Consider the following 57,671-nt stretch of genomic DNA (forward strand, 5'->3'; position numbering starts at 1 on the left):
TAGCTGGTCGTAGTCGCCGGGCGTCAACTCAGCGGCGATCGGCTGAACGCTCTTGCGTTCCGTGCGGCCGCACAGACCGCGGATGTACACCGGAGCCCAGCGGCGTCGAGCCTTGTGACCGAGAGCGTCCAGAAACGGCTCCAGCCAAGCATCCAACTCGGCTTCCCATGTCCGAACCTCCAGCATGATTGCCTCCAGCGCAGCTCACCCCTTGGGCTGCACAACAGCCTTCATCTCGTGCCATCACGCCGGAACTGCCAAAGTAGTGCTAGAGCCTGTCTGTTTTTGTCTGGAACGGGGATGAGGATTCCCGAGGCAAGGGGTATGTGAGTCAACGGGTTGGCTGAGTAGGAGGTCAACCATCATGGCACGTCCGTTATCCCTGGATCTTCGTGAGCGCATTGCGGCGGTGCTGGCGCGCGGCCTTGCCCTTGAACGTGCGCCGGTGCAGGTCAACGCTGTATCGGTCCGGCCCAATCGACACGCCCCTCCACGTCGGCATGACAGAAGTGGATCGGTGGGCGATGTTCGAGATGGTTTCTACCCGCCTATCAGCGCGTCGTATCGGCCAGCCGGGAGACGTTGCGCAGGCCATCCTGTTCGTCGCCACCAACTCCTTTGTCACTGGAACGGCCGTCACAGTCGATGGCGGCGGTATGATCTCGCCATGAGAGGATATGCCATCCGCTGTTGAAGCCCGAGGGGAAGAGTGGGGGCCTCTCGCCTGATAGGGGCGGCGAACTGGGCAGCAGGGCCGGGGCGGACGCCCTCCAAAGCCAGAGCTTGGGCAGGCCGCCCTTGCGGGAGTAATCAGTTCGCAAAAGCACATCCACAAGAAGGAATACAAATTGCATTTCTGCGATTGAAGCCACGAAAGACCATGATTTTTAGATGGATTTAGGTCTGCTGCACCCTGCAGGATTCTTCAATACTTGCCTTTCCGGAGGTTCCTATAGTCGCAATCATGCAATAACCTATGTAATCCAGGGGCTTCCTTCAATGTCCGTGTTCGAGCACTGCCAGTTCGACAATCATGAGGCTGTGTACTTCTGTCGCGACGAAGCATCCGGACTCTGCGCAATCATTGCATTGCACAGCACCCTGCGCGGACCGGCAATGGGCGGAACCCGCATGGTTCCTTATGCGAGCGATGAGGAGGCACTGACCGACGTACTGCGCCTCTCCAGGGGAATGACCTTCAAGAATGTGATGGCTGGGCTTCCCTTTGGTGGCGGCAAAGCCGTCATCATCGGCGATCCGGCGAAGGACAAGTCCGCGGCCTTGTTGCAGGCCTATGCGGTCGAGATCGAGCGCCTCCAGGGACGTTTCGTCACCGGCGAGGATGTCGGGATCGGCATGGCCGACGTTCAGGCGATGAGTTCGGTGACGGCTCATATCCGCGGCGTTCCGGACGGCGGCGCCGGCGATCCGTCGCCATTCACGGCTTCCGGCGTCTACGACGGCATCGTCGCGGCGGTGAGGCACCGGTTGGATCGGGGATCGGTCGAGGGGATTCACGTCCTAGTGCAGGGTCTGGGAGCGGTCGGCATGAGGCTGGCCGAACGGCTGTTCGCAGCGGGAGCCCGGCTGTCCGTGACGGACACCAATCCGAACAGGGTGGAAGAGGCGCGGGAGCGGTTCGCCGCCGAAGCCGTCGACATCGCTTCCTGCTGTGCCGCCGATGTCGATGTCTATGCCCCTTGTGCCCTCGGCGCCACCCTGGACGCCGCCACGATTCCCACCCTCAAAGCCTCCGTTGTCGCGGGCGGCGCCAACAACCAGCTTGCCACGGCCGAGGACGGTCGTCGCCTCCATGAACGGGGGATACTTTACGCCCCGGACTATGTCATCAACGCCGGCGGCGTGATCAGCACCGCACATGCCGGTCCCTCCTTCGACATGGGCCGGATGCTTGATCACGTCGGCCGGATCGCCGGCACGTTGGAAGACATCTTCCGGCTTTCGAAGGCGGAAGGACTCCCTACCAGCGTGATCGCCGATCGGCTTGCGCGGAAGCGCCTGGCTGACGCCGCAGCGACGACCCGGTAGGCATTCCCACCATAGCCTCCCAGGAAAGCCGGCCCTGGCCGAAGTCCGAAAAAGCGACCGGCATCCCCGTCCGGTGTCGGGGAAGGCTGGCCCCAATTCCGCGCCGAAGCTGGATGAGTGGAAAATAACATAATGCATGGAAACGCCCAGGAACGTCCGACCCAGACGGATGCGATCATCGACGAAACCTATGAATTGGCTCATCGCTACACCCGCGACACTGGCCGTGTCTTTCTGACCGGCACCCAGGCCCTGCTGCGGATCATGATCGACCAATCGCGCAGCGACCGGGAGAGCGGACGCAAGACGGCGGGTTTCGTGTCCGGCTATCGCGGCTCCCCGCTGGGTGGAGTCGACCAGGAGCTGTGGCGGCAGAAGGCGCTGCTCGACCGGCACGATATCCGCTTCGAGCCGGGGCTCAACGAGGATCTGGCGGCGAGCATGGTCTGGGGCACGCAACAGATCGACGCCTATCCCGGCAAGCGCGTCGATGGCGTGTTTTCCCTGTGGTACGGAAAGGGCCCCGGCGTCGACCGTACAGGGGACGTCTTTCGCAACGCCAATATCCTCGGAACTTCAGCACAGGGCGGCGTGCTGGCCGTGGCCGGCGACGATCATGCCGCGCAATCCTCGACCTTTCCCCACCAGACCGATCATGTGTTCGAAGCGGCGATGATGCCGATCGTCCATCCGGCCGATCTCGGCGAGTATCTGACCTTCGGGCTTGCCGGCTTCGCCCTGTCCCGCTTCACCGGCCTCTGGGTCGGCTTCAAGGCGATCACCGAGACGGTGGAGAGCGGCCAGACCTTGGTCCTGCCGCCTCTGCCCCGCTTCTCCACGCCCGCGGATTTCGTGGTTCCGCCACACGGCCTGAACCATGACCCGGCATTGCGCCTGCCGGCGCAGCGGACGGAGCTGGAACGCCGTCTGGTGGAGGAACGGCTTCCCGCCGTCGGAGCCTTCACACGGGCGAACCCGTTCGACCGGATGCTGTTCGGCACACCGGACGCGCGGATCGGCATCGTCACGGTCGGCAAGGCTCATCACGACCTGCTCAGGGCGCTGCGCCTGCTCGTCTGGTCCGAAGAGCGCGCGGTGGCGGCCGGGATCGCCCTGTACAAGGTTGGACTGTCTTGGCCGGTCGAACCGGAAGGCATCCGCCGATTTGCCCGCGGCAAGCGGACGCTGATCGTGCTGGAGGAAAAGCGCTCGTTCGTGGAGGCGCAGATCCGCCAGATCCTGTACGACATGGCGGCGGACGTGCGGCCGGAAATCGCGGGAAAGACTTGGCGGAACGGCACACCGCTGTTGCCGGCGGTGATGGAGTTCTCGCCGGAACTGGTGGCGGGGGCGCTCGGCCGGGTTCTGCGGGATCACGGGATCGACGTCGCGGCTCCGCCGCTGTCGGCCGACGATGGCCGGCCCGCCGCCGGGCCGCCGCTTCTGGTCCGCAAGCCATATTTCTGCTCCGGCTGTCCACACAACACCTCCACGCGCGTGCCCACCGGAAGCGTGGCCGCCGGGGGGATCGGCTGCCACATCATGGCGGTGGGCGACGAGCGGCAGACCAGGACGGCAAGCCATATGGGAGGCGAAGGGGCACCCTGGGTCGGGTTGTCGAGCTTCACGACCCTGCCGCACCTGTTCGCCAATCTCGGCGACGGGACTTACCAGCATTCGGGCATTCTCGCGATCCGGCAGGCGGTGGCGGCCAAGGCCCGCATCACCTACAAGATCCTGTACAACAACGCCGTCGCCATGACCGGCGGCCAACCGACAGAGGGTGCTCCCACCGTCGACGGAATCGCCCGACAGGTCGCGGCCGAGGGCGTGGCCCGCATCGCCTTCGTCGGCGAGACCGGCGAGCCTCCCGTGCCGACCGCGCGCTTTCCTACCGGCACGACCTTCCACCACCGGGATGAGTTGGATGCCGTACAGCAGGAGTTGCGGGACTATGACGGCGTGTCCGTCCTCCTGTACGACCAGACCTGTGCTGCGGAAAAACGTCGGCGCCGGAAGAAGGGCGAAGCGCCCGATCCGGACCTGCGGGTATTTATCAACGACCGGGTGTGCGAAGGCTGCGGCGATTGCTCCGTCCAATCGACCTGCATCGCCGTCGAGCCGAAGGAAACCGCTTTCGGGCGGAAGCGGCAGATCAACCAGTCGGCCTGCAACAAGGACACCTCCTGCCTGAAGGGATTCTGCCCGTCCCTGCTGTCGGTGCGGGGTGCAGCGCCGCGTCGCCCGGCGCGTGCCGCGTTCGATCTTTTCGAGGAACGCTACGCCACGATCCCAGACCCGCAGCACGTCAAGGAACATGAGGCGGACCGGCCTTTCAGCCTCCTCGTCGCCGGGATGGGCGGCACCGGCGTGGTGACCGTCGGCGCCATCCTCGCCATGGCCGCCCATCTCGAAGGGCTGAGTGCCCGGACTTTGGACTTCACCGGCGTGGCCCAGAAGAACGGCGCGGTCGTCTCGCATGTCCAGATCGCGACGGCAGACCATGTCCTGGATGTGCCCCGCGTTCCGGCCGGGGCGCTCGACCTGTTGATCGCCTGCGATCTCGTTGCCGCGACCACGCCGGAGACGCGATCGCGTTGCACCCCGGACCGCACGGCGGTGATCGGGAATCTCAACGTCACTCCCACAGCCGATTTCGTCTCCACGCCGAACCTCGTCATCGATCCTGCGCGGCATCGTCGCGTGGTGGAGTCGGTCACCCATCCGGGACAAGGATCGTTCCTGAATGCGGGCGACCTCGCGGTCCGGCTGTTCGGCGACACGATCGCCGCCAACCTGCTGCTGGTTGGCGTGGCGTACCAACAGGGTTTTCTGCCTCTGGCAGAGCAGGCGATCCTGCGGGCAATCGAACTCAACGGCACCGCGGTCGCCATGAGCAAGGCCGCCTTCCGCTGCGGGCGTATCGTCGCGGCTCGACCGGAGGCGGCGGAGGCGATCTTGAACGGAGGTCCGGACGACCGGTCGGCCAGAGCGGCCGCTACGCCTCCCTCATTGCCGGATGAGCGGATCGCCTTCTACGCGAAGGAGCTGGAGGCTTATCAGGACCGTGCCTATGCCGCCCGTTATACCCGCCTGCTCCAGCGTGTCAGCGATCACGAGGTGCGGCTGGCAGGGGTGGCGGGAGCGCTGACCGCGACCGTCGCCGACGCCTATTACCGGCTGCTTGCCTATAAGGACGAATATGAGGTGGCGCGGCTCTACAGCGATCCGGCGTTTCGCGAGCGGCTCGCCGCCGCCTTCGACGGTGAGCCGAAAATCCAGATCCACATGGCGCCGCCGTTGATCGCGCCGGTCGATCCCGCAACGGGGCGACGGCGCAAGCGGGCCTTCGAGGGGCGCTGGATCCTGCCGCTGCTCCGCCTGCTGCGCCATGGCCGGCGGCTGCGCGGAACCCGGTTCGATCCTTTCGGCTATCAGGAGGATCGGGTTCAGGAGCGCCGGCTGATCGCCCTGTTCGAAGCGGACGTGAGCGCGGTCCTGTCAACGCCGACCGCCACTCTGCCGGCCGCCTGCGCTCTGCTGGCATGGCCCCTGGAAGTCCGCGGCTTCGGTCCGGTCAAGGCGGAGCATTGGCGGCGCGTGGAACCGCGACGCCAAGAGTTGCTCGACGCGCTGGGTGGAGACGGTCAACGGCACGCTGCGGAATGAGCCGACCGGTGCGGGATACCGGCGGCAAAGAGAAAAGCCAAAAAAGGGAGGACAATCATGACGACATTCGGGACTGCGCCGGATGCATCGCTGCCTTTGCCGACGGTGCTCGTGACGGCTTTGTCCGATCGGTTCGGACCCCGGCTTTCCCGAGGGGAGTCGGTCCGGCTTCAGCACGGGCGTGACGAATCGAAGTTCCCCCCGGCGCCGCCCGACGCCGTCGTGTTCGTCGAAACCACCGAGGAGGTGGCGGCGGTCGTGACGCTGTGCCGGGAGCATCGCGTGCCGGTCATTCCCTATGGAGCCGGTAGCTCGGCGGAGGGCCATGTTCTTGCCGTCCGCGGCGGCCTGTGCGTGGATCTGTCCGGCATGAACCGGGTGCTGGCCATCCATCCGGAGGATCAGGACGTGACGGTCCAGGCCGGTGTCACCCGGCTGCAGTTGAACCGGGAACTGAAGGGCAGCGGCCTGTTCTTTTCCGTCGATCCGGGAGCGGACGCCACGCTGGGCGGCATGGCGGCCACGGCGGCGTCGGGCACCAATGCCGTGCGCTATGGGACGATGCGGGAGAATGTGCGCTCCATGTCGGTGGTGTGTGCCGACGGCCGGGTCGTCAAGACCGGCAACCGTGCCCGGAAGTCGGCGGCGGGATACGACCTGACCCATCTGTTCATCGGGTCCGAAGGGACCTTCGGTATCATTACGGAGTTGACGCTGCGGCTGTTTCCGGTGCCGGAGGCGGTTGCCGCCGCGGTCTGCGCGTTTCCCACCGTCGCGGCGGCGGTGCAGACCGTCATTCAGGTGATGCAGCTCGGCATACCCGTCGCCCGCTGCGAGCTTCTGGACGCCTTGACGTTGAAAGCGGTCAACCGATACAGCAAGACGACGCTGAGCGAACAGCCCACCCTGTTTTTCGAGTTTCACGGCAGCACGGCCGCGGTGGAGGAGCAATCCGTCCTGGCCGGGGAGATCGCCCGCGAACAGGGCGGCCAGGACTTCGCATGGGCGACCCGGCCGGAAGACAGGTCCCGCTTGTGGCAGGCGCGGCACGATGCCTTCTTCGCCTGTCTTCAGTTGAAGCCGGGCGCGACGCCGTTCGTGACGGATGTCTGCGTGCCGATCTCCGCGCTCGCCGTCTGCATCGAAGACACGATCAAGGATGTGCAGGCTTCCTCCCTGCCGATGCCGCTGTTCGGTCATGTCGGCGACGGAAATTTCCACATGGTCCTGTTGATCGACGGCGCGAACCCCGAGGAAAGGGAGGAGGCCGAGCGGATCAATGAGCAGGTGATCGGGCGGGCGCTGGCTTTGGGCGGAACCTGTACCGGCGAACATGGGGTCGGCATTGGCAAGGCCAAGCATCTCGTGCGGGAACACGGGCAACCGGCCATCGACCTGATGCAGGTGTTGAAGGCGGCGATCGATCCGGACGGGCTCTTCAATCCGGGCAAGATCCTGCCCCGTCCGGCATAGATCGGATCGCGTAAAATCGGGATCGATTTGGAGCGTGAATCCCATCGCCAAACATGAAGCTATAGCGTCGTGCGTTTCACATTGAACGCGCGACGCCATAGCGCGGCCTTCCTCTCCCGCGCCGTTCCCGACCGAAGAGACCGTGCTGCCGGGTGGGCGTCCGGGCCGGGCGCAACGACGGTCTGCGCCTCAATAACCAACGACAACAGAGAACGGAGGAAACCATGGTCAAATGGATGACGGTCCTTTTCTGCCTCCTTGCGTCCGGTGCTCTGGCCGAAACTCCGCTCAGGATCGGCGTGCTGACCGACATGACCGGCGGCTATTCGTCCTTTTCCGGCGGCGGTTCGGTGGAGGCTGCCCGGATGGCCGTGGAGGATTTCGGAAACAAGGTGCTCGGCCGTCCGATCAAGGTGATCAGCGCGGACCACCAGAACAAGCCCGACATCGCCGCGACCCTGGCCACGCGCTGGATCGACGTCGACGACGTCGCGGCGATCGTCGACGTGCCCCTGTCCAGCGCTGCGCTGGCTGTCCAGGGGATCACGCGAAACCGGAACCGGGTGGCGATCTATTCGACGGGCATCACCTCCGACCTGACGGGGACGGCCTGCTCGCGCACCGGCTTCCAATGGACCTACGATAGCCATTCCATGGTCAAGAGCCTGGCCGAGGGGATCGTGCGCCGGGGCGGGACGCGTTGGTTCCTGCTGGTGGTGGACAATGCCGCCGGCTATGCGCTGGAGAAGGACGCCCGGACCTTCGTCGCCCAGGCGGGAGGCACGGTGGTCGGAGCGGTGCGCCATCCGCTGGGATCGTCTGATCTTGCGTCCTACCTGCTTCAGGCCAGCGGGTCGGGTGCCAATGTCATTGCCTTCGCCAATGCCGGCCAGGACCTGATGAACGGAATCAAGCAGGCCCGCGAGTTCGGGATGGGCACCCAGCAGCAACTGGTGCCCCTGGTGCTGTTCAATACGGAGGTCCACGCGCTTGGCCTTGACGTGGCCCAGGGTCTGCAGTTCGTCCTGACGAACGACTGGATGAAAAGCGCGGAGACCCGTGCCTGGGCCGAACGCTTCTTCGCCAAGCGCAAGGCGATGCCGGCGATGACCCAGGCCGGCGTCTATTCCGGGGTCCTGCATTACCTGAAAGCGGTGGCTGCCGCGAACACGACCGACGCCACGGCCGTCTCCGAAAAGATGCAGGCGCTCCCGGTGGAGGACATCTTCGTCACGGGCGGACTGGTTCGTCCCGATGGGGCCATGGTCCATGACATGTTCCTGGCGCGGGTAAAGACACCGTCGGAATCGCGCGGGGCCTGGGACGAGTACGAGGTGATCGACCGGATCCCGGGAAATGTCGCCTTCCGTCCGGCCGGGGAAGGCGGTTGTCCTTTGACGTCGGCCAAACCCTGACGGACCATGGCCTGGAAAGGCGTCCAGCGGACGGTTTCGCCTTGCGGCCCGGTGCAGGATTTTTCAAGACGTCCGGTTGCGGCGTTGGTTACCGTTTGCCAGGACATCCGTTTCCTGACGGTGGATAGCAATGGGCATGGGTGAGAACCACGTGAAAGTCTGGCGGGCGGCCGACCTTTATGACGCCGAGTTGCTGCGGGGCGTCTATGTTCGGCACAGCTACCCCTGGCACGCGCATGAGGATGTCTGCCTTGGTCTGGTGATCGAGGGGGCGATCGACCTACAGACACGGGGCCGTACCGGAATCGCCGAGAGAGGGTCCTTCGTCCTGATCAACTCGGAGGAACTGCATCGGGGGCAGCCGGCCGACCCCCAGGGCTGGCGTTGCCGCACGATCCATATCCATCCCGATTTCATCCGACGCACGGCCGACGACATCGGGCGCGGCGTGGGGGGCACCGACACCGTCTTCCGCGGCCCGACCTTTCAGGACGCGGAACTGGCCAGCCTACTGTTACGGCTGCACCTCTGCTCCGAGACGGGCGGTTCGTCGCTCGACCAGCAATCGCAGATCGTCGCCGTCATCGCCCATCTCCTGGCGCGGCACGCCGAACCGTGCCTGACGCTTCCCAACCAGGGGTGGGAACCCATCGCGATCCGGCGCGCCCGCGCCTATCTTGACGAGCATCTGTCCGATAAGACGACGCTGGACGATCTGGCGGCGGTCGCCGGTTTGCCGCCCTTCCGCCTGCTGCGCGCCTTCCGGAGGTCGCTGGGTCTGACGCCGCACGCCTATCAGGTGCAGGCGCGGGTCCGGACTGCCCATCGCCTGCTCCGTGTCGGCAGCCCGTTGGCCGACGTGGCGGCGGCGGTCGGCTTCTCCGACCAAGCCCACATGACACGTGTTTTCAAGGGCATAATGGGGGCCACCCCGGGGCAATACCGGAACGCGGTCCGAGGGGAGCTGGATTTGGGTTGATCATCGTCCCCGCCGTCCGGCCGCGCCGGTTGGAACCGATGACGGCCGTATCCGGCCCCTCTTCGCGATATCGCTTTCTCGATGCGCCGCCCGGCCTGCCGCCGGGCGGCGCATCGATTTTTGCCGCTCCCGGTCCTATGCGCCGTCCAAATTCCTGTCCTTCGTCTCGCCGTTCGGGGCGGGAGCCGCGTGAACCCGGAACGCGCCTGGACTTTGGTCGGTCCATTTACGGAACGCGCGGTGGAACGCGCTTGGTTCCGCGAAACCGAGGTCGGCGGAGATCTCCCCGACCGTCCGTCCGCTGTTCATCAGCCAATCAAGGGCAAGCGCACGGCGGATCTCGTCCTTGATGCCGCGGAAGGACTGCGTCTCCTCCTGAAGGCGCCGCCGGAGCGCGGCAGCAGGCATGCGCAACCGGCGGGCCATCTCCGCCAAGTCCGGCCAATGCGCAGGCGGCGTGCGGCGCAGATGCTCCCTCACCTTGGACGTCAGGCCGTGATCATAGCGATAACGGACCAGGATGTTGGCCGGCGCCGCCCTCAGGAACCTCTTCAGCATCGGTTCCGTCCGCAGGAGCGGAAGGGTGAGGTAGGCTGCATCGAAGGTGAGCCGGCTGACCGGTTGCGCGAAATGCACCGGCGCACCGAAGAACAGGCGGTAGTCGGCCTCCCGGTCCGGTGCAGTGCAGCGGAAGTCGATCCGCTGCACGGGGATCCGCCGGCCGACCAGCCAGCAGGCGAGGCCGTGCAGGATGATCCAGTAGGTGCGGTAAGTGAAGGCCGGGTGCGCCGGCCCATCCTCCATCAGGCGGATCTCGGCCATTCCATCCACACGCTCCAGCAGGCCCCGCGGCTCCTCCAGCGTCACGCTCAGAAAGCGGAGCGCGCGTCTCAGCGCCTGTTCCAGTGTGGTCGCATGCAGCACGCAATGGCACAGCAAGGTGAAGCCGCCGGGCCGCAGGGGGCGGCGGCCGAGGCCGAGGAACTCGTCCTCCAAGGCATTGGCGATGGCAATCCATAGGGCCCCGTACCGCTCGGCTGACACCGCATCGGTGACGACCGGAGGCAAGCCGGCGGAGGCCAGCAACGGTTCCGTCGCCAAGCCGTGGCGGCGCACCACGTCCAGCGCCTCCTCCACGAAGCCGGTCGAGATCATCTTTCGTTCCAAGCGAAATCTCCGGTATGGCAGAATCGAAGGCCGATTTTCGTTCCTGGGGTCATCGCCTCCCGATCCGCTTTCCGCAAAATAGCCCTCGCCTCGGTCGGCCGCCTTCTCAATAGGCCGAGCGGGGAAACCAGGGCTGTGGCGGCAGGGCACGGGAGGAACAATGCGGATCGATCAGCGTGTCTTCATCATTACCGGCGGAGGATCCGGCCTGGGCGCGGCGGTCGCCCGCCATTTCGTCAAGCACGGCGCGCGCGTGATCCTGGCGGACATCAACGAGGCTGGAGGCATCGCCCTGGCTGCCGAGTTGGGCGGCAATGCGCGTTTCGTCGCGACCGACGTCACGCGCGAAGCCGATGGCATGAACGCCGTTCAGGCGGCGCGCGACAGCTTCGGCCATCTGCATGGGCTGGTCAACTGCGCCGGGATCGCGCCCGGCGAAAAACTGCTCGGCCGCACTGGTCCGCACCGGCTGGAAAGCTTTGCAAGAGCGGTCGGCGTCAACCTGATCGGCACGTTCAACATGCTGCGGCTGGCGGCGGACGCAATTGCGACGGAGGAGCCGGGAGAAGACGGGGAACGGGGGGTGATCGTCAACACCGCCTCCATTGCCGCCTATGACGGACAGATCGGGCAGGCGGCCTATGCGGCCTCCAAGGGGGGCGTCGCGGCCCTGACGCTTCCGGCAGCCCGCGAACTGGCCCGCACCGGCATTCGGGTGGTCGCCATCGCACCCGGCCTCTTCGCCACGCCGATGATGGCGGGCCTTCCCCCGGCGGTTCAGGATTCGCTCGGGCAGAGCGTGCCGTTCCCGGCCCGTCTCGGCCATCCGGAGGAATACGCGGAACTCGTCCGGCACATCTGCGAGAACCGCATGCTGAACGGCGAAGTGATCCGCCTCGACGGCGCATTGCGCATGGCGCCCTGCTGAACCCTGCCTGACCCGGAGCACAAAGAGATGAGCATTCAGGATCCCGTCGTCATCGTCGGCGGCGCCCGCACGCCGATGGGCGGCTTCCAGGGAGATTTCAAGGATGTCGCCGCGACGGCGCTGGGCGCCGCCGCGGTCCGGGCGGCGTTGGATCGCGCCGGCCTGCCGGCCGAGGCGGTCGAGGAAACCATCTTCGGCTGTGTCCTGCCTGCCGGTCAGGGGCAGGCTCCCGCCCGTCAGGCGGCGGTCGGCGCCGGCGTTCCGTATGCGGCCGGGGCCACCACCATCAGCAAGATGTGCGGGTCGGGGATGAAGGCCGCCATGCTGGCGCACGACCTGATCCTTGCCGGCAGCGCCGGCATCGTGGTCGCCGGCGGCATGGAGAGCATGACCAATGCGCCCTATCTGCTGGATCGTGCCCGCGGCGGCTATCGGATGGGACATGGCCGGCTTCTGGATCACATGTTCCACGATGGCCTGGAGGACGCCTACGACCAGGGGCGGCTGATGGGAAGCTTCGCGGAAGACTGCGCGCAGGCCTATGGCTTCACCCGCGAGGCCCAGGATTCCTACGCCCTCGCGTCCTTGACGCGGGCGCGGACCGCGACGGCCGACGGCAGCTTCGCGGCGGAGATCGTGCCGGTCGTCGCCGGCCGAAGCGGGCGGACCTTCGACCGCGACGAACAGCCGGCGAAGGCCAACCTCGACAAGATCCCGCTGCTGAAGCCGGCCTTCCGGGCCGATGGTACGGTCACTGCCGCGAATTCCAGCTCGATCTCCGACGGGGCGGCGGCCCTGGTGCTGATGCGGCGGTCGGAGGCGGAACGTCGTGGGTTGAGGCCGCTTGCCGCGCTCGTCGGCCATGCGACCCACGCCCAGGCGCCGGCCCAGTTCCCGACGGCACCGATCGGTGCCTTGCGCAAGCTCAGCGAGCGCACAGGCTGGGCGTTGGGCGACGTCGACCTGTTCGAAATCAACGAAGCCTTCGCCGTGGTGCCGATGGCGGCCATGCGGGACCTCGACCTGCCGCACGACAAGGTCAACCCGCATGGCGGCGCCTGCGCGCTCGGCCATCCGATCGGCGCCTCGGGCGCGCGGGTCATGGTGACTTTGATCGCCGCGATGGAAAAGCACCGGCTGCGCCGTGGCATGGCCACCCTGTGCATCGGCGGCGGAGAAGCGACCGCCGTTGCCATCGAACGTCTGGATTGAAGGGAAGCGCCTTATGCTACTGACGGAAACACAGAGCCAACTGCGCGACGCCGCCCGCAGCTTTGCGCGCGATCGGCTGGCACCGGGGGCTGCGGCGCGCGATGCCGGCCGGACCTTTCCACGCGAACAGCTCCGCGAGATGGGCGAACTCGGCTTTCTCGGTATGCTGGTGCCGGAGGCTTATGGCGGCGCCGATGCCGGCATCGTCAGCTACGCCATGGTGCTGGAGGAAATCGCCGCCGCCGACGGCGCCTGTTCGACCATCCTCAGCGTCCATAGCTCGGTCGCCTGCATGCCGATCGTCAAATTCGGCAATACCGAGCAGAAGGAGCGCTTCTTGCCGAAGCTGGCGAGCGGCGCATGGATCGGCGGCTTCGCGTTGACCGAACCACAGGCCGGATCGGACGCCTCGAACCTGAAGACCCGCGCCCGCCGCGACGGCGACCATTATGTGATCAACGGTGCCAAGCAATTCATAACGTCGGGCCGGAACGGCCAGATGATGATCGTCTTCGCGGTGAGCGATTCGGCGGCGGGAAAGAAAGGCATCTCCGCCTTCATCGTGCCCACCGACACTCCCGGCTATGAGGTCGTCCGGATCGAGGAGAAGTTGGGACAGCACGCGTCCGATACCTGCCAACTCGCTTTCAACGATCTGCGGATCCCCGCGGCGTTTCGATTGGGGGAGGAGGGCGAAGGATACCGGATCGCTCTCTCCAATCTGGAAGGCGGGCGCATCGGCATCGCCGCGCAGGCCGTCGGCATGGCCCAAGCCGCTTTCGCGGCGGCCCTTTCCTACGCCCGCGACCGCGTCGCGTTCGGAAAGCCGATCCTGGAGCATCAGGCGGTCGCCTTCCGGCTTGCCGACATGGCCACGAGGATTGAGGCCGCCCGTCACCTTCTACTGAATGCGGCCGCGCTGCGGGAGGCCGGTTTGCCATGCCTGAAGGAGGCTTCCATGGCGAAGCTGTTCGCGTCCGAAATCGCCGAACAAGTATGTTCGGCGGGCATCCAGATCCTTGGCGGATATGGGTATCTGGCCGACTTCCCCTTGGAGCGCATTTACCGCGATGTGCGCGTCTGCCAGATCTATGAAGGAACCAGCGATATCCAACGCATGGTGATCAGCCGCGCGCTGTGAGGACACGGCAAACAGCTCACCTTTCCCGATTTTGGACGCCGCTCTCCGACTGCGGTTGCGAACGGCCTGATGCTGTCAACTTCGCGGTCGGTTGATGCACGGAGGGTTTGAACATCCCCCTTGTTCACTGGATCGGGCAGTCCGGGCAAGGCCGGTCGCCTCGCGCCAGATTGTGAACGCGCGAGCGCGGGCAGCGCGATGCTCGGAGGCGGAGATCAGGTGGCGGCGCTTGAGCCTGTTGGCGAACTACCGTCCGAAGCTCAGGCCCCACTCCCGGATCGCCTCGTCTTAGACCTTGATGCCGAGCGCCGCCAGGATCAGCTCGACCTCCCGCAGGCTCAGACTGAAGCATTGGTACAGCCATACGGCCTCGTTGATGATCTCGGCCGGGAAGCGGAAGCCGCCGTAGGGGGTCGGGGCGTGCTCGTGTCCGCGAACACGCCACGAGAGTCCCGCTCCCGCCAACCTGACGGCACCCTGATGCAGCTTTGGCCGTTCCGTTCACCTCTGTGCGGCATGGTGCGGCGGGGCGCTCCCTTCGGCGGCACTTCCCATCGGCGGTGGCGGCGCCCATCTTCAAGCCATGCGCACGATACTCCTGATGCTTGCCGCCTGCCTCCTCGTCGCGGGCTGCGTCAACCCCTCGGGCTCCGACACCGCGGAGCCCATCCCCAGCACGTCATATCAGAGCGGCTACGGCATTCGGCCGTACGGACCACAGTCTGCTGCCGACAGCCAGCTCGATTGGGGATGGTGACGGCCGGCTACCCCCCTGTGCTGACTTGTCCGGTTTCTCCAGGTTCGCCTCTGCGGCGTGCACCACCCGATGACGCATTCGGCCCCCGACGGTTCGCCGTGACCTGTCCGCTACAGCGTCTTCAGCGATGAGACGGCGAAGGCGGCCTGCTTGATCTGCGGGCCGAACCTCGCGAGGGCATCGTCCAAGGTCCAGCGGCTGGACGGCACGGACAGGTTGATGGCCCCGATGGCCTGACCGTTCGCGCCGATGATGGCGCAGGCAAGGCTCAGGTCGTCCGGGAAATACTCTTCGATTGTGTAGGCGATGCCCGTCGTCCGGCAGCTTTCGACGGCGCGGAGGATGGTGTCGGTGTCCGTCACCGTCTTGTCCGTGTAGGCGTGGAGGTGCGAGGCGTCCAGAATCCGTTCCTGCTGCTCGCGCGGATAGGTCGACATGATCGCCCGCCCGGAGGAGGAGCAGTGCATCGGGATGACCGTGCCCACGGACATGTAGGCGACGATGTGGCTCATGCTCTGGAAGCGGGACACATAGATGACGTTGCTTCCATAGGGTTCCGCCAGATTGACGGTCTCCCCCGTCTCCTTGTTCAAATTGTGCAGGTAGGGGTTGGCGAAATCGACAAGCATGTTGTTGCCGATGTAGTTGAAGCCGATTTCCAGAACCTTGGGTGACAGCTTGTACTTGCGCGTCTTCGGGTCTTTCGTCAGGTAACCCAGCGACTCCAGCGTGAAGGTGCAGCGCTGGGCCGAGCTTTTCGTCATCCCGGTGAGTTCGGCCAACTCGACCAGGCTGAGCCCGTTCCGCTGGTTCCGGAACTTGGCAAGCATATCCAGGCCCTTCGCCAGCGAATTGTTGAACAGCGGCGAGTTGACCTCGTCGTCTTTCGATACGGCGTCAAGGCCTTGATCGCCGGCCCGGCTTCCGCGCCCATCCAGGCGCGGCTTCGACGCTTGCCCATCCATGAAACGCTCCTCGAGTTGCGTCGCCAGCCGAAATCCTTCGTGTCCGGAAACCTCGGCGACACGCGTGCCCTTTGGTCCCCAGGCCTCCTTGCGCAACCCTACCGATCGATTATCGATAAGTAAAGCGCCACAGAAGTATCGATTATCGATATTTAAAACCTGCTTTACGATACGGAAATATCGATGTTACGATGGTTCACACAATGAATGGCGTGTCGACCGGTCGATCATCGTGGTCCCGGTCAAAACCAAGCGCGCGCCGCTCAGTGACAGGCAGACATGAGACGCAATCGGAGGCATTGTGAGACGGAACATTGAAATCGGCGTCGATACCGGCGGCACCTTCACCGACGTCGTGTGCCATGAGCCGGGGCAGCCGCTCCGCGTTGTCAAGATTCCGAGCACGCCGAAGGATCCCAGCGAGGCGGTCTTGGCGGCCCTGCCGCACATGCAGCGTGAATGGGGAATCCAACCGGACCGCATCGCCCGCTTCATCCACGGCACGACGGTGGCGACCAACGCGGTTCTGGAGCGCAAGGGCGCCAGGATCGGTCTTCTGACCACCGCCGGCTTCTCCGACGTCATCGAGATCGGGCGCCAGCTTCGCCACGACACCTACGGCATCGCGCTGACACCGGAAACTCCCATCTTCCTGGCGCCGGGGCGCCAGCGCCGCGAGATCGACGAACGCATCGGCGCCAAGGGCGAGGTCGTCCGTCCCCTCGACCCGCAGCAGGTCCGCGCAGCCATCGTCGATCTGGTGGACTCCGAAAGGATCGAGGGGCTTGCGGTCTGTTTTCTCTTCTCCTTCCTGAACGATGCCCATGAGCGTGAGGTCGCGGCCATCGCCCGCGAACTCTATCCGGATCTTCCGGTCTCGCTCTCCAGCGACGTCAACCCGGCCTTCCGCGAATATGAGCGGACCGTCGTCACGGCGTTCGACGCCTACATCAAGCCGGTTATCAACGGCTATCTCACGCGCCTGGAAAACAACCTGAAGGCGGCCGGCGTCACGGCTCCGCTGCAGATCATGCAGTCCCGGGGCGGCGTCGCGGCGGCCGAGATCGCCCGGATGCGGCCGGTAAACCTGTTCCTGTCCGGTCCCGCCGGCGGCGTGATCGGCGGCCGGATGGCCGGCGTTTCGGTCGATTGCGAGAACCTGATCACCGTGGACGTCGGCGGGACGAGTTCCGACATCGCGCTGATCAGCCGCGGCAAGCCGATCCTGCGGGCCGAAGGGCTGATCGACGGTTTCCCCGTGCGCACCGGCATGGTGGACGTCAACGCCATCGGTGCCGGCGGCGGCAGCATCGCCTGGATCGACGGCGGCGGTGGCCTGCGGGTCGGTCCGGAATCCGCCGGTTCCGATCCCGGGCCCGCCTGTTACGGCCGGGGTGGCGTGCGCGCGACGGTGACCGACGCCTCCATCGTCCTTGGCTATCTCAACCCCGACTATTTCGCCGGCGGACGGCTGAAGCTCGATCCCGGCAAGGCCGCCGAGGTCATCGAGCGCACCATCGCCCGGCCTCTGGGACTGAGCGTCGAAGAGGCCGCGGCGGGCATCCACAAGGTGGTGAACGCCCAGATGTCCGAAGGCATCCGGCTGGTGTCCATCAAGCAGGGGCTCGATCCGCGCAACTTCGTCCTGGTTCCGCTCGGTGGCGCCGGTGCGCTGCACGCCACGGCGCTGGCGCAGGATCTCGGCATCGACCGGATCATCGTCCCCCAGCATCCGGGCGTCCTGGCCGCCATCGGCCATCTGTGCGCGCCGGTGGAGCATGCCGCATCGGTCGCCATCCAGAAGCGGCTGGACGACCTCTCGGTCGAGGAGGTCGCGCAGGCCCTGTCCGGTCTCGACCGGCGCTGCGCCGACCTGATGAGCCACGAGGGCGATCTGCCCCATCCGCCGTCCGTCCGCTACACCGCCGATGTCTGCTACGTCGGTCAGTCCCACCACATCGAAGTGCCGCTGCATCCGGGGGCCGGCTGCTTCGACCGGCTCCGCGGCGACTTCCTGGAACTGCACGACCGTATCTTCGGCTATGCGACGGCGGGAGCGCTGAAGATCGCGAATGTCCACGCCATTCACGAAGCCAAGACCGACAGCGACCTGATCTTCGCCGCGGCCCGCGACGGTGCTGCGACTGCAGGCGCGATCCGGCGCGTCCGGTTCGCCACGACGGGCGAGGCCGTGGACACCCCGATCTACCAAAGGACGGCGTTGGCCCCGGGCGCGAAAATCCATGGTCCGGCGATCGTCGAGCAGGCCGACACCACGACCGTCATCGATCGCGGATGGACCGCCCGGGTCATCCAGGGCGGGGTCCTGTCGATCGAGCGCAACGCAGGAGCAGACGCATGACCGCGCAGCACGACACGCCGGACGCCATCACGCTGGAAGTCGTCCGCAACAAGCTGGACGGCATCGCCAACGAGATGCAGAGCACGCTTCTGCGCAGCTCCTTCTCGTCGATCGTCAAGGAAGGGCTCGACGCCTCGGCATGCCTCTTCACCGTCCGTGGAGAGTCGCTGGCTCAGGCGATCGCGATCCCGATCCATCTGGTGACGCTCGCCCCGATCATGAAGAAGTTCCTGGACGTCTTCCCGATCGACAGCATCCGGCCGGGCGACATCTTCATCATGAACGACCCCTATCTCGGCGGCACCCACCTGCCGGACCTGGCGCTCGCCTATCCGGTGTTCCGGGGCGACGAGATCGTCGGCTTCAGCGCCGCCATGACGCACCACCAGGATGTCGGCGGGAAGTCGCCGGGATCGGTGCCGACCGATGCGACCGAGATCTTCCAGGAAGGCATCCGCATTCCGCCCCTGCGTCTGCGCGACGGGGGCACGCTGAACGATACCCTCATCCAGGTGCTGCTGCGCAATGTGCGGGTGCCCGAGATCTTCATGGGCGATCTCAACGCCCAGATCGCGGCCTGCACGGTCGGCGCCCGGCGGGTCCTCGACCTGTGCGACGCCTATCCGAAGCTCGACATGCAGACCGTCTTCGACGTGCTGCTCGACCGGTCGGAGGAGATGACCCGCCAGGCCCTGCGGCGCGTTCCCCCCGGCGTCTACCGCTACACCGACTATCTCGACAACGACGGCATCGACCTCGACACGCCGGTCAGGATCGAGGTGACGGTCACGCTGAAGGACGGCGAGTTCATCTGCGACTTCACCGGCTCCAGCAAGCAGGTGAAGGGTCCTTTCAACTGCGTGCCGTCCGGCGCCCTGGCGGCGGCCGGCTTTGCCATCCGCACCCTGACCGACCCGCGCATCCCGACGAACGGCGGCTGTTTCCGGCCGATCCGGCTGGTCCTGCCGGAAGGCTCGATCGTCAACCCGAAGGAGCCGGCCCCGGTCAACGCCCGCACCGCGACCATCAAGCGGATCACCGGTGCCATCCTCGCCTGCTTCAAGGACGTGCTGCCCGAGAAGGTGCCGGCGGATTCCGGCGGCGAGTTGCTGTTCGTGTCGTTCGGCGGCGCCCGTGGCGATGGCACGCGCTACGTCGTCGGCGACCTGATCGCCGGCGGCAGCGGTGCCAGCGCGTTGGGAGACGGCGTCGATGTCATCGAGACCGACGCGACCAACTGCATGAACCTGCCCGTCGAGGCGCTCGAACTCGAAGCGCCGATCCGCGTCCGGCAGGTGCGGGTCCGGCGGGATTCCGGCGGTGCCGGGCGGTTCCGCGGCGGGCTCGGCACGGTGCGGGAATACGAGGTCCTCGAAGGCGAGGCCGTCCTGACCCATCGCGGCGAGCGCCACCTCACTCCCGCCAAGGGCAGCCAGGGCGGCGGGGACGGCGCATTGGCACGGTCGACCATCCACCGCGCCGACGGCACGGTCGAGGTCATCCGGTCCAAGCTGATGACGCAACTCAAGGCCGGTGATCGGCTGGTCGTCGAGACCGCCGGCGGCGGCGGCTACGGCGCCCCGGACCAACGCGAGGCCGCCAAGGTCGGCGAGGACGTCCGCAACGGCAAGATCAGCGAAGGCTCCGCCAAGGAGCAGTACGGCAAGGTGCATCACGGTATCGGTGCGTAAGCCGGCCGCCACCAGCGTCGGCAATAAGAACAAAGCAAAAATGCGAACGGATGAACAGGACGGAGAGGCAAGACATGTCTGTGCAAAGCGAGGTGGTGACCGGCCGGCAGGACGGAGCCATGGCATCGGTCCAGCCCCGGCTCGATGCCGGCACCCGCCGGCGCGCCTTGGTCGCGGCGGTGATGGGGAACGTTCTGGAATGGTATGACTTCGCGGTCTACGGCTACTTCGCGACGATCATCGCGAAGCAGTTCTTCTCCGCGACCGACGAGATCACGGCGCTGTTGTCGGCCTTTGCGACCTTCGGCATCGGGTTCGCGGCCCGGCCGCTCGGCGGCATCATCATCGGCCGGATCGGCGACGTCTACGGGCGCAAGTTCGCCCTTCTCATCACCATGTTCCTGATGGCGGGCAGCACGGTGCTGCTCGGCCTCATCCCCTCCTACGACTCCATCGGCGTCGCAGCGACCGTGCTGGTCGTGCTCGCCCGCATCCTGCAGGGCTTCTCGGCGGGCGGCGAATGGGGCGGGGCCACCGCCTTCATCGTGGAATGGGCGGCTCCCAACCGGCGGGGATTTTTCGGCAGCTTCCAGCAATGCTCGGTCGCTGCGGGCCTGCTTCTGGGATCCGCCATCGCGGCGCTGTTCAGCTCGATCATGAGCGTGGAAACGCTGGAAAGCTGGGGCTGGCGAATTCCGTTCCTGCTCGGCGGCATTCTCGGTCCAGTCGGCCTGTACATGCGCCGCAACATCGACGAGACGCCGGCCTTCAAGGAAGCGCAGACGAACGCCGTCGAGCCGGACGCCGGCTTCGACAGCCCGGCCGTCCTGGCGGCCAAGGCCTTCGGCTTCGCCGTGGCCTGGAACGCCATCTATTACATCTTCCTGTCCTACATGCCGACCTTCAGCATCAAGTATCTGCAGCTATCGCGTGCCGAGGCGCTCTGGTCGAATTCCGCCGGCCTCGTCGCCCTGGTCCTGGCCGTGCCACTCATGGGCCGGCTTTCCGACAGCATCGGCCGCAAGCCGCTGCTGCTGACCTGCTGCGGTGCCTTCGCGTTCCTGACCTATCCGATCTTTTCCTACATGATCGCGGCCCCGTCCTTCGCCCTGGTGCTCGCGCTGCAAATCTTCTTCGCGGTCGCGATCGCGACCTTCTCCGGCCCCGGTCCCGCGGCGATCGCGGAGATTTTCCCGACGCGCATCCGCTCCACCTGGATGTCCATCGGCTACAGCCTCGCCGCCGCAACCTTCGGCGGGTTCGCACCCTTCATCGCCACCTGGCTGATCAACCAAACCGGAAACCCGATCTCGCCGGTCTATTTCGTCATCGGCAGCGCCGTGCTGAGCGGCCTCGTCATCCTTGGGCTGCGCGAGACGGCTCACAAGCGGCTGCACTGAGGACCGGCGGCCTGTCGGCCGCCATCCGTCCAGGGCGCGGTCTCGCCCGTATCACCCGCCGCCATGGACGGCGGCGGGTCCAAAGAAGGGAGCGGCGTGGCAACCCGCCGTTCCAAACTCGTCCTGGTGCTCCCGACGGGAGCTGTGAGGTGATGTGGTGACCACTGAGAAACCGGATGTCATTGTGATCGGAGCCGGCATCGTCGGCCTGTGCGTTGGTCTCAATTGCCTCAAGAGCGGCCACCGCACCCTGATCCTCGACGGCATGAAACCGGGCACGGGAGCGTCGTTCGGCAACGGCGGCATGCTCTCGGTCGATTCCTTTTCCCCGATGGCCATGCCGGGCATGATCTGGAACGTGCCGGGATGGCTGATGAACCCGATCGGGCCGCTGGCGCTGCGGCCTTCCTATCTGCCCAGGTCGCTTCCGTGGCTGATGCGCTGGTTGAAGGCCAGCAGCCGTTCGAGCGTGCAGGTGGCCTCGCAGGCATTGCGGGCTCTCAACAGCCGCTCGATCGACTTCTACCGGGACTTGCTGGGGGAAAGCGAGTTTTCGCGGCTGATCCGTACCAAAGGGTCCATGCAGGTCTGGGACACCCCGGTGGTCAGTCCATCCCAGCAACTCGTCGGTGCGCTGAGGTCGGAGTTCGGCATTCCATCCCAGGATCTGACCGGCGACGAGTGCCGCGAACTCATCCCCCAGCTCTCTCCGGCGATCTCGCGGGGCATCTATTTCCCGCGGAACGGCCACATCGTCAGCCCGGCCGCCCTGACCGAGACGCTGGCGCGCATCTTCGTCGAAGCCGGCGGAGCGATCCGGGCCGAGCGGGTCATGACGCTCCTGCCCAATGCGGATGGCGGCGCCACGCTGATGACATCCACCGACAACCATTCGGCGCCACACGTCGTCGTCGCCGCCGGCGCCTTCTCCAACCGCGTGCTGGAACAGGTCGGCTGCCGCATCCCACTGGAAACGGAGCGCGGCTATCACGTCAACGTCAAGGCGCCCTTCGACATCGCCATGCCCCTGCTCTATCCCGACAAGGGCTTCGGCGTGACCCCCATGCTGGAAGGATTGCGGGTCGGCGGTACCGTCGAAATCGCTGGTCTGGACGCCCCGCCGAAGATGGAGCGGGCAAAGGCCCTCATCGCTCATGCCCGCGCGCTGTTTCCCAAGGACGACATCGAGCCGGGCCGGCTCTGGATGGGCTTCCGGCCTTCCGTGCCGCGCAGCGTCCCGATCATCGACGAGGTGCCGTCCTGTCGCGGACTCTATGTCGCCACCGGGCACGGCCATTATGGGATGATCGCGGCACCGGCCACCGGCAAGCTGATGGCGGACATCGTCGCACGGCGGGCACCGACCATCGACCGCTCGCAATACCGCATCGCTGCCGCCTGACCAGTGTTGTCCGGACGCGGTCGGCGTCTCCAACTCGGCCGTCAATCGGCTTTGCGGATCGGGGCTGGACGCTATCGGCACCGCGGCGCAGGCGATCCGGGGCGGCCGGCTCACCGACCTTCGTCGAATCGGCTTTTTGTCAGCGGGTTGAAGACGCTTCCGGTGTCCTACCGGTTCCGATCCGACTGAGATGGTCTCGTCCCGGCCGGGACGAATGACGAGAAACGCGGATCACCGATCCATTTAAGGTGGATGTCTGTTTTCCCAAGTCGTTTTCGGGAACCGGATGGCTCCATCCGTTCATCGACGCCGAGCGGGCGTTCGGTAAAGGCCAAATCCTGCCCCCGTAACCAAGACACTGAACGTCCCGTTCCGAAAGGAGCGGGGCGTTCTTGCATTCGGGCTCCCCGGCATGGTGGCGGCATGGTACCGCGCGGATCGCATTGCCAGCCGGCGGACGACGGGCGGATGGGACGACCGGTCGGTTCGGTCCGGATAGCTTGGCCAAGGCGCCCCGGTCCGGGCGTGTTCAACCGGCGGCGGCGTCCGCCTTGCCGGAGGACGGACCGATACCGCGTTGCTGTGCGGCATCCAGCAGGCCCAGCAGTTCGCCCGATACCCACCAGCGGCATTTGCGGCGTTCTTCGGTCGCGACGGTGACCACGCGTTCGATCAGCCGGCTCTCGCCGGCGTCCAGCTCGCGCCCGTCGCGCAGGGCATGCTCGACGATCGCCAGCAGGGTCTTGTCGATGGCCGTCACTTCGAGCGGATAACCGGCCTCCTCCGCCAGCTCGCACAGCCGCGCCATACCCGTCAAGGCATCGTCACGGCCGTACACGCCGGTCTGGCGGAACAGGCCGGCCAGATGATCGCCGATGGCCGGCAGCCAGGGGTTCGAGGAGGCGGCGATGCCGCGCCGGCGCAGTCGGTGGTTGAAGCCGTTGATGAAGCGGACGGCGTCGATCAGCGGCACCGCCGAGGTCGCGGTGTTGAGCGTCAGCAGGCGGTGGCTCAGCACCGGCACCACTTCGGCCTCGACCAAGCCGGTGACCCGCCCGACCGCCGCCGAGGCCACCGCCCAGTTGCGGCTGCCGCGCTCGATGCCGAAGCCCTGCAGTGCGTCGTACCAGCGGAAGGCCCGCTCCAGCAGCCGGTCCACCGCCTCTCCGGCGGTAAGCTGCGGCGGTGCCGGGCGACCGAGATGAAGGCTCTCCAGCTTCTGCCGGAGGCATTGCCAGGCGAACTGGACATGGGCGACGGCGGCGTCGGCCAAGGGGGCGCTCGGCAGCAGGCCGAACAGGGCGAGCGCCTGGTCCGGATCACGCGAGGCGTTGATCAGCGACAGGGCGTAGAGCAGGCCGCCATCGGGAAGCCCGCCGCGCTCGACCATGCCGGAAACGGTGTGCAGGGTAGCGATGGTGTCGCGCGGACGCACCGCACCCTTCCACAAGGGGGCATGCTCAAGCATGGCGTCCAACACCGTCAGGTCGGCCATCGACAGCGGGATCACCCCTGCAAGCCCGCGCTTGCGCAGCAGCGTGGCCCGTTCGGCATTGGCCGTCGCCAGCAGCGGGCCGGCGGCACCGCGCTGGCGCAGCACCTCCAGCGAGCGGATGCGCAACTCCTCCGCCCAATCGGCCGCCGCCGAGGAGGCGAGGACCGCGTCCAGCGGATGCTCGCTGGCCCGCCCGGCGACATCGCTCTGGACGCGGCCGGCCAGTTCGCGAAGGTGTGGCAGCAGCGCGAACCACCAGGCGCTGGCATCGACCACGTGCATGCAGCCCGGTGGCCGTGCCTCCGCCAGCATCAGCGCGTCGGTGCGCAGCATCACCGGGTCGAACCAGCCGGTCCAGATGCGGCGCGCATGCTCCGTCCGCGGGCCGTTCAGCATAGCGACGATGAGGCGGCCGACCTCCACCGTCATCTGGTCGTCCTCCAGGTGGCCGGCCTGCACCAGCTCGAAGAGCTTGGATTTCTGCGCCCGGTCGAGGGGAGCCAGAATCGCCTTGACCTTCTCCAGGCTGCTGACGGCCGGATCGATGTCGCCGGCCTGGAGAGGAATGCTGCGGATGGGGAGAGCCGCCATTGCTTTCTCAGGCCCTGGGGTTGTCACAGGCGCTGGTATCGCAAGGTCATTCTTAATCAGCAGCAGCATTTATTGCCACCGATATATGGTAACGGAATCTGTCGAAACGGACCGGGCATCGGCCGGCGCAGCGGGCCGTCCGGCGCTCGGGCTTGTCGAATTATGCATAAATTCGTTTCATTTAAGCGCTAAATCGACCTTCACCTCCGCAGCTGGTGGCGCGCATCATCGGGAGCGCTGCGCGCGTCCCGGCCCAAGGGGCAAAGATGAACACCACCTCCATTCCGGCTTCCAGGTTGCCTTTCCCGATGACTGAACCCGCTTCATCCAAAGCCAAGCAGGTCATGGATGATTTCCTCGCCGGTATCGCCGGGAGCGGCCTGTCGGACGGCGACCGCGCGATGGCCTACCAGACGGCGCTCAAGCACCTGATGGATCATCTGATCCGGCGCGAGGGCTGGCTGGCCGAGGAGTTTGCCGGCGTCGCCCGGTCTCTCGGCGCAAACTGACCGCGGCACGCCGTCCCGCCTTGCCGTCCCCCACCATGCCATCCACCGCCTTGTCTCCCAGTGCGCGATGATCAGCGCTCGGTGAAGCTGTCCGACAGCGCGAAGTAGATCGGCTTCAGCAGGTAGTCGAGCAGCGACCGCTCGCCGGTGGTCATTTCCACCTGCGTGGTCATGCCCGGCAGCACCGGATGCTGGGTGTCGTCCTGTCCCACGTGATTGCGCTCCAGCTCGATGATCGCCTTGTAGTAGGGGCGATGCTGCTCGTCGAGGAAGGTGGAGGCGGAGATGCGCTGCAGCTTGCCCGGAATGGCGCCGTAGCGGGCGAAATCATAGGTCAGCACCTTCACGGTCGCGCCGAGCCCGATGTGGAGTTGGCCGACGTCGCGCGGGGTGACATGGGCCTCGACGGTCATCGCATGGTCGACCGGGACGACCTGCATCAGGACGCCGCCTTCGGGAACCACCGCACCGACCGTGTTCACCCGCAGGTCCTGCACCAGCCCGCGCACCGGCGACAGCACGGTCAGGCGCTGTGCCCGGTCGTCCAGCTTGGCCTTCGCCTCGCGGAGTTGCGCGATCTCGGCGGTGACGGTGCCCATCTCGGTGATGGCGTCCTGCGCCAGCTTGGCCGTCTGGTCCAGGATGCGGTTGCCGGCCTCGGTGATCGCCTGCCGAGTGGCAATGATCTGCCCCTCGATCCGTCGCTGCTCGCCCAGCAGGCGGGACTGCTCGCGCTGGGTCTCCAGCGACTGCAGCTTGGAGGACAGGCCCATCGATTCCAGCTTGGTGCGGATGTCGACGGAGCCGGTGATCAGGGCGATCTGGTCCTTGATGCTGGCGAGCTGCCCCTCGTACAGGGCCAGTTCGGCCTCGCGCTGCGACACCTGGGCGCGGAGGACGGCGGTGGCGGTGTCGCGCGCCTGGCGCTGGGTTTCGAAGATCAGGCGCTGGTCGGCGACCTGCGTCGGGTCGGCACCGGCGAAACGGGCGAAATCCGGTGCCCGGCCGGCGGCGAAGGCGCGCAGCCGCTCCGCCCGCAGGTCGAGCGTCAGCAGGCGTGCGTTCATCTGCTCCAGTTCGGCCTTCACCTGCTTGGCGTCGAAGACCACAAGCGGCTGCCCGGCCTCCACAAGGTCGCTGTCCTTGACCAGGATCTCCGAGACGATGCCGCCTTCCAGATGCTGGACGACCTGGGCGTTGCCGGACGGGGCCACTTGGCCGGCGGTGACGACGGCCTCCTTGACCGGCATCAGGGTTGCCCAGGCCAGCAGTGCCGCCAGCAGCAGCACCAGCACGAGGATGGTGGCGCGCACCAGCGACAGCATGGCGTCGTCGGCGTTGAGCGATTTGCCGGTCGGGCGGGCGAGGTCGGAAGCAGCCATGGCGCGGATCACACGATTTCAGGAGGAAGGTCAGCGGGGCGGGGTCGAGGCGAGGCCGACCGGGCGCTGGAGCGACGCGCCGCCCAGCAGCGCCCCGGCAATGCCGTTGGCGGCAGCGGGTCCCGGCCCACCACCGCCGGGGCCGGCCGGGCGCGGACCGGGCAGGCCGCCGGCGGGCTTGGCGGGGGCGATCATGCCGGCTTCCATGGTCAGCACCGTGTCGGCCAGGGTCAGGTGGCTCGGGCGATGGGTGACCAGGAAGATGGTGCTGTGTCCGCGCAGGGCGGCCAGGGCCGCCTGCAGGGCCTTGTCGCCGTCGAAATCCAGCCGGCTCGCCGGCTCGTCCAGAAGCAGGATGCGCGGGCGGCGGATGTAGGCGCGGGCCAGGCAGATCTTCTGGGTCAGACTGGGGGACAGCCGGACCGACTGGTTGTCGCCGATGCGTGTGTTCAGCCCGTCCGACAGCGCCTCCACCTCGTCGAGCGCACCGGCCAGCGACAGCGCCCAGCGCAACTCGGCATCGTCGGCCGTCTGGTCGGCGAAGCGCAGGTTCTGCGCGACGGTGCCGTAGAACAGGCTGCTGGCCTGCGGCACGTAGCCGATCGACTTGCGCAGGTCGATGGGGTCCATCTGCCGGATGTCGACGCCGTCGATGCGGACATTGCCCGCCTGCGGCGCGTAGAGGCCCAGCATCACCTTCAGCAGCGAGGATTTCCCGGCCCCGTCGGGGCCGACGATGGCGACCGTCTGTCCAGGCTTCACCGAGAAGGAGACGCCGACCAGCGCCGGGTCGGCATCGTTGCGATAGCGCAGCGACACGCGGGAGAAGGAAACCTCCCCCTTCAGCCGGCGGGGCTGCAGGGTCGCGCAGCGCGGCTCGCGCTCCGGCCGCATGCTCATCAGGCCGTTGATCTGGCGGGCGTTGGCGCGGAGCTGCTCGATCCGGGGCAGCATCGACACGGCGGTCTGCAGCGGCACCATCACCCGCCACAGCAGCATCATCGATGCCATCAGCGCACCCGGCGTCATCGCGCCGGCGAAGACCTGGAGCGCACCGACGCCGACGGTGGCGAGGCCGGCGATCGGCACCACCAGCCCGGCCAGCGACGCGTGGGTGGCCGACAGGTTGGCGGCGCTGTGGCCGGACCGCGCGGTGCGGGCGGACAGCCGGTCGTAGCGGTCGCGCCAGTGCGCCAGCCCACCGACCTCGCGCAGCGCCGGCATCTTGGCGACCATCTCGACGAAGAATTCCTGCCGCTCGGTGTCGGCCCTGGCGGTGGAGCTGGTACGGGCGCGGACCAGCGGATGGACCGCCGCGCCGATGGCGGCGGTCACCACCACCGCCCCCAGCGGCACCAGCGCCAGCGGACCGCCCAGCATCGCCATCACCGCCAAATAGAACAGGGCGAAGGGAACGTCGAACAGCGCGGCGACCTGTCCCTGGCTGATGAAGTCGCGGATCGACTCCAGGTCCTTCACCCGGGCGATCTGGGTGCCGATGTTGGCGCGCTCGCTCATGCCGACCGGCAGCATCAGGATGCGGTCGATGGTGGCGTTGCTGACCGTGCGGGCGATGCGCGACCCGGCATGCGCCAGCGCGCGGCCACGGATCTGGCGCAGGGCGAAATCGCCCCCGACCACCAGCAGCGCGCCCACGGTGATGGTCACCAGCGTGTCGATCGACCCGGTGGCGATCACCTTGTCGTAGATCGCCATGGTGAAGAGCGGGGTGGCGATGGACAGCACGTTGATCACGGCGCTGAGCCCCAGCACCGCCCACAGCAGCGGCAGGAAGCCATGGACGACCGTGGCGACCCATCCCTGCGACCCGGCGCCGCTCGTCGTCTCCAGCGGGGTGAAGACATAGGCGGTGCCCTTGCCGGCGGTCAGCGTCACGGTGCCGCGGGTCTGGCCGCTGAAGGCGATGACGCCATTGCCTTCGCCCTCGCCCTCGATCGAAAGCAGGGTGTGGACGGCACCGTCACGCCCCTGGAACAGGCAGGGCAGCAGGGCCGGGTCCGGGCGGGCCAGGTCGATGCGGGTGCGGCGCCCCTCGAAATGCAGGCGCTGCAGGACGTCGCACAGCTCCTCGACGGTCTGGACCTCCGAGAAGTGGGGCAGCGCTTCGGCCAGCGTCTGGGGCGCGCCGCGCCAGCCCAGGCCGTCGAGCAGCGCCACCATGCAGGCGCCGACGGCCGAGGTTTCCGAAAGGCGGCGGCGCTGGGCGTCGCTGTCGTCGTGCGCGGCTTGCAGGGGCTCGGCGCCGGGGGCCGCCTTCGCGGACTCGCCGGCGATACCGGACGCGACCAGGACCGGCTGCGGGATGGAACCGTCGGCCCCGGGTTCGGCACGGCCGACCACGCGGCCGTCGACGATCTGCACGACCCGGTCGGCGAGCGCCATGTGAGACGGGCGGCTGGTGACGAGCAGGACGGTGACGCTTCCGCGCAGATCCTCCAGCGCACGCCGGAACACCGCATCGGATTCCGCATCCAGCGACGAGTTGGGCTCGTCCAGCAGCAGGACCGCGGGTTCCCGGACCAGCGCGCGGGCCAGGCAGATCATCTGGCGCGCGCCGCGCGGCAGCGCTTCCTGCGAAGCATCGCCCACGATGGTCTCGTAACCCTGCGGCAGGCTCGCGATGCGCCGATCCAATCCGAACCGCCGGCAGACCTCCATTGCCAGGTCGGCACGGCTGGGGTCGAACAGCGTCAGGTTCTGCAGGATGGTTCCTTTGAAGAGCTCCGGGTGCTCGCCGACATAGACGACGCCGCCGATGCCCGTCATCGCGTCGGCGTCGGCTGCCGCCCGGCCTTCGGCCGCCGTCCGTACCCCGACCCTGACATGGCCTGCGGTGGGGCGCAGGACACCCAGGATCAGGCGCAGGAGCGTCGTCTTGCCGGAGGCGTTGGTCGCCAGCACGCCGAGAAACTCACCGGGGCCGACGCTGAGGGACAGGTCGTTCAGGATGTTCGGCCCGCCGTCGTAGGCGAACCGGACATTGTCCATCTCGATCGAACCGCAGGCCAGCGGCTCGCCGACGGCGCCATCGCCCTGGCGCGTGGCGGTCGGGCCGCCTGCTGGGGTGTCCGCGGGGGCGGCGTCGCCCGCCCCGACCTCGAGCAGGACATGGCCGATGCGGCGCAGGGACAGCGACACCGACTGGTAGCGCACCCAGCGGTCGAACAGCGCCTGCACCGGCTGGACGCAGCGGCCGGCCAGCATCGAGCAGGCGGTCAGCACGCCCGTCGTCATCACCCCGTCGATCACCGACACGCTGCCGACGATGACCACCAGCATCATGGCCGCCTGAGCCAGCGTGGTCGCGACCGTCGAGGTGGTGCCGCTCAGCCGGGCGACGTTGTAATCCTCCTCGCTGCATCCCTGCTGCAGGCGCTCGTGCCGCCGCAGCAGCCCGCCTTCCGCGCCGAGGCCCTTGACGGTGTGCACGCCGCCCAGCACTTCGCTGATGAAGTTCAGCCGCCGCTCTTCCAGCGTGTGGCGGCTCTCCAGCGCGCGGCGCATCCGCTTGCCGAGGAATGCGCCGACGATCAGGAACAGCACGAGCACCGCGAGCGGGATCACGACCAGCCAGCCGGCGAGCAGCGCGATCAGGCCGAGGTAGAGGGCGGCGAAGGGGATGTCGATCGCCGACTGGAGCGCTTGGCCGGCGTAGAACTCCCGCACGACCTTGATGGAGCGATAGACCTCGAAATGGGTGCCGATGCCCTGCTGGGAAAACGAGTTCAGCGGCATGTGCATCAGGCGGTCGATCAGCGTGGCGCTGGACTGGTGCTCGATGCGCGCGCCCATCCAGGTCGTCAGGGCCGACCGTGCGACCCGCAGGATCGCTTCCATCACCGCCGCAGCGCCGCAGCCGATGCCGAGAAGCAGCATCGTGCCATAGGATTCGTTGGGCAGGATCCGGTCGTAGACGTGCAGCAGGGTGACCGGCAGGGCAAGGCCGAAGACGTTCAGGGCGAAGGAGGCCAGCACCAGCATGAGGCGATCGCGGCGCGGTCCCAGCATGCCGGACAGCAGCCGGCGTCCGGCGCGTTCGGCATCCCGGTCGCGGGCGGCATGGGCCGACGGAGTCTGGCGGATGGACGAGGGAGATGCGGGCTGCAATACGATCAACCTGTACACAAGGGCTAACCAAGCAGCCAATCAACACCATAATTGCTAGTGATAGGTAAATCCGCGAATAGCAACAAATAGCAACCGTCCCGCCAAAAGGGGTATCCCGAAAGCAGCACGGCTGGATCAGGATGGCTGGCGCCGAAGCACGGAAACACGGCGTTCCTTGGCCGAGCTTCACCGTGTGGGGCGGAAAGGCGGCCGAAGGACCTTGTCTTCAATCCGGACCTGCGCCGAAATTGATCACAGGTCTTGGCGGGCTATCTGGAATGTGCAGCGCCCCGGCCGTCGCAGCACCAGGTTGCACGGGCCGCAGATGGCGGCTTGGCAGGCCGACTCGGGCGATGCCCGCCAAGGCGAAGACGCCGCCAAGGCAGCGGGGCTGGTGGGGCATCGTGACCGGCAAGTCGGCGACGGGATGCCGGACGGTGCCGATGCCGACGATCGGCACCGCCGGCCGTGGGGATCAGGCCGACGGCGCCCCGTCGGGCGTGCGATCGCCGGCCATGCCGTCATCCGGCGTATCGCCGGCCACGCCCTCCGTTTCGCATTGCATGTGGGAAATGATGCGTCTCATGAGGCGGGCAGAGGCCGCGCGGTCTTCATCCGCCATGTCGGCGACGGGCGGCCCGAGCCACCGGTGGAGCGGGTCGCGCCTCAGCAGGCTCCGCCCGTCCTCCGTCAGGTCGAACAGCCAGCCGCGCTTGAAGCCGGGGTGTGGCCGGCGCCGGAGCAGGCCCTTGTCGACCAGCGTGGAAACGGTGCGTGACACCGGCGCCATATGGAGCCGCTGGAAGCGGGCCAGCGCCGTCAGGGTTCGCGCCGCTTCCGGTGAGTCGCGGAAATAGCGCAACGCCACCCACTGCGCCGGGAACAGCCCTTCGGAAAAGCCGATCCCATAGACCAGCCGGCTGACGTGGTCCAGCAGGGTGACCAACTCGTCATCCGCCGACTGTCCATTGCCATCCCCCGGCGTCGCCAACGACCTTCCCCCTACGGCATACGGCAGGAACCGCCCCGACCCGGGACGGTGTCCGCCATGCAGCGTGTCATTGGAAAGCTCCCGCCGCACGACGGGATGCTCTCGGTGCAGACTGTACCGAAGTCAACCTGCGGGAGGAAGTGGCAGCCTTTGCTCTTCTCCACGCGGGGTCGGCCCTCGCTTGACGGGATCGTCGCCGATGAAAACCCGGGCCGCGGACCACGGGACCTGCGCTCCGGGCGCAACCGCCCGGGCCGATGTGCCATCCCGGCCTGATTAGTTTCGACGGTCCGGCCACCGGCCCCCACGGGGAAGAACAGGATCGCCGCCGGGCTGCCGTCGGGACGCATGCGGCCGCCGACCGCAACCTCCCGCGGTGTTCCCGCCCGGCCGCCTGCGGGCGTACGGGAAGGGTGGGGCCGGCCATCGACCATGAGCATAGCTGTTTTGCGGCGGGATGAAGGCACTTTCAACCGCTGCGGTGCAACGGAATGGGGGGCAGCGGTGTTTCGCGCTGGGGAGCGGCGCAGCCACCCCAAGGACGAAACCAATGACAACGGCCCGGCACCGCCTCGGCGCCGGCCTCTTCGGTCAGGAGTGCCGTACCATGCCGGATGACCAGCAGCGAAGCGACGGCGTCACGCCGACGCAGGAGGAGGACCGCCGCGAGGCCGGACGCAGCGAGCGCGCCGCCGCCGCGGAAGGGAGTGGCAAGCACGATGGCGGCGGGGGCAAAAAGCCCGGCTTCATCCGGCGCCATCCCGTGGCGATCATCGTCGGGCTGGTGGTCCTCGCGCTGCTCGCGGTGGGCGGCTACATCTATTGGCTGCGCAACATCCATCCCTTCGAGACGACCGACGATGCCTTCGTCGACTCCCGGCAGTTTCCCATCGCGCCGAAGGTGACCGGCTATGTGACGGAGGTCGCCGTCGCCGACAACCAGCATGTCCAGGCCGGCGACCTGCTGTTCCGCATCGATCCGCGCGATTACCAGACTTCCGAGTTGCAGGCGAAGGCGCAGATCGATTCCGCACAGGCGGCGATCGACAGCGCCGACGCCCAGATCGCCGCCCAGCGCGCCCAGATCGACCAGGCGCGGGCCGAGGTCACCCAGGCCCAGGCGGCGGTCAAGTTCGCGGAGGAGGATGCCGCGCGCTACCGCGACCTCCAGTCCCGCGGTGCCGGCACCGTTCAGCAGGCGCAGCAGTCGGCGGCGAACCTGCAGGAGCAGCAGGCGAAGCTGACCAGTGCCAACGCCGCCGTCCTCGCCGCCGAACGGCAGGTCGGTGCATTGCAGGGCCAGCGGGCGAGCGCCGTCGCCGACCTGGCGCGGGCGAAGGCCCAGTTGGCCCAGGCGCAGCTCGACCTTTCCTATGCCACGGTCACCGCGGCGCAATCCGGCAGGGTGGTGCAACTGTCGGGCGCGGTCGGCCAGTACGCCCAGGCCGGGCAGAGCCTCGCCATCTTCGTGCCTGACGACAAATGGGTCACCGCCAATTTCAAGGAGACCCAGATCACCGACATGCGGCCGGGCCAGCCGGTGGACATCAGCATCGACGCCTATCCCGACCGCAAGGTCACCGGGCGTGTCGACAGCGTCCAGCCGGGCTCCGGCACCGCCTTCTCGCTGCTGCCGGCCCAGAACGCCACCGGCAATTACGTCAAGGTCGTCCAGCGCGTTCCGGTCAAGATCACCGTCGACCAATGGCCCGACGGCGTCTCTATCGGGCCGGGGATGTCGGTGGTCCCGACGGTGACGGTGCGATGAGCGGCGCCGTCGAGGGGGCGAGGGGTGGCGGGGCGTCCGCCTTCGACCCGTCCCAGGGCGCCGCAGGCGGGCACAATCCGTGGCTGATCGCGGTCGTGGTTTCCATCGCCACCTTCATGGAGGTGCTGGACACCACCATCGCCAACGTGGCGCTCCGGTACATCTCGGGGACGCTCGCGGTCGGCGCGGACGAGGCGTCCTGGGTGGTCACATCCTATCTGGTGGCGAACGCCATCGTGCTGACGGCCAGCAGCTTCATCGCCAAGCGCTACGGCCGCAAGCGCTTCTATCTCGGCTGCCTCGCGCTGTTCACGGCCAGTTCGCTCGCCTGCGGCTTCGCCTGGAACCTGGAATCGCTGCTGCTTTTCCGGGTTCTGCAGGGGTTCGCCGGCGGCGGCATGGTGCCGATCTCCCAGTCGATCCTGGCGGACAGCTTTCCTCCCAACAAGCGCGGGCAGGCCTTCGCCATCTTCGGCATCGCCGTCGTGGTGGCGCCGGTGGTCGGGCCGACGCTGGGCGGCTGGCTGTCGGACAATTTCTCCTGGCACTGGTGCTTCCTGATCAACGGCCCGGTCGGCTTGCTCGCCTTCGCCCTGGTCAGCATGCTGGTGCAGGAGCCGAAGGCAGCCATCGAGGAGCGCCGGCGGCTGAAGCGGCAGGGCGTCAGGCTGGACGTCGTCGGTTTCCTGCTGGTGGCGACGTTCCTCGGGTCGCTGGAAGTGATCCTCGACCGCGGACAGACCGACGACTGGTTCGCGTCCAACTTCATCGTCGGCTTCACCATCGTCTGCGTGCTCGCCTTCTGCCTGATGATCCCCTGGGAGATGACGCGGGAAAACCCGATCCTCGACCTGCGGATGGTGGCGACGCGGCAGTTCGGGTCGTGCTTCCTGGTGATGATGGCGACCGGCGCCATCCTGATCGCGACGACGCAGTTCCTGCCCGAGCTGCTGCAGAGCTACTACGGCTTCACCGCCACCTGGGCCGGCCTCGCGCTGTCGCCGGGCGGTCTGGTGACGATGATGATGATGCTGGTGGTCGGGCGGCTGTCCAGCCTCGTCCAGCCGAAATACCTGATCGCCACCGGGGCGGCCATCGTCGCCCTGGCGATGTGGGACCTGACGCGCCTGAACCCCGATTCCACCTTCTGGTTCTTCGCCTGGTCGCGCATCTATATCGGGCTCGGGCTGCCGCTGATCTTCATCCCGATCACCACGGCCTCCTACTACGGCATTCCACGCGAGAAGACCGATCAGGCCTCCGCCCTCATCAACGTGGCGCGCAACGTCGGCGGCTCCATCGGCGTCTCGATCGCCCAGAACGTCCTGGCGTTCCGCGAGCAGTTCCACCAGAGCCGGCTGGTCGAGCATGTCGTCCCGTCCAGCCCCGGCTACCAGCAGGCGATGGAGCAGGCGACCCGCTTCTTCTCCTCCGCCGGCGGCGGGGCGGTGGCGGCGAGGGAGCGGGCCATCGCCTGGATCGGGCAGCAGGTGCAGCTCCAGACGGCCTATTGGGCCTACATCGACGTCTTCTTCGCGCTGATGCTGATTTCGCTGGCGGCGGTGCCGCTGGCTCTGATCCTGCGCCGGGTCAAGCTGTAGGCGGCCCTGCGGCGGCAGCGGCCGCCGGCATGGCCGCTGCCAGTCCCCCGGTCAGAACCCGCAGCCCGAAGAGGAAGCGGTCGTCCGGATCGTCGGCGGCCAGGGCGGTCAGGGCCGAGACTGCCAGCGGGTGGCGGCCTGCCTCCCGGTCGGCCGCCTGCCGGGCCAACGCGCCGAGGTCGACGCCCCCGCTCCCGCTCCCGCTCCCGCCCGTCGATGCCTGTTCCTCGATGGTGAAGCCCAGCACGAAGCATTGGATGGTGAAGAGGGCGCGGATGGCCGTGCGTTCGTCGGCGCCGGCCTGCAGAAGGGGAGCGATCAGCCGCTCCGTCAGGCCCAGCACCCCCTCGGTCACCGGGAAGGTCCCCGCATAGACGCGTGCGCCGTCGCGGCGGGACTTGAGGACGCGGCGCTGCTCGACCGCCACCGCCTGGAGCCAGCCGGCCCAGTCACCCTCCCTGGCCGGTGGCAGGGCGAGCTCCGCCAGCATCGCGTCGGCCATTGCGTCGAACAACGACTGCTTGCCGGGGAAGTGCCAGTAAAGCGACGGCGCCTGGATGCCCAGCGCCTGCGCCAGACGCCGCATCGTCAACCCTTCCATGCCCACCTCGTCCAGCAGCGCGAGCGCCGCGGCGACCACCTCCTGCCTCTGCACCTTCACGCTCATCCCCACTCCAATCGTCCCGGCCGTTCCCGTCCTGCTTGACAGCCTAACGGCGTTAGGCAAATCTAACAACGTTAGTTTTGTCGCTCCGGAGCCACGCCATGGACCCGCACCGCATTTGCACCATCGAAGAACTGCGTCGGCATTACGACCAGCCGACCGAACGCCTGCGCAGATCGACCCTGTCGCATCTCGACGACCACAGCCTGCGTTTCATTGCCGCGGCGCCGTTGGTTTTCATCGCCACCATGTCGGATGCCGGCATGGATTGTTCGCCGCGCGGCGGCCGACCCGGCTTCGTGCGGGCGTCCAACCGGCGAGAGCTTGCGATTCCGGACTGGCCGGGGAACAACAAGCTGGCTTCGATCGAGAACATCCTGGCGTCCGATGGCGCCTGCGGCCTCGTCTTCCTGGTTCCGGGGCAGGACCTGTTCCTGCGGGTGAACGGCACCGCCACGGTGACGATGTCCCCCGATCTGCTGGCGCTGGCGGCCGAAGGCGACCGCAAGCCGAAGGCGGTCGTCCGGCTGGCGGTTGCGGAAGCGTTCTTCCATTGCGGCAAGGCGCTGCGCCGCTCGCACCTGTGGCAGCCCGACCAGTGGGTGATTCCCGCCGACATGCCGACACCGGGGCAAGTGGTGAAGGACCAGACGGGATTTGCCGACTTGTCGGTGGAGGAGATCGACGCCCTTTACCGGCAGGGGCTGGCCGCCGATCTTTATGGCGGCACCGGAAACTGACCGCCCGCCACCGGGAGCTCCGGCGCTGCCGGCCTCCGGCCGGCGCGCCGGGAACCGGCCCGGCCGGCCTTGCGGCCGGAGACCCGTCAGTCCGCGAGCCTGGTGGTCAGGCGCGGTGCCGCCGCGCTGGCGGCGGCGATATAGCGGGTCCGCAGCGGCTTGAGGACGAACAGCGCCAGGAAGGCGGCGAGCGCGTTGACGATGGCGACGCTGTAGAACACCGTCTGCCAGCTTCCGGTCGCCTCCACCATCAGGTTGCCGAGCGGCACCAGCAGCGCCGCCGTGCCCTTGGCGGTGTAGAGCAGCCCGGCATTCGTGGCGGCGTACCGCGAGCCGAAGGTATCCCCGCAACAGGCCGGGAACAGGCTGTAGATTTCGCCCCAGGCGAAGAAGACCACGCCCGTCAGCACGACGAAGGCGAGTGGGTCGCTGCCGTAGGCGCTGAGCGCCATCACGCCGACCGCCTCGATGGTGAACGCGATGAACATGGTGTTCTCGCGCCCGATATGGTCGGACACCCAGCCGAAGAAGGGACGGGTGATGCCGTTCATCACCCGGTCGATCGACAGGGCGAAGGTCAGCGCCGGCAGGGTCAGCCCAAGCAGGCTGACGGGTGCGTCGATCAGGTTCAGGTCGGTGGCGATGGGGCCGAGCTGCGCGGTCACCATCAGCCCGCCGGCCGCCACCATGGCGAACATGGCGTACATGATCCAGAAGACCGGCGTCCTCAGCATCTCCTGCGGGGCATAGTGCCGGCGCTTGGCGTCGGCGGCGGCAGCGCGCGCGCCTGCGGGCGCCGTGGCGTGCGGATCGGCGAGGAACCAGGCCAGCGCCAGGATCACCAGCCCCTGGCCGACGCCGAAGGCGAGGAAGGTCGCCTCGTAGCCGGAGGATTCGATCATGGAGGCGATCGGCACCACCGTCAGGGCCGAACCGGCGCCGAAGCCGGCGGCGGTGAGGCCGGCTGCGAGGCCGCGGCGGTCGGGGAACCATTTCAGGGCGTTGCCGACGCAGGTGCCGTAGACGCCGCCTGCGCCGATGCCGCCGATGACGGCGGCCAGATAGAGTATGGGCAGCGAGTCGGCCACGGCGTTCAGGACCCAGGACAGCGCGCACAGCGCCCCGCCCACCAGGACGACGATGCGCGGCCCGAACCTGTCGACGAACCAGCCCTCGACCGGCACCAGCCAGGTTTCGGTCACGATGAAGATGGTGAAGGCGATCTGGATCGCGGTGCGGCCCCAGCCGGTTGCGTCGTCGATCGGCTCGACGAACAGCGTCCAGCCATATTGAAGATTCGCGATCATCGACATGCAGACGACGCCGATCACCAACTGCATCCAGCGCCCACCCCAAGGTGCGACTTGGGGTGCGCCGCTGCGCGCGTCACGCACCATGTCTTTCCTCCCGATATCCACCCGACAGTTCTTTCGGACGTCCGGACCGTTACTTCTTTTGCATTGATGCGTTTTATTACCGCTCTTGCGGTCCGGGATGGAGACGGTACGGGACTTTGTGAACAGCCAGCGAAGGTTGGCATGCCAAATGCCCCATGCCCACGCTTACGATCATCAGTTTAACGGACAGTGTCAATACGAAGCATTCAGTGTCGCGATTGGTATCGCTGTGAAGGTCCAGTGGATCGCCGGATTTTTCCGGAGCTTGGAAAAAAACTGGATCCAGGAGTCGGGTGGCGGCGCCGACTCCTGCGATGATGGGCCGGTCGAAAGGGAAAGGGTGTGTCATGCCGTTGCCGTCGCCGCCGCTGATGGTCATCACCGACCGCCGGCTTGCCGTGGATCCGTTGCCGGAGTTGGCTGACCGCCTGTTTGCGGCCGGCGTCCGCTGGCTGTCGTTGCGCGACAAGGATTTGCCGGCCGGCGAGCGGCTGGGGCTGGCCAAGGCGCTGGCCGCACGCGCGCTCCGTTGGAATGCCATCGTCACCATGCACGGCGAACCCGAACTCGCGCGGATGGCCGGGCTGTCGGGGGTGCATCTGGGGGCCGGCAGCGACCCGGCTCGCGCCCGCGCCCTGCTGGGGCCGGCGGCCCTGGTCGGGCTGTCGTGCCACGACTCGGACCAAGGCGTCTTGCCGGCCAGTGAGCAACTTATGGTGGATTACCTATCCGTATCGCCGGTCTTCCCGTCGGCCAGCAAGCCGGGATACGGACCGACGCTGGGCGGGGAGGGCTTGAGACGGTGGGCCGCCGGGGGCATTCCGGTGCTCGGCCTCGGCGGCATCGACGAGGCGGAGGCGGCGACCGCCTGCATGGCGGTCGGTGCCGCGGGGGTGGCGGTGATGGGGCTGGCGATGCGCCGGCCGGAGGCGCTCACTCCGCTGCTCAGGGCGGTTGCCGAGGCGGGCGGGACGGGGCGCGCCGACGGTTGACGCGCTGCAGAAGACGGCGGCCCCCTGGACATTTCACCGGCTTGCATGCATCTGGTATGTAGGATACGAAAATCCGCCCTGCCGTCCCCTGTACGGGCGAGGCATGATCTCCGGGCCGCCGCCCGGACATCCGCCGCAACCGGCGAGACACCCGGCGGTACACACGGCGACATGCCACGGCGACATACAAGGACATCGACTCCATGACCGTTCCCGCGCTCAACGTCCAGCCCCTCGACACCGGAACGACCTTCCGCAGTCAGGTCTACCATGCGCTGAAGCAGGCGATCACGGAGATGGATATCTACGACCATGACCGCGAGATCCGCCTGGACGAGCGGCAGCTCAGCGACAAGCTCGGCGTCAGCCGCACCCCGATCCGCGAGGCGTTGACCCTGCTGGAGCAGGAGGGTTTCATCCGCCTGCAGCCGCGCCGCGGCATCTTCGTCGTGCGCAAGACCAAGACCGAGATCGTCGAGATGATCCAGGTCTGGGCGGCGCTGGAGAGCATGGCCGCCCGCATGGCCGCGGAGCATGCGCCGGCCGCCGAAATCCATAAGCTGTGGGACCTCTTCGGCGCCTTCGAGCAGCGCAGCCCGAAGGAGCATGTCAGCGAATACTCCGACGCCAACATCGCCTTCCACAAGAGCATCATCCAGCTCAGCGGTTCGAAGCTGATCCAGGACGTCACCGACAACCTGTTCATCCACATGCGGGCGATCCGCAAGCTGACGATCGGCCAGGAGGATCGGGCCGAACGCTCGATCCACGACCACCGTGCCATCATCAAGGCCCTGGAGGCCCGTGACGCCAACCTCGCCGAGCGGCTGGTGCGCGAGCACACCATGGGCCTGGCGGCGCATGTGGAGAAGCACTGCGACTTCCTGGAATAGGCGCCGCGCCGCCGATCCCCGTTCCCGGCCGCGCCGCCGGGACGGGGGAACGGCGGCATCGATCAGGCCGGCGCCGTTTCCAGTGCCGGCATTGCCTCCGAAGCCGCCCCCACCTGCGGGGCGGCGCCATCGTCGATGGTGACCACGCGCAGGGCGTTGGTCTTGCCGGGCGTGCCGAAGGGGACGCCGGCGGTGACCACCAGCGGTTGGCCGGGACGGCCGATGCCCGCCTGCGACGCCGCGGCCAGGGCACGGCCGACCATTTCCGAGAAATTGGCGACGTCGTCGGTCCACACTGCGTGGACGCCCCAGGCCAGCGACAGCCGCCGCGCCGTCTCGCGCCGGGAGCTCAGGCCGAGGATCGGCACGGTCGGCCGCTCGCGCGAGGCGCGTTGGGTGGTCGATCCGGTGGTGGTGTAGGTGACGATGCCGGCGGCGCTGATGGTTTCCGCGACCTGGCGGGCGGCGGCGGTCAGGGCGTCGGCGGCGGTCGCTTCGGGGTTGGGGTGGTCGGCGTCCATGATCCGGCGGTAGAGGGGATCGCGCTCGACCCGGCGGACGATGCGGTCCATCATCCGCACCGCCTCGACCGGATAGCGGCCGGACGCCGATTCCGCCGACAGCATCACCGCGTCGGCCCCGTCATAGACCGCATTGGCGACGTCGGAAGCTTCGGCGCGGGTCGGGGTCGGCTCCGCCACCATCGATTCGAGCATCTGCGTGGCGACGATCACCGGCTTTCCCATGGCACGGCTCAGCCGGATCATCTTCTTCTGCAGGCCCGGCACGTCCTCCGGCGGCAGTTCCACGCCCAGGTCGCCTCTCGCCACCATCACGGCATCGGACAGTTCGATGATGCGGTCCAGCGTCGGCAGGGCGGCCGGCTTCTCGATCTTGGTCATCACATGGGCGCGGTTGCCGATCAGCGCGCGCGCCTCCAGGATGTCCTCGGGGCGCTGGACGAAGCTCAGCCCGATCCAGTCGACTCCCAGCTCCAGCCCGAAGGCGAGGTCGCTGCGGTCCTTTTCCGACAAGGCGCTGAGGGCCAGCGCGGCGCCGGGGACGTTCACGCCCTTGCGGTCGGAGAGCGGACCGCCGGCCACCACCTCGGTCTCCGCATGGTCGGGGCCGCAATCGCGCACCCGCAGCCGGATGCGGCCGTCGTTGAGCAGCAGGTCCAGGCCGGACCGAAGGGCCGCGAACACCTCCGGATGGGGAAGGCTGACGCGGCGCGCGTCGCCGGGCCGGCGGTCGAGGTCCAGCCGGAAGCTGTCGCCGATCGCGAGTTCGACCGGTCCGGCGCCGAAGGTTCCAACCCGCAGCTTCGGCCCCTGGAGGTCGAGCAGCACGCCAAGCGGCCGGCCCAGCCGGTCCTCGACGGCACGGATGCGGGCATGGCGCTCGGCGTGCTCGGCCTGGGTGCCGTGGCTGGCGTTCAGGCGGAAGACGTTCACGCCGGCTTCCGCGAGGGCGACGATCTGGCTTTCCGAGGAACTGGCCGGACCCAGGGTGGCGACGATCTTTGTGCTGCGGTGATGGGGCATGACGACAGCCTTCCTCCGCCCGGCCCTCGGGCGAGAGGCCGGGACTGGCGAGTGAATGTTCCGGACGATGACGGGTGACGGTGATGGCGGCGATGCTGGAAGGGAGAGGCCGTACGGTCAAACGGCGCCCCGTCTCTTTCCGCATCGTGAGAGTGGTTCTTCGCACCGCCGGTGGACAGCCGCAGGCTGCGTCGGCGACACTGGGACATGCCCGACAGCACCCCCGACCTGCCCGCCGTCCCCCATCCGGTCGCGCCGCGACCCGCCGCCACGCTGGTCCTCCTGCGCGACGGGACGGAGGGGCTCGAACTGCTGATGATCGAACGGCATGGCGGCCTCAGCTTCGCACCCGGCGCCAGCGTATTTCCCGGCGGGCGGCTGGAGCCGGCCGACCACGGTCCCGGCTGGCATGTGCATTGGCCGGGCCGCGGCATCCCTGCCGACCTTGCCCACCGCGTGGCCGCCGTCCGTGAGACCTTCGAGGAATGCGGGCTGCTGCTGGCCGACGGTCCGGCCGATCCCGGGCGGCTGGCGGCGTTGCGCAAGGCGCTGGCTGCCGGGGCCGGTTTCGCGGACGCGTTGGCCGATGCGGGGTTGCGTCCGGCGCTCGACGGCATGGTGCCTCTGGCGCGCTGGGTGACGCCGGAAAGCCTGCCGCGCCGGTTCGACGCGCTGTTCTTCCTGGCGCCGGCACCGGTGGGGCAGACGCCGCTGTGCGACGGCGGCGAGGCGGTCGCCGCCTTTTGGGCGACGCCGCGCCGGCTGCTCGCCGAGGAGCGGGAGGGCGCGCGGCGGCTGGTCTTCGCCACCCGGATGAGCCTGCTGCGTCTCGCCGCCTGTGGCGGCGTCGAGGAGGCGCTGGCCTGCGGCCTTCACGGGAGGCGGGCTTTGCCGCCGGCGATCCTGCCGCGCCTGGTGCAGACCGCAGCCGGTCCGGTGTTCCGGATCCCGGAAGGCTGCGGCTTTTCGCCACTGGAGACGCCGACAGGAAATGTTAGGCTTGGGTAAGAATAGTAAGCATGCGTGGGTTTCCGCGATGTGAAAATTACCCGATGGTGCTATTGTGCGGCGCGGCAAAAGCCACCAGTGTCAAGGGTGGCGGTTTCACGGATGGACGTGCGGTCCTACGCACGGACGTTGGGACCGACGAGCCGGAGGCGGAACGATGGCTGGATGCGTTGACGGCGGGATTGCGGGTTGGCAAGGCCGGGCGCATGGGACCGGTTGCCGCCGGCCCACGGCCGTGCGCGGCCATGCCGATGCCCGCCGGTCCCTGCACCCTCCGTTCCCGGCCTGCCCCGGTGCTTGCGGCATCCGCAGCATCACCGATCAGCCCATCTCCGCAGGATGATGACGTCCATGGCTCCCGACAGCATCCCCTACGCCCCCCTGCCGCCGGATGGCCTCACCGCGAAGACCGTCCCGGTCGGGCCTGTTGCCGCCCTGGCGGGTGCCGTCACGGGCGCCGCCGTGGGCGCCGTCTCGGGCGCGGTGGCGATTGATCCGGCGGCGGATGAACTGGTGGTTGCCTTCGGCCCCGGCCTCCGGGCCGCCGCCGACCCGGAGCGGTTGGGCAACAAGGGCGCGCGGCTGGTGGAAATGGCGGCGCTGGGCATCCCCGTGCCGCCGGGCTTCGTCATCGCGGCGGAGGCGGGGCGGAGGCTCGATGCCGGGCAGGCTCTGCCGGAGGCGCTGCAACGCCGCATCGGTGCGGCGGTGGCGGACCTGGAGGCGCGGATCGGTGCGCGGTTCGGCGACCCCGGCGATCCGCTGCTGCTGTCGGTCCGCTCCGGCGCGGCGGTGTCGATGCCCGGCATGATGGACAGCATCCTCAATCTGGGCCTCAACGACCGGACGGTGGAGGGGCTGGCGGCGCGGTCCGGCGATGAGCGCTTCGCCTGGGACTGCTACCGGCGGCTGGTCCAGTGTTTCGGCTGCGTCGTGATGGGGGTGCCCGGCCACCGCTTCGAGGCGCTGCTCGACGAGCACAAGGACGGGCACGGGATCTTGCGCGACGCCGAGATGGGCGCCGACGACTGGCGGGCGCTGCTGCCGCGCTATTTCCGGCTGATCGAGACGCGGTGCGGCCGGCCCTTCCCGCAGGAACCGGCGGAACAGTTGCGTGCCGCGGTGGCGGCCGTGTTCGGCTCGTGGATGAACCCGCGCGCCGCCGCCTACCGGTCCCTGCACGACATCCCCGACGATCTCGGGACCGCGGTGACGGTACAGGCGATGGTGTTCGGCAACCGCGGACCCGATTCCGGCACCGGCGTGCTGTTCACCCGCGATCCGTCGACCGGCGCACCCGGCCTTTGCGGGGAATTCCTTGCGGATGCCCAGGGGGAGGACGTGGTGTCGGGGACCTGCGACCCCGATCCGCTGAGCGCGGCAGAGGGCGAGGACGCCGCCACGGGGGCCGGGCGCTCCCTCGAAGTCCGGATGCCCTCGGTGTATGCGGAGCTGCGGGCGGTCGCCGGGCGGCTGGAGCGCGAGTTCGGCGACATGCAGGACATCGAGTTCACGGTCGACGGCGGGCGCCTGTTCATCCTGCAGTCGCGCAGCGGCAAGCGCTCGTCGGAGGCATCGGTCCGCATCGCCGTCGATCTCGCCGACGAGGGTGTCATCACCCGCGCACAGGCGGTCGGCCGCGTCGATCCGCAGTCCCTGGACGAACTGCTGCGACCGGCCGTGGCGCCGGACTCATCTGCGTCGGCGCTCGCCATCGGCCTGCCGGCCTCGCCGGGGGCGGTGACCGGGCATGCCGCCTTCACCACGGAGGATGCCGTCCGGATGGCGAGGGGCGGAACCCCCGTCCTGCTGTGCCGGCCGGAAACCTCGCCCGAGGACATTCGCGGCATGCAGGCCGCGGTCGGCGTCGTCACCGCGCGCGGCGGCTTCACCAGCCATGCCGCCACCGTCGCCCGTGGCATGGGGCGGCCGTGCGTCTGCGGCGCGCGGACTCTCCGCATCGATCCCGAGCGCGGTGAGATGACCGTCGGTGCCGTCACCGTGCGGACCGGCGATCTCCTGACCATCGACGGCGCCAGCGGTGCGGTCCTGCTTGGGGCCGTGCCCCTGCGGCGCCCCCAGCCCGACGGTGCCGTCGGCCGGTTGCTCGACTGGGCTCGCGCCTGCGGCGGCACGGCCGCCGCGGGGTAGGCGCCGCAGGGTAATCGCCGCGGCGGGCGCCGTACGCGCCCAGGGCGCCGTCAGAGCGCCTCTTCCGTCTGGAACAGCCGCTCGACCGCATCGGCGGTCTGCTGATAGTGGTCCCTCAGCGCCTCGACCGCTTCCTCGGCCTTGCGCTCGATCGCGCAGGTCATGATCCGCTCATGTTCGCGGACGACGTCGCGGTTCTGCTTCGGCACGCTGACCGACATCCGGCGGTAGCGGTCCGCCCGGACGAACAGTTTTCCGCACAGCTCGATCAGGATGGGCGAGCCGCAGGCCGAAATCAGGATGCGGTGGAAATCGGCATGCCGCTGCTCCCAATCCTCCCGCATCGCGGTCGGCAGGTCGTCGCGTTCCCGGGGCAGGCGCGCCATCAGGTGATGGGCGGCCAGCAGGTGGCCTTCCCATTCGGCGTCGCCATGCTCGATCGACAGGCGCAGGGCTTCGCCTTCCAGCAGCTTGCGGGCGTTGACGATGTCCAGCAGCTCCTCGACCGACAGCGGGGAGACCGAAAACCCGCGATGGTCGTCCGAGACCGTGAAGCCCTCGGCGGTCAGCCGCACCAGGGCCTCGCGCACCGGCGACACGCTCATCCCGCACAGGGCCTGCAACTCGGCGAAGCGCAGGCGCTGGCCGGGCTTCAGCGAGCCGGAGCGGATGGCCCGGTGGATGGCGGCATAGGCATCCGCGGCCAGCGTGCGTGCCTCGGCACGGTCCTTCATGACTGCTCCTTCCAGTTCATCGTCAACATTTTCGAAAATCCATGGATCGTTCGAAAAGCCGTTGACACCACGTATGATCCGTGGAAACTGTATGTTAACTCAGCGATCATCAAAAGACGACCGCTAAGTGGGCTGGTGTAAGGAGACGTCGCTTTGAAACTCGTTCGCTTCGGAGCCCCTGGCCAAGAAAAGCCGGGGTTGATCGACAAGGATGGTCGCATCCGTGACTTGTCTTCGATTGTCGAGGACATCAACGGTCATTCCCTGAGCAGCAGCAGCCTGGAGAAAATCCGGTCGGCTGCGGTGTCCGACCTTCCCTTGGTTTCCGACGGCGTGCGGCTAGGACCCTGCGTGACCGGCGTCGGCAACTTCATCGCGGTCGGCCTGAACTATGCCGACCATGCCGCGGAAAGCGGCATGCCGGTCCCGGCCGAGCCGGTGCTGTTCAACAAGGCGCCGTCCTGCATCGTCGGTCCGGATGACACCGTGCTGATCCCGCCGGGCTCCGAGAAGACCGATTGGGAGGTCGAGCTCGCGATCGTCATCGGCGAACGCGCCTCCTATGTGTCGGAAGCGGACGCGCTGAACCATGTGGCCGGCTACTGCGTCTGCAACGACGTGTCGGAGCGGGCCTACCAGCTCGAGCGCGGCGGCGGGCAGTGGGCGAAGGGCAAGGGCTGCCCGACCTTCGGCCCGCTCGGCCCGTGGCTGGTCACCAAGGAGGAGGTGGAGGACGTCCACAACCTCGCCATGACGCTGACGGTGAACGGCGAGACCATGCAGAACGGCTCGACCCGGACGATGGTCTTCAATGTGCCGTTCCTCGTTTCCCACATCTCGCAGTTCATGACGCTGATGCCGGGCGACGTCATCACCACCGGCACCCCGCCGGGCGTCGGCATGGGGCAGAAGCCGCCGCGCTACCTGAAGGCCGGCGACACCATCCGCGTCGAGATCGAGGGGCTGGGCGTTCAGAACCAGCGTGTCGCCGCCACCTGAGCGGCGCAACAGGAACGTTGTTGCGGGCCACGCGGGTCGTGGCCCTGGTCCGGGAACGCGCAGGATGGACGGACGGTCCGCTCCACCCGCGCGTTGCCGCCCGTTGCTGCGGCGCGATCGCCGCAGCGACCAATTCCGCTGCCGACCATAAAGAAGCGGGGACACGCCCGGCGAGCGATGGCGCCCGCTCATCCATCCGAGATTCGAGGAGGAAGCGCCCCATGAACATAAAAGACAGGATTGACCGGCTCCCCGGCGGACTGATGCTGGTGCCGCTGCTGCTCGGCGCGCTGTGCAAGACCTTCGTTCCCGATGCGCCCGCCTATTTCAAGGGCTTCACCCAGGGGATCATGACCGGCGTGGTGCCGATCCTGGCCGTCTGGTTCTTCTGCATGGGTGCGTCCATCAAGCTGAGCGCCACCGGAACGGTGCTGCGCAAGTCGGGCACCCTGGTCCTCACCAAGCTGATCGCCGCCTGGATCATCGTGCTGGTGGCATCGCAGTTCATTCCAGTCGAGGGCATCCACAGCGGCATGTTCGCCGGCCTGTCGATCCTCGCCATCGTCTGCGCGATGGACATGACCAACGGCGGCCTCTACGCCTCGCTGATGCAGACCTACGGCACCAAGGAGGAAGCCGGCGCCTTCGTGCTGACCTCCATCGAGTCGGGTCCGCTGATGAGCATGATCATCCTCGGCGCATCCGGTGCCGCGCATTTCGAACCGCAGGTCTTCATCGGCGCGGTCCTGCCCTTCCTAGTCGGCTTCGCGCTGGGCAACCTGGATCCGAAGCTGCGCGCCCTGTTCGCGCCGGGCGGCCAGTTGATGATCCCGTTCTTCGCCTTCGCCCTCGGCAACACCATCAACCTGGGCACGCTGTTCTCCCCGCTGCTCGGGCTGGGGGTGATGCTGGCGCTCGCCGTCATCGTGCTGACCGGCATTCCGCTGATCCTGGCCGACAAGATCATCGGCCGCGGCACCGGGACCGCCGGCATCGCGGCCTCGTCCACCGCCGGCGCGGCAGCGGCCAACCCGGTGGCGATCGCCGCCGTGGCCCCGCAGTTCGCTCCCGCCGCAGCCGATGCCACGGTGCTGGTCGCCATCTGCATCATCGTGACCTCCATCGCCGTGCCGATCATCACCGGCCTCTGGTACAAGCGCTACGGCCAGGGCCGCGCCGAAACCGACCGTGCGGACGCGCCGGTGATGCCGCTGGGCGCCACGCCGGTCGATTGAGGCCGCCGCCCCGGTACCGCCCCCGGGTGCCGCCCCGGGTGCCGCCGACCACCACACCATTCCATAGTCGCCAATCCTTCCAGGGATCGTTTCAGGAGTGAGGACCATGACCGGGAAACTAGCCGGCAAGACCGCCGTCATCACGGGTGCGGCACAGGGGATCGGGCGGACGACCGCCGAGCTCTTCGCCCGCGAAGGCGCCAGGGTGGTCGCCACCGACGTGAACGGGGCCAAGCTTTCCGAACTCGACGGGCAGGGCATCGAGACGCGGGTGCTGAACGTGCTCGACGATCAGGCCGTGCGCTCGGTTCTCGATGGCCTCGGCCGTGTCGACATCCTCTTCAACTGTGCCGGGGTGGTCCACAACGGCACGATCCTGGAGATGACCGACGAGGAACTGGAGTTCGCGCTCGACCTCAACGTCAAGGCGCTGGTCCGCACCACCAGGGCGGTGCTGCCGGGCATGCTGGAGCGCGGCGACGGCTGCATCATCAACATGTCGTCGGTGGCGTCCAGCGTGAAGGGGGTGCCCAACCGCTTCGCCTACACCACCAGCAAGGCGGCCGTCATCGGGCTGACCAAGTCGGTCGCGGCCGACTATGTCGCCAAGGGCATCCGCTGCAACGCGATCTGCCCGGGAACGGTCGAATCGCCGTCGCTGCAGGAGCGGCTGTCCGCCCAGGGCGATTACGACAAGGCGCGCGCCGCCTTCATCGCCCGCCAGCCGATCGGCCGCATCGGCCGGCCGGAGGAGATCGCCGATCTGGCGCTCCACCTCGCCACCGCGACCTACACCACCGGCCAGATCCACATCATCGACGGTGGTTGGGCGATGTAAGGGTCTGTCTCCGACGGCATGCGGGCGGGCTCCGGAGGGTACCGGATCCCGCCCGCATGCCGTTTGCCCCGCCTGTCCTGAAGTTCGGCGGAGTCAGGCCGCCGCCAACGCCTTCAGGTGCGCCGCGCACCCCTCGGCGAGGCCGACGGCGTCATAGCCGCCCTCCAGGGCCGAGACGACGCGGCCGCCGCAGACACGGTCGGCGACCTCCGCCAGCTTGCGGGTGACCCACTCGAAATCCTCCGCCGTCAGCCCCAGTTGGGCCAGCGGGTCGCGCTTGTGGGCGTCGAACCCCGCCGAGATCAGCAGCAGGTCCGGTGCGAACGCCTCCAGCGCCGGCAGGATCGCGCGCTCCATCGCCTGGCGGAATTCGACGGTGCCGCTGTAGGGGGCCAGCGGCAGGTTCAGGATGTTGCCGTCCACCCCCCGTTCCCAGGAGTTGCCGGTGCCGGGATAGAGCGGCGACTGGTGGGTCGAGGCGAAGAACAGGTCGGGATCGTCGGCGAACATCGCCTGCGTGCCGTTGCCGTGATGGACGTCGAAGTCGACGACCGCCACCCGCTTCAGCCCGTGGACCTTGCGCGCCTGCTCCGCTCCCACCGCGATGTTGTTGAAGACGCAGAACCCCATGGCGCGGGCCGGCTCGGCATGGTGGCCGCAGGGGCGCACCGCGCAGAACGCATTGGTCGCCTCGCCGGCCAGCACGGCGTCGACGGCGGCACACACCGATCCGGCGGCGCGCAGGATGGCGCCGCGCGAGCCCGGCGACAGCAGCGTATCGCCGTCCAGCCGCTGGTAGCCGTCGGCCGGCACCGCGTCCAGCACCGCTTCGACATAGCGCCGCTCATGGACGCGGGCGAGCTGCTCGACGTCCGCCTCGGGGGCCTGCCGGCGTTCCAGCCCTCGGAACTCCGGCCGGTCGAGCACCTCCCAGACCACCGCCAGCCGCTCCGGCGCTTCCGGGTGGCCGGGACCGGTATCATGGGCGAAGCAGTCCTGATGAGTGAAGATCAGCGTTGTCACGGTCGGCGTCTCCCATGGAAAGGCACCGCCGGGCGGCCTGTCCCGGCAGTGCGCTTGCTGCCGCGCTGTGGACGCGTGCGGATCAGTGGGCGTAGGCGGGCGTTTCCGCCGAAGGCTGCGCCACGCTTTCCAACTCCTGCAACTGGAGCTGCGTGAAGTCGCGCGCGCTGACGACGCCGATCAAATGCCCGTCCTCCAGCACCGGAAGATGGCGGATGTGGTGGTCGGCCATCAGACGGAGCGCGTGATGCAGGCTGTCCGACGGGGCGCAGGTCACCGGTTGCCGGGTCATCAGTTGTGAAACCGGCATCGACAGCAGCGAGGCGCCGCGTTCCAGCAGGGCATGGACGATGTCGCGCTCCGACAGGACGCCGGCCAGCGTGTTGCCCTCGGTCCGGCAGACCTCCTTGACGACGAGTGCGCTGATGTTCTCGGCCTTCATCAGGCGGATGGCTTCAGCGACGGTGGCACTCGTCCGGACGGCGACGACCCGGGCTTCCTTGGACTGGAGGATGTGTTCGACCTTCATGGCATGTCTCCTGAACGGCCGGTGGCTGTTCGGCCGAAGCGGCTGATGGAACGGCGGAGTGGCGTCCTGTGATGATAGCGATGGTATACCAAATACAGTACGCCACACAAACAGTTTCTGACCTCGACCTGTCGCGTGGCGGAATTGCCTTCCGCGCTGTTGGCCTTTTCGGAAGCAGCCTGTTTGGGAACGGAAGATCAGTGCAGCGATATGTGCGTTACGCATATCAAATAGCGAGCGGCATGCGGTATTTGCATAAGCGGCATCTTGTACCTTGTATACCAAAAAACTTGATCCATATGCTGCGCTGCGTCATAAGCGTCTTGTCGCGTTCAAGCCTGCCAAGAAATCACCACCGAGACACCGGAGCGAAGAACATGTTGGAAATGCTGATCCTGGCCCTCGTGCTTTCCGTCTTCGGCGGAACGGTTCACCACATCCTGTCGCTGCAGGTGGCCGCCGCCGGCAAATCGGCCGGCGAGCGCGATTTCTCCGCTGCGCCCCTCCGGCTGGCGAACCCGACCGAGCAGGATTTGAAGGAGCAGGAGGACGAGCTTCCGTCCGGCCCATCCTGGGCGAGCTTCCCGCGCGCATTCTGACGTTCATCCCTTCCTCCGAAGGGCGCTCATCTTGAAAGGACGGCCAGCAAGGCCGTCCTTTCGCTTTTTTGCGTCGGAGAATCCCGTGCCGTCGGCGGTTCAGGTGCCGGCGGTTCAGGTCAGCGGCAGCACGAGTTGGTAGCTTTTGATGGTCATCCGCTTGCGATGATAGAAGCGGTGCGCCTCGCCGCGCTGGACCCCGGATATGATCTCCATCTGGGCGCAGCCGCGCTCGCGCGCCTCGTTCGCCAGCCAGTCGAACAGCTTGTCGCCCAACCCGAACGAACGCTTGGCGGGGCTGGTCACCAGATCCTCCACATACATGTAGCGTCCGCGCGACAGCGTCTCGTGCACGCGGAAGCCGCCGCAGCCGGCGACCTCGCCGTCGATCTTCAGCAGGGCGAGGGTATAGCCGTCGTCCATTTGCCTGCGGATTTGCGCCCGGTAGGCCTCCGGATCCGTCATATGGGTCCGCAGTTCCTTAACGACCGGGTAGCTGGCGGCGATGTCGGCGTCGTCCTTCGCCATGACGATCTCGATGGTGGGTTGCTGGTCCATGGCGGTCGGCTCCTTATGGATATGGGTTTTGCCGGAAGCTCCATGACGGGTGCCGTGCGCCCTGGGCAGCGCTGCCGCCATGTCTGGCATACCATATGCCAACAGTTTGCCGGACCCTCAAACCGGCCGTGATCGCTTTCCGCGTGCCGGAAAACCAAGCAGTCGACGTGGCTGCCGTCCGTGGCGTGAATGCAGACTCCCAAAACAGTTTGCCCCTTCCACTAACCGCTTGCCAGGTTTTGGGCATCTGGTATACCATATTGAAAATTCCAGATCGGTGCATACCATGCCGGCCTGGAAGGAGCGCAGACAGCGCCTCCCAGTAACGTGAAGCACGGCAGGGCCGCATACCCGCCGTGTATCGCGATGAACAAGTACCGCGCCTCAGCGCTGAAGTACCAAGCAAGCACCTAAGCATCAAAACAGAAGCGAAGCCCGATACGGAAGAGAACCGCTTCATAGGAGGAGATAGAAGATGCAGCATGATAGTTCGGGGGCGCAGAGCGCACCGCTCGGCGGCCGCTGGATGCAGTTGGTCATCGGCGTGATTTGCATGTCGATGATTGCAAACCTGCAATATGGCTGGACGCTGTTCGTCAATCCGATCGAGGAGAAATATCACTGGGGCCGTGCCGCCATCCAGGTCGCCTTCACCATCTTCGTCGTGACCGAGACCTGGCTGGTCCCCGTCGAAGGCTGGTTCGTCGATAAATTCGGCCCCCGCATCGTCGTCCTGATCGGTGGCGTTCTGTGCGCCCTGGCCTGGGTCATCAACTCGTTCGCGGACTCGCTGGCGCTGCTCTATATCGGCGCCGCCGTCGGCGGCATCGGTGCCGGCGGCGTGTACGGCACCTGCGTCGGCAATGCCTTGAAGTGGTTCCCCGACCGCCGCGGCCTCGCCGCCGGCCTGACTGCCGCCGGCTTTGGCGCGGGCTCCGCCCTGACGGTCGTGCCGATCGCCAACATGATCCAGACCTCCGGCTTCGAGCAGACCTTCCTGGTGTTCGGGCTGGGGCAGGGCCTGATCGTCTTCGCGCTGGCCTGGTTCCTGAAGGAACCGCATCCCGACCTGCTGCCGAAGACCAAGTCCAACATCGTGCAGAGCCGCCGCAGCTACACCCCGCAGGAGACGCTGAAGTCGCCGGTCTTCTGGGTGATGTACCTGATGTTCGTCATGGTCGCCGCCGGCGGTCTGATGGCCACGGCACAGCTCGGCCCGATCGCCAAGGACTTCCACCTCGACGGCGCGCCGGTCAGCATCCTGGGCCTGACCCTGCCGGCGCTGACCTTCGCACTGACCATCGACCGCGTGCTGAACGGCGTGACCCGTCCCTTCTTCGGCTGGGTGTCCGACCATATCGGCCGCGAGAACACCATGTTCGTGGCCTTCGCCATCGAGGCCGTCGGCATCCTGGCGCTGAACCATTGGGGCCAGAACCCGGTTGCCTTCGTCATCCTGACCGGCCTCGTGTTCTTCGCCTGGGGCGAGATCTACAGCCTGTTCCCGTCCTGCTGCGCCGACAGCTTCGGGTCCAAGTTTGCGACGACCAACGCCGGCCTGCTCTATACCGCCAAGGGAACCGCGTCGCTGGTGGTCCCCTTCGCCAACGTGATCGTCTCCTCCACCGGAAGCTGGCAGGCGGTGTTCTTCTTCGCCGCCGCGGTCAACGCCATCGCCGCCTTCATGGCCCTGTTCATCCTGAAGCCGATGCGGGCCCGCCAGATCGCCGAGGATACCCGGCAGCCGGTCGGCAAGCTGGCGACCGAAGGGGCCGACTGACACCGGAGCGAAGGAGCGGGCCGAAGGAAAAGGGAGAGCCCGGTCTGTCGGGGGGCAGGCCGGCGGTCCCGATGAGGTCCGCGAATTCCTGAAGGGTGCAGACGAAACGAACCGACATCGCGGCCACCGCATTGGCCCCGGCGTCGGTTCGTTGCGTTTTCGGGAGCCGCATCCGTATGGACCGCGTCATTCGCGCGGAGCAAGCCGGCGTGGAACACCGAGAGCCGCTTCAAAGGCTGATATTCTGTATACAGAATACGAAAGCGGATGTCAACTCGTTTGGAAGGAGGGGCGGGCATGGTGGGTATCCTTGTCCTGATGCTGGCGGCTTTCTCGTCCGGGGCTTTGAACGCGATCGCCGGCGGCGGCGCGTTCATCACCTTTCCCGCACTTCTGTTCGCCGGGGTGGCTCCGGTCGCCGCCAACGCGTCGAGCACGGTCGCCTTGTTTCCCGGCCAGGCTGCCAGCAGTTGGGCCTACCGGCGGGAGATTGCGGCGGCGCGCCAGGTGAACCTGCCGGTCTTCGTCGCGCTGAGCCTGGTCGGCGGGCTGATCGGTGCGCTCCTGCTGCTTGTCACCCCCAACACCGTCTTCGCCGCCTTCGTCCCCTGGTTGCTGCTGTTCGCGACGGCGGTCTTCGCGATCGGCGCCTATGCGCCGGGCGTGGTCGCGCGGTTCAGCCTGGGCGGGCGCAGCGTGCTGGTGGTGCAGTTCGTGATCTCGATCTATGGCGGCTATTTCGGCGGCGGCATCGGCTTCCTGATGTTGGCGGCGCTGACCCTGTTCGGCATCCGCGACATCCACGCGATGAACGGCCTGCGCCTGCTGCTCGCGATGCTGATGAACGGGGCCGCGGTCGCGACCTTCGTCTTCGCCGGGGCGGTGTCCTGGCCGGAAACGGCGGCGATGGCGGTTGCGGCCGTTGCCGGCGGTTATGCCGGCGCCATGGGCGCCAAACGTGTCGATCCCCGGATTCTCAAGACGCTGGTCGTGCTGATCGGCGCCTCGCTGACCTTGTACTTCTTTGTGGCTGGTGCCTGATTCCGATGGCCTGATCCCAACGGCCTGATCCCATTGGGGAGAATCGCCGATCGCAATCTCTCCGGTTTCCCCACATTCCGCATTGACATACGGTATGTGGTATACCAAACTCCAGACACAGTTTGCGCGACAGACTGTTGGATGCCGCTGCAAAGCGACCGGCCTGCCGATGGATGCGGCCGGCGTGGGTCAACCGGCATCGCCCGGCGCTCCACAGCATTCAAAAAGTGAAATCGGGGGAGAGGGGAATCCGGCATGAAGATCTGCATCTACGGATCCGGAGCCATCGGAGGCTATCTCGGCGTGCGCCTTCACCAGGCGGGAGCCGAGGTCAGCCTGGTGGCGCGCGGCGCGCATCTGGCGGCGATGCGCGAGAACGGCGTTACCTTGCTCATGGGGGAGGAACGGACCGTCGTCCGCCCCCGCTGCACCGACAACCCGGCGGACCTCGGTCCGCAGGATTATGTCGTCGTCGCCCTCAAGGCCCATTCCGTTCCCGGCGTCGTCCCCGCGATGCAGCCTCTGCTCGGTGACCACACCGCCGTCGTCACCGCGGTGAATGGAATCCCCTACTGGTATTTCTACGGCACGGGTGGCGCCTTTGACGGCCGCATCCTGGAAACGGTCGATCCCGACGGTGCGCAGTGGCATGGCCTCGGGCCGCAGCGCGCCATCGGCTGCGTCGTCTATCCGGCGACCGAGGTGGTCGAGCCGGGCGTGATCCAGCACGTCTACGGCGACAAGTTCTCGCTGGGCGAACCGGACGGCTCCCGGTCGGAGCGGGTGACGGCACTCTCGCAGGCCATGGAGGCCGGCGGCCTGCGGGCGCCGGTGCTGGACCGCATCCGCGACGAAATCTGGCTGAAGCTGTGGGGCAACCTGTGCTTCAACCCGATCAGCGCGTTGACCCACGGTACGCTTGAGGTCATTTGCGGCGATACGGAAACCCGTGCCGTCGCCAAGGCGATGATGCTGGAGGCGAAGGAGATCGGCGACCGGCTCGGCGTGCATTTCCGGGTCGATGTCGAACGCCGCATCAATGGCGCCGCCGCCGTCGGCGCGCACAAGACGTCGATGCTCCAGGACCTGGAGCGTGGCCGCCCGATGGAGATCGACGCCCTGCTTTCGGTCGTCCAGGAGATGGGCCGCATGGTGGAGGTGGCGACCCCGACCATCGACGTCGTGCTGGCCCTGGTCAAGCAACGTGGCGAGACCGCAGGCTGCTACAGCCGGCCGGTTCCTGCGGCGCCGGCGGTTCCGGAGGTCGTCGCCGCCCAATAGGGCGAAACCGGCGGGAGCGGCGGCCCGGTGAAGGCCGCCCCCGCCCGCAAACCGGAAGCGAAAAGGGGAGGAGCGTCATGAAGGTCGAGGACATTCTCCGCAAGAAGGGCACGCGCATCGGCACGGTGCGCATCAACGAGACGGTCGCCACGGCGCTGCGCCTGATGAAGGCGGAGAACACCGGCGCGCTCGTGGTCAAGGACGTCTGCCGGACCGAGGGCAACACGGTGGTCGGCGTCATTTCCGAACGCCATGTGGTTCGCGCTCTTGTCGATCGCGGGCCGGGCATCCTGGATCAGCCGGTTTCGGCGCTGATGGCGCGTGATCCCTGCAGCTGCCGGCCGTCCGATCCGGTTCGCCATGTTCTGACCCTGATGGACGAGCATGGCGTCCGCCATGTCCCGGTGCTGGACGGCGCGTCGCTGGTCGGTGTCGTCAGCGTCCGCGACCTGATCCGCCGCCAACTGGAGGATCTGCCCGCCGCCGCCGAAGACGACGACAGCGGTGACGGTGACGTGGTGGCCAAGGCCGACGGGTGGGATTATCCGATCGCCGCCAACCAGTAGGCGGATCCGCCGGGACCCTCGCGAAGGGACCCCGGCGAAAGCGCCACGGGATCGGCGGGCGACCAGTCCCGCCGATCCGTCCGGTTCGACAGTTCAGGCCGTGGCCGACGCGCCCGCAGGCGGCGGCCCGGCCGTTCCGGCCCGGCGCCCGTTGCCGGGCCAGGCATCCGCATGCCCGGCGCGACGGCCGGCTTTCGAAAGCAACACCATGAAGATCGCCATACCCAGGGAGCGCCGTGCCGGCGAACGCCGTGTCGCCGCGTCTCCCGATTCCGTGAAGAAACTGAAGGGCCTGGGACTGGACGTCGTGGTGGAGAGCGGGGCCGGCCTCGGCTCCAGCATCACCGACGCCGCCTATGAGGCGGCCGGGGCGTCCATCGCCGCCGATGCCGCCTCGGCCCTGGCCGGCGCCGACATCGTGCTGAAGGTGCAGCGCCCGCTGATCGCCGGCGAAGGGGAACTGGACGAACTGGCGCTGATCGCCAGGGGCGCGCTGCTGTTCGCCATCCTCAATCCCCACAACAGCCGCGACCACTTGAAGGCCTACGCCGATGCCGGCGTCAACGCCTTCGCCATGGAGTTCATGCCGCGCATCACCCGCGCCCAGGTCATGGACGTGCTGTCCTCCCAGGCCAACCTCGCCGGCTACAAGGCGGTGGTCGATGCCGCCTCCGAATATGGCCGGGCCTTTCCGATGATGATGACCGCCGCCGGCACGGTGCCGCCGGCGCGCGCCTTCATCATGGGCGTCGGCGTCGCCGGCCTCCAGGCGATCGCCACCGCCAAGCGGCTGGGCGCCATCGTCTCGGCGACCGACGTGCGCCCGGCGGTGAAGGAGCAGGTGCAGTCGCTGGGCGGCAGCTTCGTCGCGGTGGAGAACGACGAGTTCCGCCAAGCGGAGACCGCCGGCGGCTACGCCAAGGAGATGTCGGACGACTACAAGCGCCAGCAGGCGGCGCTGGTCGCCGAGCACATCAGGAAGCAGGACATCGTCGTCACCACGGCGCTGATCCCCGGCCGCAAGGCGCCGATCCTGGTGACGGCGGAGCATGTGGCGTCGATGAAGCCGGGCTCGGTGATCATCGACCTGGCGGTGGAGCAGGGCGGCAACGTCGAGGGCTCCAAGCTGGGCGAGGTGGTGACCACGGCCAACGGCGTGAAGATCGTCGGCCATGCCAACTACGCCAGCCGCATCGCCGAGAGCGCCTCGCTGCTCTATGCCAAGAACCTGCTGGCGCTGCTGACGGCGCTGCACGGGAAAGAAACCGGCGTGGCCGTAAACTGGGACGACGAGATCGTCAAGGCCATCGCGCTGACCCGCGACGGCGCCGTCGTCCATCCCGCCTTCGCGGACGTCCGCGAAGCGCAACCTGCGTGAGGAGGCGGATCCCATGGAACACCCGGATCCCGCAAGCAACATCGCCGCTTTCCGCCAGACCCTGGCAGCCCTGACCAATCAGGTCGACGCGCTGGCCGTGCAGGTGGCGCAGCTTTCGCCGGTCCCCGTCACCGAGGTGGGCGGTGGCCACGGCAGCTTCTTCGTCACCGGCCTGACGGTGCTCGTGCTCGCCTGCTTCGTCGGCTACTACGTCGTCTGGCGCGTCACCCCGGCGCTGCACTCGCCGCTGATGGCCGTCACCAACGCGGTGTCGTCGGTCATCATCGTCGGCGCCCTGATCGCCGCCGGCCCCGCAGGCCCAATCTTTGGCGATGGGGGCTTCTCCAAGGTCCTCGGCTTCCTCGCCGTCATCCTGGCAAGCGTCAACATCTTCGGCGGCTTCCTGGTGACCCAGCGCATGCTCTCCATGTTCAAGAAGAAGGGCAAGTAAGACCATGGAAACCTTGTCGGCCCTTCTCTATCTCGTCGCGTCGATCTGCTTCATCATGGCGCTGCGCGGGCTCTCCAGCCCGGAAACCTCGCGCCAGGGCAACATCTACGGCATGGTCGGCATGACCATCGCCATCCTCACCACGCTGGCCTCGCCCATCGTCCAGTCTTACTGGATGATCGTGCTCGGCATCGC

Annotated in this window: 47 protein-coding genes (1 of these 47 running past the window's edge); 32 read left to right on the top strand and 15 right to left on the bottom strand. The window is 67.5% G+C overall.

Going from position 1 to position 57,671, the window contains the following annotated elements; translation table 11 throughout:
- On the bottom strand, positions 1 to 186 hold a 186-nt coding region (locus J2850_RS07365), incomplete at its 3' end, for a transposase (protein WP_209980248.1).
- Between the two features lie 251 nt (positions 187 to 437).
- On the opposite strand from J2850_RS07365, the gene J2850_RS31695 reads away from it, so the two are divergent.
- The 6 genes from J2850_RS31695 (at position 438) to J2850_RS07395 (ending at position 9,585) form a co-directional block, all read left to right on the top strand.
- Positions 438 to 671: an SDR family oxidoreductase gene (locus tag J2850_RS31695; RefSeq protein ID WP_343206877.1), complete on the top strand. Its 234-nt coding sequence runs from the start codon at positions 438 to 440 to the stop codon at positions 669 to 671.
- 328 nt (positions 672 to 999) lie between these two features.
- Positions 1,000 to 2,049: a Leu/Phe/Val dehydrogenase gene (locus tag J2850_RS07375; RefSeq protein WP_209980250.1), complete on the top strand. Its 1,050-nt coding sequence runs from the start codon at positions 1,000 to 1,002 to the stop codon at positions 2,047 to 2,049.
- A gap of 132 nt (positions 2,050 to 2,181) precedes the next feature.
- Positions 2,182 to 5,718 (top strand): indolepyruvate ferredoxin oxidoreductase family protein, encoded by a 3,537-nt coding sequence (locus tag J2850_RS07380; protein WP_209980251.1) that lies wholly within the window; start codon positions 2,182 to 2,184, stop codon positions 5,716 to 5,718.
- Between the two features lie 57 nt (positions 5,719 to 5,775).
- Positions 5,776 to 7,191 carry an FAD-binding oxidoreductase gene (locus tag J2850_RS07385; protein ID WP_209980252.1) on the top strand — a complete coding sequence of 472 codons (1,416 nt, stop codon included), beginning with the start codon at positions 5,776 to 5,778 and terminating at the stop codon, positions 7,189 to 7,191.
- 224 nt (positions 7,192 to 7,415) lie between these two features.
- On the top strand, positions 7,416 to 8,606 hold the full coding sequence (locus tag J2850_RS07390) for an ABC transporter substrate-binding protein (RefSeq protein ID WP_209980253.1): 1,191 nt from the start codon (positions 7,416 to 7,418) through the stop codon (positions 8,604 to 8,606).
- A 130-nt stretch (positions 8,607 to 8,736) separates the two neighbouring features.
- Entirely contained in the window at positions 8,737 to 9,585 is an 849-nt protein-coding gene (locus J2850_RS07395) for an AraC family transcriptional regulator (protein WP_209980254.1), read from the top strand.
- 135 nt (positions 9,586 to 9,720) lie between these two features.
- Here J2850_RS07395 and J2850_RS07400 read toward each other — a convergent pair whose 3' ends face one another.
- Positions 9,721 to 10,752, bottom strand: coding sequence for an AraC family transcriptional regulator (locus J2850_RS07400; RefSeq protein WP_209980255.1), 1,032 nt, complete (start codon positions 10,750 to 10,752; stop codon positions 9,721 to 9,723).
- A 160-nt stretch (positions 10,753 to 10,912) separates the two neighbouring features.
- On the opposite strand from J2850_RS07400, the gene J2850_RS07405 reads away from it, so the two are divergent.
- From J2850_RS07405 to J2850_RS07415, 3 genes are read left to right on the top strand one after another with little or no spacing between them, the layout of a single operon-like run.
- The gene (locus J2850_RS07405; RefSeq protein WP_209980256.1) at positions 10,913 to 11,680 is read left to right on the top strand and encodes a 3-hydroxyacyl-CoA dehydrogenase; all 768 of its coding nucleotides are present in this window, start codon (positions 10,913 to 10,915) and stop codon (positions 11,678 to 11,680) included.
- Positions 11,681 to 11,707: 27 nt separating this feature from the next.
- Positions 11,708 to 12,892 carry an acetyl-CoA C-acyltransferase gene (locus tag J2850_RS07410; protein ID WP_209980257.1) on the top strand — a complete coding sequence of 395 codons (1,185 nt, stop codon included), beginning with the start codon at positions 11,708 to 11,710 and terminating at the stop codon, positions 12,890 to 12,892.
- A 13-nt stretch (positions 12,893 to 12,905) separates the two neighbouring features.
- Complete coding sequence (locus J2850_RS07415) at positions 12,906 to 14,033, top strand: acyl-CoA dehydrogenase family protein (protein ID WP_209980258.1); 1,128 nt, start codon at positions 12,906 to 12,908, stop codon at positions 14,031 to 14,033.
- Positions 14,034 to 14,321: 288 nt separating this feature from the next.
- Here the strand turns inward: J2850_RS07415 and J2850_RS07420 are convergent, their stop codons facing one another.
- Together J2850_RS07420 and J2850_RS07425 are read right to left on the bottom strand one after the other, a co-directional pair.
- Positions 14,322 to 14,498 carry a hypothetical protein gene (locus J2850_RS07420; protein ID WP_209980259.1) on the bottom strand — a complete coding sequence of 59 codons (177 nt, stop codon included), beginning with the start codon at positions 14,496 to 14,498 and terminating at the stop codon, positions 14,322 to 14,324.
- Between the two features lie 402 nt (positions 14,499 to 14,900).
- Positions 14,901 to 15,851: an IclR family transcriptional regulator gene (locus J2850_RS07425; protein ID WP_209980260.1), complete on the bottom strand. Its 951-nt coding sequence runs from the start codon at positions 15,849 to 15,851 to the stop codon at positions 14,901 to 14,903.
- A 205-nt stretch (positions 15,852 to 16,056) separates the two neighbouring features.
- On the opposite strand from J2850_RS07425, the gene J2850_RS07430 reads away from it, so the two are divergent.
- From J2850_RS07430 to J2850_RS07445, 4 genes are all read left to right on the top strand, one after another.
- Positions 16,057 to 18,117 (top strand): hydantoinase/oxoprolinase family protein, encoded by a 2,061-nt coding sequence (locus J2850_RS07430; RefSeq protein WP_209980261.1) that lies wholly within the window; start codon positions 16,057 to 16,059, stop codon positions 18,115 to 18,117.
- Positions 18,114 to 19,808 (top strand): hydantoinase B/oxoprolinase family protein, encoded by a 1,695-nt coding sequence (locus J2850_RS07435; RefSeq protein WP_209980262.1) that lies wholly within the window; start codon positions 18,114 to 18,116, stop codon positions 19,806 to 19,808. Before J2850_RS07430 ends, J2850_RS07435 begins: the two co-directional genes overlap by 4 nt.
- A gap of 74 nt (positions 19,809 to 19,882) precedes the next feature.
- Complete coding sequence (locus J2850_RS07440) at positions 19,883 to 21,208, top strand: MFS transporter (RefSeq protein WP_246512884.1); 1,326 nt, start codon at positions 19,883 to 19,885, stop codon at positions 21,206 to 21,208.
- A gap of 157 nt (positions 21,209 to 21,365) precedes the next feature.
- Positions 21,366 to 22,610 (top strand): NAD(P)/FAD-dependent oxidoreductase, encoded by a 1,245-nt coding sequence (locus tag J2850_RS07445; protein ID WP_209980263.1) that lies wholly within the window; start codon positions 21,366 to 21,368, stop codon positions 22,608 to 22,610.
- A gap of 529 nt (positions 22,611 to 23,139) precedes the next feature.
- On the opposite strand, the gene J2850_RS07450 is transcribed toward J2850_RS07445, so the two are convergent.
- Positions 23,140 to 24,696 carry a hypothetical protein gene (locus J2850_RS07450; protein WP_246512885.1) on the bottom strand — a complete coding sequence of 519 codons (1,557 nt, stop codon included), beginning with the start codon at positions 24,694 to 24,696 and terminating at the stop codon, positions 23,140 to 23,142.
- A 266-nt stretch (positions 24,697 to 24,962) separates the two neighbouring features.
- On the opposite strand from J2850_RS07450, the gene J2850_RS07455 reads away from it, so the two are divergent.
- The gene (locus tag J2850_RS07455; RefSeq protein ID WP_246512886.1) at positions 24,963 to 25,205 is read left to right on the top strand and encodes a hypothetical protein; all 243 of its coding nucleotides are present in this window, start codon (positions 24,963 to 24,965) and stop codon (positions 25,203 to 25,205) included.
- 71 nt (positions 25,206 to 25,276) lie between these two features.
- Here the strand turns inward: J2850_RS07455 and J2850_RS07460 are convergent, their stop codons facing one another.
- The 3 genes from J2850_RS07460 to J2850_RS07470 form a co-directional block, all read right to left on the bottom strand.
- The gene (locus tag J2850_RS07460; protein ID WP_209980264.1) at positions 25,277 to 26,587 is read right to left on the bottom strand and encodes an HlyD family type I secretion periplasmic adaptor subunit; all 1,311 of its coding nucleotides are present in this window, start codon (positions 26,585 to 26,587) and stop codon (positions 25,277 to 25,279) included.
- A 30-nt stretch (positions 26,588 to 26,617) separates the two neighbouring features.
- Positions 26,618 to 30,715 (bottom strand): peptidase domain-containing ABC transporter, encoded by a 4,098-nt coding sequence (locus tag J2850_RS07465; RefSeq protein WP_246512887.1) that lies wholly within the window; start codon positions 30,713 to 30,715, stop codon positions 26,618 to 26,620.
- A gap of 475 nt (positions 30,716 to 31,190) precedes the next feature.
- Positions 31,191 to 31,706, bottom strand: a complete 516-nt coding sequence (locus tag J2850_RS07470; RefSeq protein WP_209980265.1) for a MarR family winged helix-turn-helix transcriptional regulator — start codon at positions 31,704 to 31,706, stop codon at positions 31,191 to 31,193.
- A gap of 607 nt (positions 31,707 to 32,313) precedes the next feature.
- On the opposite strand from J2850_RS07470, the gene J2850_RS07475 reads away from it, so the two are divergent.
- Both J2850_RS07475 and J2850_RS07480 read left to right on the top strand, forming a co-directional pair.
- The gene (locus J2850_RS07475; RefSeq protein WP_209980266.1) at positions 32,314 to 33,474 is read left to right on the top strand and encodes an HlyD family secretion protein; all 1,161 of its coding nucleotides are present in this window, start codon (positions 32,314 to 32,316) and stop codon (positions 33,472 to 33,474) included.
- Positions 33,471 to 35,075, top strand: a complete 1,605-nt coding sequence (locus J2850_RS07480; RefSeq protein ID WP_209980267.1) for a DHA2 family efflux MFS transporter permease subunit — start codon at positions 33,471 to 33,473, stop codon at positions 35,073 to 35,075. The genes J2850_RS07475 and J2850_RS07480 overlap by 4 nt, the downstream gene beginning before the upstream one ends.
- Here J2850_RS07480 and J2850_RS07485 read toward each other — a convergent pair.
- The gene (locus tag J2850_RS07485; RefSeq protein ID WP_209980268.1) at positions 35,065 to 35,742 is read right to left on the bottom strand and encodes a TetR/AcrR family transcriptional regulator C-terminal domain-containing protein; all 678 of its coding nucleotides are present in this window, start codon (positions 35,740 to 35,742) and stop codon (positions 35,065 to 35,067) included. The two genes, J2850_RS07480 and J2850_RS07485, sit on opposite strands and share 11 nt — an antisense overlap.
- A gap of 98 nt (positions 35,743 to 35,840) precedes the next feature.
- On the opposite strand from J2850_RS07485, the gene J2850_RS07490 reads away from it, so the two are divergent.
- Positions 35,841 to 36,479 (top strand): MSMEG_1061 family FMN-dependent PPOX-type flavoprotein, encoded by a 639-nt coding sequence (locus J2850_RS07490; RefSeq protein ID WP_209980269.1) that lies wholly within the window; start codon positions 35,841 to 35,843, stop codon positions 36,477 to 36,479.
- An 86-nt stretch (positions 36,480 to 36,565) separates the two neighbouring features.
- On the opposite strand, the gene oxlT (J2850_RS07495) is transcribed toward J2850_RS07490, so the two are convergent.
- Positions 36,566 to 37,876, bottom strand: coding sequence for an oxalate/formate MFS antiporter (gene oxlT / locus J2850_RS07495; RefSeq protein WP_209980270.1), 1,311 nt, complete (start codon positions 37,874 to 37,876; stop codon positions 36,566 to 36,568).
- Between the two features lie 347 nt (positions 37,877 to 38,223).
- On the opposite strand from oxlT (J2850_RS07495), the gene J2850_RS07500 reads away from it, so the two are divergent.
- Positions 38,224 to 38,868 (top strand): thiamine phosphate synthase, encoded by a 645-nt coding sequence (locus J2850_RS07500; protein ID WP_209980271.1) that lies wholly within the window; start codon positions 38,224 to 38,226, stop codon positions 38,866 to 38,868.
- 203 nt (positions 38,869 to 39,071) lie between these two features.
- Positions 39,072 to 39,761, top strand: coding sequence for a GntR family transcriptional regulator (locus J2850_RS07505; protein WP_209980272.1), 690 nt, complete (start codon positions 39,072 to 39,074; stop codon positions 39,759 to 39,761).
- A gap of 62 nt (positions 39,762 to 39,823) precedes the next feature.
- Here the strand turns inward: J2850_RS07505 and pyk are convergent, their stop codons facing one another.
- Positions 39,824 to 41,305, bottom strand: a complete 1,482-nt coding sequence (pyk, locus tag J2850_RS07510) for a pyruvate kinase (RefSeq protein WP_246512888.1) — start codon at positions 41,303 to 41,305, stop codon at positions 39,824 to 39,826.
- A gap of 207 nt (positions 41,306 to 41,512) precedes the next feature.
- On the opposite strand from pyk, the gene J2850_RS07515 reads away from it, so the two are divergent.
- Together J2850_RS07515 and J2850_RS07520 are read left to right on the top strand one after the other, a co-directional pair.
- Positions 41,513 to 42,313, top strand: a complete 801-nt coding sequence (locus J2850_RS07515) for an NUDIX hydrolase (RefSeq protein WP_209980273.1) — start codon at positions 41,513 to 41,515, stop codon at positions 42,311 to 42,313.
- Positions 42,314 to 42,664: 351 nt separating this feature from the next.
- Complete coding sequence (locus J2850_RS07520; protein ID WP_246512889.1) at positions 42,665 to 44,464, top strand: pyruvate, phosphate dikinase; 1,800 nt, start codon at positions 42,665 to 42,667, stop codon at positions 44,462 to 44,464.
- Positions 44,465 to 44,514: 50 nt separating this feature from the next.
- Here the strand turns inward: J2850_RS07520 and J2850_RS07525 are convergent, their stop codons facing one another.
- Positions 44,515 to 45,198: a GntR family transcriptional regulator gene (locus J2850_RS07525; RefSeq protein ID WP_209980275.1), complete on the bottom strand. Its 684-nt coding sequence runs from the start codon at positions 45,196 to 45,198 to the stop codon at positions 44,515 to 44,517.
- 153 nt (positions 45,199 to 45,351) lie between these two features.
- Between J2850_RS07525 and J2850_RS07530 the strand changes: the two genes are divergently transcribed.
- From J2850_RS07530 to J2850_RS07540, 3 genes are all read left to right on the top strand, one after another.
- Positions 45,352 to 46,197, top strand: coding sequence for a fumarylacetoacetate hydrolase family protein (locus tag J2850_RS07530; protein WP_209980276.1), 846 nt, complete (start codon positions 45,352 to 45,354; stop codon positions 46,195 to 46,197).
- Positions 46,198 to 46,418: 221 nt separating this feature from the next.
- Positions 46,419 to 47,432, top strand: coding sequence for a 2-keto-3-deoxygluconate permease (locus J2850_RS07535; RefSeq protein WP_209980277.1), 1,014 nt, complete (start codon positions 46,419 to 46,421; stop codon positions 47,430 to 47,432).
- A gap of 106 nt (positions 47,433 to 47,538) precedes the next feature.
- A complete protein-coding gene (locus J2850_RS07540; RefSeq protein ID WP_209980278.1) occupies positions 47,539 to 48,270 on the top strand; it encodes an SDR family oxidoreductase in 732 nt (243 codons plus the stop codon).
- Positions 48,271 to 48,363: 93 nt separating this feature from the next.
- Here the strand turns inward: J2850_RS07540 and J2850_RS07545 are convergent, their stop codons facing one another.
- Complete coding sequence (locus J2850_RS07545) at positions 48,364 to 49,293, bottom strand: histone deacetylase family protein (protein WP_209980279.1); 930 nt, start codon at positions 49,291 to 49,293, stop codon at positions 48,364 to 48,366.
- A gap of 82 nt (positions 49,294 to 49,375) precedes the next feature.
- Positions 49,376 to 49,822 (bottom strand): CBS domain-containing protein, encoded by a 447-nt coding sequence (locus J2850_RS07550; RefSeq protein WP_209980280.1) that lies wholly within the window; start codon positions 49,820 to 49,822, stop codon positions 49,376 to 49,378.
- A 386-nt stretch (positions 49,823 to 50,208) separates the two neighbouring features.
- Between J2850_RS07550 and J2850_RS07555 the strand changes: the two genes are divergently transcribed.
- Positions 50,209 to 50,421, top strand: a complete 213-nt coding sequence (locus tag J2850_RS07555) for a hypothetical protein (RefSeq protein ID WP_246512890.1) — start codon at positions 50,209 to 50,211, stop codon at positions 50,419 to 50,421.
- Positions 50,422 to 50,535: 114 nt separating this feature from the next.
- On the opposite strand, the gene J2850_RS07560 is transcribed toward J2850_RS07555, so the two are convergent.
- Complete coding sequence (locus tag J2850_RS07560; protein ID WP_209980282.1) at positions 50,536 to 50,979, bottom strand: GNAT family N-acetyltransferase; 444 nt, start codon at positions 50,977 to 50,979, stop codon at positions 50,536 to 50,538.
- A gap of 475 nt (positions 50,980 to 51,454) precedes the next feature.
- Between J2850_RS07560 and oxlT (J2850_RS07565) the strand changes: the two genes are divergently transcribed.
- The 7 genes from oxlT (J2850_RS07565) to J2850_RS07595 form a co-directional block, all read left to right on the top strand.
- Positions 51,455 to 52,759, top strand: a complete 1,305-nt coding sequence (gene oxlT / locus J2850_RS07565) for an oxalate/formate MFS antiporter (protein ID WP_209980283.1) — start codon at positions 51,455 to 51,457, stop codon at positions 52,757 to 52,759.
- A 297-nt stretch (positions 52,760 to 53,056) separates the two neighbouring features.
- A complete protein-coding gene (locus J2850_RS07570) occupies positions 53,057 to 53,800 on the top strand; it encodes a sulfite exporter TauE/SafE family protein (protein ID WP_209980284.1) in 744 nt (247 codons plus the stop codon).
- 255 nt (positions 53,801 to 54,055) lie between these two features.
- Positions 54,056 to 55,081: a 2-dehydropantoate 2-reductase gene (locus J2850_RS07575; protein WP_209980285.1), complete on the top strand. Its 1,026-nt coding sequence runs from the start codon at positions 54,056 to 54,058 to the stop codon at positions 55,079 to 55,081.
- A gap of 77 nt (positions 55,082 to 55,158) precedes the next feature.
- A complete protein-coding gene (locus tag J2850_RS07580; RefSeq protein WP_209980286.1) occupies positions 55,159 to 55,647 on the top strand; it encodes a CBS domain-containing protein in 489 nt (162 codons plus the stop codon).
- Positions 55,648 to 55,855: 208 nt separating this feature from the next.
- Complete coding sequence (locus J2850_RS07585; protein WP_209980287.1) at positions 55,856 to 57,025, top strand: Re/Si-specific NAD(P)(+) transhydrogenase subunit alpha; 1,170 nt, start codon at positions 55,856 to 55,858, stop codon at positions 57,023 to 57,025.
- A 13-nt stretch (positions 57,026 to 57,038) separates the two neighbouring features.
- The gene (locus J2850_RS07590) at positions 57,039 to 57,476 is read left to right on the top strand and encodes an NAD(P) transhydrogenase subunit alpha part 2 (RefSeq protein ID WP_209980288.1); all 438 of its coding nucleotides are present in this window, start codon (positions 57,039 to 57,041) and stop codon (positions 57,474 to 57,476) included.
- Between the two features lie 4 nt (positions 57,477 to 57,480).
- On the top strand, positions 57,481 to 57,671 hold the 5' end (the start) of the coding sequence (locus J2850_RS07595) for an NAD(P)(+) transhydrogenase (Re/Si-specific) subunit beta (protein ID WP_209980289.1). The gene runs 1,204 nt beyond the window's last position; 191 of the gene's 1,395 nt are visible here — the first part of the coding sequence; it begins with the start codon at positions 57,481 to 57,483; its stop codon lies off the right edge, out of view.

It is taken from the genome of Azospirillum picis (assembly GCF_017876115.1).
GTDB classification, from domain to species: Bacteria; Pseudomonadota; Alphaproteobacteria; order Azospirillales; family Azospirillaceae; genus Azospirillum; species Azospirillum picis.

Excerpts from the sequence above, each read along its gene's own strand:
- J2850_RS07375 (WP_209980250.1), top strand. The coding sequence starts at position 1,000 with ATGTCCGTGTTCGAGCACTGCCAGTTCGACAATCATGAGGCTGTGTAC.
- J2850_RS07415 (WP_209980258.1), top strand. The coding sequence starts at position 12,906 with ATGCTACTGACGGAAACACAGAGCCAACTGCGCGACGCCGCCCGCAGC.
- J2850_RS07475 (WP_209980266.1), top strand. The coding sequence starts at position 32,314 with ATGCCGGATGACCAGCAGCGAAGCGACGGCGTCACGCCGACGCAGGAG.
- J2850_RS07520 (WP_246512889.1), top strand. The coding sequence starts at position 42,665 with ATGGCTCCCGACAGCATCCCCTACGCCCCCCTGCCGCCGGATGGCCTC.
- J2850_RS07395 (WP_209980254.1), top strand. The coding sequence starts at position 8,737 with ATGGGCATGGGTGAGAACCACGTGAAAGTCTGGCGGGCGGCCGACCTT.
- J2850_RS07450 (WP_246512885.1), bottom strand. The coding sequence starts at position 24,696 with ATGGCGGCTCTCCCCATCCGCAGCATTCCTCTCCAGGCCGGCGACATC.
- oxlT (WP_209980270.1), bottom strand. The coding sequence starts at position 37,876 with ATGGTGCGTGACGCGCGCAGCGGCGCACCCCAAGTCGCACCTTGGGGT.
- J2850_RS07490 (WP_209980269.1), top strand. The coding sequence starts at position 35,841 with ATGGACCCGCACCGCATTTGCACCATCGAAGAACTGCGTCGGCATTAC.
- J2850_RS07585 (WP_209980287.1), top strand. The coding sequence starts at position 55,856 with ATGAAGATCGCCATACCCAGGGAGCGCCGTGCCGGCGAACGCCGTGTC.
- oxlT (WP_209980283.1), top strand. The coding sequence starts at position 51,455 with ATGCAGCATGATAGTTCGGGGGCGCAGAGCGCACCGCTCGGCGGCCGC.
- J2850_RS07500 (WP_209980271.1), top strand. The coding sequence starts at position 38,224 with ATGCCGTTGCCGTCGCCGCCGCTGATGGTCATCACCGACCGCCGGCTT.
- J2850_RS07455 (WP_246512886.1), top strand. The coding sequence starts at position 24,963 with ATGAACACCACCTCCATTCCGGCTTCCAGGTTGCCTTTCCCGATGACT.
- J2850_RS07525 (WP_209980275.1), bottom strand. The coding sequence starts at position 45,198 with ATGAAGGACCGTGCCGAGGCACGCACGCTGGCCGCGGATGCCTATGCC.
- J2850_RS07440 (WP_246512884.1), top strand. The coding sequence starts at position 19,883 with ATGTCTGTGCAAAGCGAGGTGGTGACCGGCCGGCAGGACGGAGCCATG.
- J2850_RS07560 (WP_209980282.1), bottom strand. The coding sequence starts at position 50,979 with ATGGACCAGCAACCCACCATCGAGATCGTCATGGCGAAGGACGACGCC.
- J2850_RS07460 (WP_209980264.1), bottom strand. The coding sequence starts at position 26,587 with ATGGCTGCTTCCGACCTCGCCCGCCCGACCGGCAAATCGCTCAACGCC.
- pyk (WP_246512888.1), bottom strand. The coding sequence starts at position 41,305 with ATGCCCCATCACCGCAGCACAAAGATCGTCGCCACCCTGGGTCCGGCC.
- J2850_RS07535 (WP_209980277.1), top strand. The coding sequence starts at position 46,419 with ATGAACATAAAAGACAGGATTGACCGGCTCCCCGGCGGACTGATGCTG.
- J2850_RS07480 (WP_209980267.1), top strand. The coding sequence starts at position 33,471 with ATGAGCGGCGCCGTCGAGGGGGCGAGGGGTGGCGGGGCGTCCGCCTTC.
- J2850_RS07485 (WP_209980268.1), bottom strand. The coding sequence starts at position 35,742 with ATGAGCGTGAAGGTGCAGAGGCAGGAGGTGGTCGCCGCGGCGCTCGCG.
- J2850_RS07590 (WP_209980288.1), top strand. The coding sequence starts at position 57,039 with ATGGAACACCCGGATCCCGCAAGCAACATCGCCGCTTTCCGCCAGACC.
- J2850_RS07570 (WP_209980284.1), top strand. The coding sequence starts at position 53,057 with ATGGTGGGTATCCTTGTCCTGATGCTGGCGGCTTTCTCGTCCGGGGCT.
- J2850_RS07435 (WP_209980262.1), top strand. The coding sequence starts at position 18,114 with ATGACCGCGCAGCACGACACGCCGGACGCCATCACGCTGGAAGTCGTC.
- J2850_RS07580 (WP_209980286.1), top strand. The coding sequence starts at position 55,159 with ATGAAGGTCGAGGACATTCTCCGCAAGAAGGGCACGCGCATCGGCACG.
- J2850_RS07575 (WP_209980285.1), top strand. The coding sequence starts at position 54,056 with ATGAAGATCTGCATCTACGGATCCGGAGCCATCGGAGGCTATCTCGGC.
- J2850_RS07540 (WP_209980278.1), top strand. The coding sequence starts at position 47,539 with ATGACCGGGAAACTAGCCGGCAAGACCGCCGTCATCACGGGTGCGGCA.
- J2850_RS07555 (WP_246512890.1), top strand. The coding sequence starts at position 50,209 with ATGCTGATCCTGGCCCTCGTGCTTTCCGTCTTCGGCGGAACGGTTCAC.
- J2850_RS07410 (WP_209980257.1), top strand. The coding sequence starts at position 11,708 with ATGAGCATTCAGGATCCCGTCGTCATCGTCGGCGGCGCCCGCACGCCG.
- J2850_RS07515 (WP_209980273.1), top strand. The coding sequence starts at position 41,513 with ATGCCCGACAGCACCCCCGACCTGCCCGCCGTCCCCCATCCGGTCGCG.
- J2850_RS07405 (WP_209980256.1), top strand. The coding sequence starts at position 10,913 with ATGCGGATCGATCAGCGTGTCTTCATCATTACCGGCGGAGGATCCGGC.
- J2850_RS07390 (WP_209980253.1), top strand. The coding sequence starts at position 7,416 with ATGGTCAAATGGATGACGGTCCTTTTCTGCCTCCTTGCGTCCGGTGCT.
- J2850_RS07550 (WP_209980280.1), bottom strand. The coding sequence starts at position 49,822 with ATGAAGGTCGAACACATCCTCCAGTCCAAGGAAGCCCGGGTCGTCGCC.
- J2850_RS07505 (WP_209980272.1), top strand. The coding sequence starts at position 39,072 with ATGACCGTTCCCGCGCTCAACGTCCAGCCCCTCGACACCGGAACGACC.
- J2850_RS07380 (WP_209980251.1), top strand. The coding sequence starts at position 2,182 with ATGCATGGAAACGCCCAGGAACGTCCGACCCAGACGGATGCGATCATC.
- J2850_RS07385 (WP_209980252.1), top strand. The coding sequence starts at position 5,776 with ATGACGACATTCGGGACTGCGCCGGATGCATCGCTGCCTTTGCCGACG.